Origin of the sequence: Mesorhizobium sp. M1066, assembly GCF_040318635.1 — a bacterium.
Classification (GTDB): domain Bacteria; phylum Pseudomonadota; class Alphaproteobacteria; order Rhizobiales; family Rhizobiaceae; genus Mesorhizobium.
In genome coordinates this window covers 1-55048 of sequence record NZ_JAMYMR010000029.1, presented here as the reverse complement: position 1 = coordinate 55048, position 55048 = coordinate 1, and the positions used below count along the sequence as shown (strand labels likewise).

Annotated in this window: 60 protein-coding genes and 1 pseudogene (1 of these 61 cut by a window edge); 24 read left to right on the top strand and 37 right to left on the bottom strand. The window is 61.3% G+C overall.

Annotation, left to right across the window (positions count from 1 at the left end):
• The 5 genes from NKH52_RS26685 to NKH52_RS26665 all read left to right on the top strand — a co-directional run.
• On the top strand, nt 1–758 hold the 3' portion of the coding sequence (locus tag NKH52_RS26685) for a branched-chain amino acid ABC transporter substrate-binding protein (protein ID WP_352735213.1). 361 nt of this gene lie to the left of the window's left edge; the window shows 758 of its 1119 coding nt (coding positions 362–1119); its start codon lies off the left edge, out of view; the stop codon is at nt 756–758.
• Between the two features lie 118 nt (nt 759–876).
• Nucleotides 877–1788 carry a branched-chain amino acid ABC transporter permease gene (locus NKH52_RS26680; protein ID WP_352735211.1) on the top strand — a complete coding sequence of 304 codons (912 nt, stop codon included), beginning with the start codon at nt 877–879 and terminating at the stop codon, nt 1786–1788.
• Complete coding sequence (locus NKH52_RS26675; RefSeq protein ID WP_352735209.1) at nt 1788–2747, top strand: branched-chain amino acid ABC transporter permease; 960 nt, start codon at nt 1788–1790, stop codon at nt 2745–2747. Before NKH52_RS26680 ends, NKH52_RS26675 begins: the two co-directional genes overlap by 1 nt.
• A 2-nt stretch (nt 2748–2749) precedes the next feature.
• The gene (locus NKH52_RS26670) at nt 2750–3514 is read left to right on the top strand and encodes an ABC transporter ATP-binding protein (RefSeq protein ID WP_352735207.1); all 765 of its coding nucleotides are present in this window, start codon (nt 2750–2752) and stop codon (nt 3512–3514) included.
• Entirely contained in the window at nt 3514–4242 is a 729-nt protein-coding gene (locus NKH52_RS26665) for an ABC transporter ATP-binding protein (protein ID WP_023809507.1), read from the top strand. Before NKH52_RS26670 ends, NKH52_RS26665 begins: the two co-directional genes overlap by 1 nt.
• Before the next feature lie 26 nt (nt 4243–4268).
• Here NKH52_RS26665 and NKH52_RS26660 read toward each other — a convergent pair whose 3' ends face one another.
• Nucleotides 4269–4796: a Rossmann-fold NAD(P)-binding domain-containing protein gene (locus tag NKH52_RS26660; RefSeq protein ID WP_352735205.1), complete on the bottom strand. Its 528-nt coding sequence runs from the start codon at nt 4794–4796 to the stop codon at nt 4269–4271.
• A 63-nt stretch (nt 4797–4859) separates the two neighbouring features.
• Here NKH52_RS26660 and NKH52_RS26655 point away from each other — a divergent pair, with 63 nt between their 5' ends.
• From NKH52_RS26655 to NKH52_RS26645, 3 genes are all read left to right on the top strand, one after another.
• Entirely contained in the window at nt 4860–5063 is a 204-nt protein-coding gene (locus tag NKH52_RS26655; protein ID WP_013533227.1) for a CsbD family protein, read from the top strand.
• Nucleotides 5064–5613: 550 nt separating this feature from the next.
• Nucleotides 5614–5937 (top strand): hypothetical protein, encoded by a 324-nt coding sequence (locus NKH52_RS26650; protein WP_127292148.1) that lies wholly within the window; start codon nt 5614–5616, stop codon nt 5935–5937.
• Between the two features lie 80 nt (nt 5938–6017).
• A complete protein-coding gene (locus NKH52_RS26645) occupies nt 6018–6443 on the top strand; it encodes a c-type cytochrome (protein WP_352735202.1) in 426 nt (141 codons plus the stop codon).
• Here the strand turns inward: NKH52_RS26645 and NKH52_RS26640 are convergent.
• The 9 genes and pseudogenes from NKH52_RS26640 to NKH52_RS26600 form a co-directional block, all read right to left on the bottom strand.
• Nucleotides 6415–7653 carry a c-type cytochrome gene (locus NKH52_RS26640; RefSeq protein ID WP_352735200.1) on the bottom strand — a complete coding sequence of 413 codons (1239 nt, stop codon included), beginning with the start codon at nt 7651–7653 and terminating at the stop codon, nt 6415–6417. The genes NKH52_RS26645 and NKH52_RS26640 overlap by 29 nt on opposite strands.
• A 236-nt stretch (nt 7654–7889) precedes the next feature.
• Nucleotides 7890–8231, bottom strand: coding sequence for a hypothetical protein (locus tag NKH52_RS26635; RefSeq protein ID WP_352735198.1), 342 nt, complete (start codon nt 8229–8231; stop codon nt 7890–7892).
• 1 nt (nt 8232) lies between these two features.
• The gene (locus tag NKH52_RS26630) at nt 8233–8835 is read right to left on the bottom strand and encodes a cytochrome c oxidase subunit 3 (RefSeq protein WP_352735262.1); all 603 of its coding nucleotides are present in this window, start codon (nt 8833–8835) and stop codon (nt 8233–8235) included.
• The gene (gene ctaD / locus NKH52_RS26625) at nt 8832–10772 is read right to left on the bottom strand and encodes a cytochrome c oxidase subunit I (protein ID WP_352735196.1); all 1941 of its coding nucleotides are present in this window, start codon (nt 10770–10772) and stop codon (nt 8832–8834) included. Before ctaD ends, NKH52_RS26630 begins: the two co-directional genes overlap by 4 nt.
• Nucleotides 10769–11749, bottom strand: coding sequence for a cytochrome c oxidase subunit II (gene coxB, locus NKH52_RS26620; protein WP_352735260.1), 981 nt, complete (start codon nt 11747–11749; stop codon nt 10769–10771). Before coxB ends, ctaD begins: the two co-directional genes overlap by 4 nt.
• Nucleotides 11750–11996: 247 nt before the next feature.
• Nucleotides 11997–12533 (bottom strand): cytochrome c oxidase assembly protein, encoded by a 537-nt coding sequence (locus NKH52_RS26615; protein ID WP_352735194.1) that lies wholly within the window; start codon nt 12531–12533, stop codon nt 11997–11999.
• Between the two features lie 38 nt (nt 12534–12571).
• Nucleotides 12572–12877 (bottom strand): annotated as a pseudogene (locus tag NKH52_RS26610) (cytochrome c oxidase assembly protein); the annotation flags it as partial.
• A 95-nt stretch (nt 12878–12972) separates the two neighbouring features.
• On the bottom strand, nt 12973–14727 hold the full coding sequence (locus NKH52_RS26605) for a thiamine pyrophosphate-dependent enzyme (protein ID WP_352735192.1): 1755 nt from the start codon (nt 14725–14727) through the stop codon (nt 12973–12975).
• Nucleotides 14728–14833: 106 nt separating this feature from the next.
• Nucleotides 14834–15844, bottom strand: coding sequence for an ATP-dependent DNA ligase (locus NKH52_RS26600; protein WP_352735190.1), 1011 nt, complete (start codon nt 15842–15844; stop codon nt 14834–14836).
• A gap of 224 nt (nt 15845–16068) precedes the next feature.
• On the opposite strand from NKH52_RS26600, the gene NKH52_RS26595 reads away from it, so the two are divergent.
• From NKH52_RS26595 to NKH52_RS26585, 3 genes are all read left to right on the top strand, one after another.
• Nucleotides 16069–16659 carry a LysE family translocator gene (locus NKH52_RS26595; protein WP_352735188.1) on the top strand — a complete coding sequence of 197 codons (591 nt, stop codon included), beginning with the start codon at nt 16069–16071 and terminating at the stop codon, nt 16657–16659.
• Between the two features lie 278 nt (nt 16660–16937).
• Nucleotides 16938–18230, top strand: a complete 1293-nt coding sequence (locus NKH52_RS26590) for an Nramp family divalent metal transporter (RefSeq protein WP_352735186.1) — start codon at nt 16938–16940, stop codon at nt 18228–18230.
• Nucleotides 18231–18317: 87 nt separating this feature from the next.
• Nucleotides 18318–18812: a hypothetical protein gene (locus NKH52_RS26585; RefSeq protein ID WP_352735184.1), complete on the top strand. Its 495-nt coding sequence runs from the start codon at nt 18318–18320 to the stop codon at nt 18810–18812.
• A 63-nt stretch (nt 18813–18875) separates the two neighbouring features.
• On the opposite strand, the gene katE is transcribed toward NKH52_RS26585, so the two are convergent.
• Nucleotides 18876–20987: a catalase gene (gene katE, locus NKH52_RS26580; protein WP_352735182.1), complete on the bottom strand. Its 2112-nt coding sequence runs from the start codon at nt 20985–20987 to the stop codon at nt 18876–18878.
• 291 nt (nt 20988–21278) lie between these two features.
• Here katE and NKH52_RS26575 point away from each other — a divergent pair, with 291 nt between their 5' ends.
• On the top strand, nt 21279–21842 hold the full coding sequence (locus tag NKH52_RS26575; protein ID WP_027036349.1) for a sigma-70 family RNA polymerase sigma factor: 564 nt from the start codon (nt 21279–21281) through the stop codon (nt 21840–21842).
• Here NKH52_RS26575 and NKH52_RS26570 read toward each other — a convergent pair whose 3' ends face one another.
• The 11 genes from NKH52_RS26570 to NKH52_RS26520 form a co-directional block, all read right to left on the bottom strand.
• The gene (locus tag NKH52_RS26570; protein WP_352735180.1) at nt 21843–22019 is read right to left on the bottom strand and encodes a hypothetical protein; all 177 of its coding nucleotides are present in this window, start codon (nt 22017–22019) and stop codon (nt 21843–21845) included.
• A gap of 162 nt (nt 22020–22181) precedes the next feature.
• Complete coding sequence (locus NKH52_RS26565) at nt 22182–22400, bottom strand: hypothetical protein (protein WP_027036348.1); 219 nt, start codon at nt 22398–22400, stop codon at nt 22182–22184.
• Between the two features lie 81 nt (nt 22401–22481).
• Complete coding sequence (locus NKH52_RS26560; protein WP_027036347.1) at nt 22482–23396, bottom strand: class I SAM-dependent methyltransferase; 915 nt, start codon at nt 23394–23396, stop codon at nt 22482–22484.
• Nucleotides 23397–23399: 3 nt separating this feature from the next.
• Nucleotides 23400–24386, bottom strand: a complete 987-nt coding sequence (locus tag NKH52_RS26555) for a GNAT family N-acetyltransferase (RefSeq protein WP_352735177.1) — start codon at nt 24384–24386, stop codon at nt 23400–23402.
• Nucleotides 24383–25531, bottom strand: a complete 1149-nt coding sequence (locus NKH52_RS26550; RefSeq protein WP_352721180.1) for a glycosyltransferase — start codon at nt 25529–25531, stop codon at nt 24383–24385. Before NKH52_RS26550 ends, NKH52_RS26555 begins: the two co-directional genes overlap by 4 nt.
• Nucleotides 25532–25537: 6 nt before the next feature.
• Nucleotides 25538–26470, bottom strand: a complete 933-nt coding sequence (locus tag NKH52_RS26545) for a glycoside hydrolase 5 family protein (protein ID WP_023809485.1) — start codon at nt 26468–26470, stop codon at nt 25538–25540.
• A complete protein-coding gene (locus tag NKH52_RS26540; protein WP_013533206.1) occupies nt 26463–27224 on the bottom strand; it encodes a TIGR04290 family methyltransferase in 762 nt (253 codons plus the stop codon). The genes NKH52_RS26545 and NKH52_RS26540 overlap by 8 nt, the downstream gene beginning before the upstream one ends.
• 2 nt (nt 27225–27226) lie before the next feature.
• Complete coding sequence (locus NKH52_RS26535; RefSeq protein ID WP_023809483.1) at nt 27227–28030, bottom strand: sugar phosphate nucleotidyltransferase; 804 nt, start codon at nt 28028–28030, stop codon at nt 27227–27229.
• The gene (locus NKH52_RS26530; RefSeq protein WP_352551585.1) at nt 28030–29130 is read right to left on the bottom strand and encodes a CgeB family protein; all 1101 of its coding nucleotides are present in this window, start codon (nt 29128–29130) and stop codon (nt 28030–28032) included. The genes NKH52_RS26535 and NKH52_RS26530 overlap by 1 nt, the downstream gene beginning before the upstream one ends.
• Before the next feature lie 14 nt (nt 29131–29144).
• A complete protein-coding gene (locus NKH52_RS26525) occupies nt 29145–29741 on the bottom strand; it encodes a histidine phosphatase family protein (protein WP_352735175.1) in 597 nt (198 codons plus the stop codon).
• Complete coding sequence (locus tag NKH52_RS26520) at nt 29738–30841, bottom strand: inositol-3-phosphate synthase (protein ID WP_352735173.1); 1104 nt, start codon at nt 30839–30841, stop codon at nt 29738–29740. The genes NKH52_RS26525 and NKH52_RS26520 overlap by 4 nt, the downstream gene beginning before the upstream one ends.
• A gap of 156 nt (nt 30842–30997) precedes the next feature.
• On the opposite strand from NKH52_RS26520, the gene NKH52_RS26515 reads away from it, so the two are divergent.
• Nucleotides 30998–32740: an HAD family hydrolase gene (locus tag NKH52_RS26515; protein WP_352735171.1), complete on the top strand. Its 1743-nt coding sequence runs from the start codon at nt 30998–31000 to the stop codon at nt 32738–32740.
• A 9-nt stretch (nt 32741–32749) separates the two neighbouring features.
• On the opposite strand, the gene NKH52_RS26510 is transcribed toward NKH52_RS26515, so the two are convergent.
• From NKH52_RS26510 to NKH52_RS26470, 9 genes are all read right to left on the bottom strand, one after another.
• Entirely contained in the window at nt 32750–32935 is a 186-nt protein-coding gene (locus NKH52_RS26510) for a hypothetical protein (RefSeq protein WP_352631300.1), read from the bottom strand.
• A gap of 94 nt (nt 32936–33029) precedes the next feature.
• Nucleotides 33030–34076: a UDP-glucuronic acid decarboxylase family protein gene (locus NKH52_RS26505; protein WP_127254995.1), complete on the bottom strand. Its 1047-nt coding sequence runs from the start codon at nt 34074–34076 to the stop codon at nt 33030–33032.
• A gap of 23 nt (nt 34077–34099) precedes the next feature.
• On the bottom strand, nt 34100–35203 hold the full coding sequence (locus tag NKH52_RS26500) for a CgeB family protein (RefSeq protein ID WP_352735169.1): 1104 nt from the start codon (nt 35201–35203) through the stop codon (nt 34100–34102).
• A complete protein-coding gene (locus NKH52_RS26495; protein ID WP_352735167.1) occupies nt 35200–36294 on the bottom strand; it encodes a CgeB family protein in 1095 nt (364 codons plus the stop codon). The genes NKH52_RS26500 and NKH52_RS26495 overlap by 4 nt, the downstream gene beginning before the upstream one ends.
• Entirely contained in the window at nt 36291–37421 is a 1131-nt protein-coding gene (locus NKH52_RS26490; RefSeq protein WP_352735165.1) for a CgeB family protein, read from the bottom strand. The genes NKH52_RS26495 and NKH52_RS26490 overlap by 4 nt, the downstream gene beginning before the upstream one ends.
• Before the next feature lie 2 nt (nt 37422–37423).
• A complete protein-coding gene (locus NKH52_RS26485; protein ID WP_352735163.1) occupies nt 37424–38524 on the bottom strand; it encodes a glycosyltransferase family 4 protein in 1101 nt (366 codons plus the stop codon).
• The gene (locus NKH52_RS26480; protein ID WP_352735161.1) at nt 38509–39801 is read right to left on the bottom strand and encodes a TIGR04295 family B12-binding domain-containing radical SAM protein; all 1293 of its coding nucleotides are present in this window, start codon (nt 39799–39801) and stop codon (nt 38509–38511) included. Before NKH52_RS26480 ends, NKH52_RS26485 begins: the two co-directional genes overlap by 16 nt.
• Complete coding sequence (locus NKH52_RS26475) at nt 39798–40871, bottom strand: NAD-dependent epimerase/dehydratase family protein (RefSeq protein ID WP_352735159.1); 1074 nt, start codon at nt 40869–40871, stop codon at nt 39798–39800. Before NKH52_RS26475 ends, NKH52_RS26480 begins: the two co-directional genes overlap by 4 nt.
• Entirely contained in the window at nt 40868–41974 is a 1107-nt protein-coding gene (locus tag NKH52_RS26470) for an NAD-dependent epimerase/dehydratase family protein (protein ID WP_127292234.1), read from the bottom strand. The genes NKH52_RS26475 and NKH52_RS26470 overlap by 4 nt, the downstream gene beginning before the upstream one ends.
• A gap of 212 nt (nt 41975–42186) precedes the next feature.
• Here NKH52_RS26470 and NKH52_RS26465 point away from each other — a divergent pair, with 212 nt between their 5' ends.
• Complete coding sequence (locus NKH52_RS26465) at nt 42187–42459, top strand: hypothetical protein (protein WP_127292237.1); 273 nt, start codon at nt 42187–42189, stop codon at nt 42457–42459.
• Between the two features lie 106 nt (nt 42460–42565).
• On the opposite strand, the gene NKH52_RS26460 is transcribed toward NKH52_RS26465, so the two are convergent.
• Entirely contained in the window at nt 42566–43159 is a 594-nt protein-coding gene (locus tag NKH52_RS26460; protein WP_023809469.1) for a response regulator, read from the bottom strand.
• Nucleotides 43160–43491: 332 nt separating this feature from the next.
• Between NKH52_RS26460 and NKH52_RS26455 the strand changes: the two genes are divergently transcribed.
• Together NKH52_RS26455 and NKH52_RS26450 are read left to right on the top strand one after the other, a co-directional pair.
• Nucleotides 43492–46602 carry a CheR family methyltransferase gene (locus NKH52_RS26455; protein ID WP_352735156.1) on the top strand — a complete coding sequence of 1037 codons (3111 nt, stop codon included), beginning with the start codon at nt 43492–43494 and terminating at the stop codon, nt 46600–46602.
• Entirely contained in the window at nt 46599–46979 is a 381-nt protein-coding gene (locus NKH52_RS26450; protein WP_023809467.1) for a response regulator, read from the top strand. The genes NKH52_RS26455 and NKH52_RS26450 overlap by 4 nt, the downstream gene beginning before the upstream one ends.
• Nucleotides 46980–47405: 426 nt before the next feature.
• Here NKH52_RS26450 and NKH52_RS26445 read toward each other — a convergent pair whose 3' ends face one another.
• Both NKH52_RS26445 and NKH52_RS26440 read right to left on the bottom strand, forming a co-directional pair.
• Nucleotides 47406–48584, bottom strand: coding sequence for a zinc-dependent alcohol dehydrogenase (locus NKH52_RS26445; protein ID WP_352735154.1), 1179 nt, complete (start codon nt 48582–48584; stop codon nt 47406–47408).
• A 75-nt stretch (nt 48585–48659) separates the two neighbouring features.
• On the bottom strand, nt 48660–49445 hold the full coding sequence (locus tag NKH52_RS26440) for an SDR family NAD(P)-dependent oxidoreductase (RefSeq protein WP_127292248.1): 786 nt from the start codon (nt 49443–49445) through the stop codon (nt 48660–48662).
• Between the two features lie 329 nt (nt 49446–49774).
• Here NKH52_RS26440 and NKH52_RS26435 point away from each other — a divergent pair, with 329 nt between their 5' ends.
• The 8 genes from NKH52_RS26435 (at nt 49775) to NKH52_RS26400 (ending at nt 53318) form a co-directional block, all read left to right on the top strand.
• Nucleotides 49775–50041 carry a hypothetical protein gene (locus tag NKH52_RS26435; protein WP_127292250.1) on the top strand — a complete coding sequence of 89 codons (267 nt, stop codon included), beginning with the start codon at nt 49775–49777 and terminating at the stop codon, nt 50039–50041.
• Entirely contained in the window at nt 50038–50256 is a 219-nt protein-coding gene (locus NKH52_RS26430; RefSeq protein WP_352735152.1) for a hypothetical protein, read from the top strand. Before NKH52_RS26435 ends, NKH52_RS26430 begins: the two co-directional genes overlap by 4 nt.
• Nucleotides 50257–50260: 4 nt before the next feature.
• Nucleotides 50261–50479 (top strand): hypothetical protein, encoded by a 219-nt coding sequence (locus NKH52_RS26425; RefSeq protein ID WP_127292255.1) that lies wholly within the window; start codon nt 50261–50263, stop codon nt 50477–50479.
• An 84-nt stretch (nt 50480–50563) separates the two neighbouring features.
• Nucleotides 50564–50794 carry a hypothetical protein gene (locus NKH52_RS26420; protein ID WP_127292258.1) on the top strand — a complete coding sequence of 77 codons (231 nt, stop codon included), beginning with the start codon at nt 50564–50566 and terminating at the stop codon, nt 50792–50794.
• 157 nt (nt 50795–50951) lie between these two features.
• Nucleotides 50952–51407 carry a hypothetical protein gene (locus tag NKH52_RS26415; RefSeq protein ID WP_352735149.1) on the top strand — a complete coding sequence of 152 codons (456 nt, stop codon included), beginning with the start codon at nt 50952–50954 and terminating at the stop codon, nt 51405–51407.
• A complete protein-coding gene (locus NKH52_RS26410) occupies nt 51404–52624 on the top strand; it encodes an NRAMP family divalent metal transporter (protein WP_352735147.1) in 1221 nt (406 codons plus the stop codon). The genes NKH52_RS26415 and NKH52_RS26410 overlap by 4 nt, the downstream gene beginning before the upstream one ends.
• The gene (locus NKH52_RS26405) at nt 52624–52983 is read left to right on the top strand and encodes a hypothetical protein (protein ID WP_128303897.1); all 360 of its coding nucleotides are present in this window, start codon (nt 52624–52626) and stop codon (nt 52981–52983) included. Before NKH52_RS26410 ends, NKH52_RS26405 begins: the two co-directional genes overlap by 1 nt.
• 2 nt (nt 52984–52985) lie before the next feature.
• On the top strand, nt 52986–53318 hold the full coding sequence (locus NKH52_RS26400; RefSeq protein WP_128303898.1) for a hypothetical protein: 333 nt from the start codon (nt 52986–52988) through the stop codon (nt 53316–53318).
• A gap of 31 nt (nt 53319–53349) precedes the next feature.
• On the opposite strand, the gene NKH52_RS26395 is transcribed toward NKH52_RS26400, so the two are convergent.
• From NKH52_RS26395 to NKH52_RS26385, 3 genes are all read right to left on the bottom strand, one after another.
• On the bottom strand, nt 53350–53676 hold the full coding sequence (locus tag NKH52_RS26395; protein ID WP_352735144.1) for a hypothetical protein: 327 nt from the start codon (nt 53674–53676) through the stop codon (nt 53350–53352).
• 353 nt (nt 53677–54029) lie between these two features.
• Nucleotides 54030–54461 carry a GNAT family N-acetyltransferase gene (locus tag NKH52_RS26390; RefSeq protein ID WP_352735142.1) on the bottom strand — a complete coding sequence of 144 codons (432 nt, stop codon included), beginning with the start codon at nt 54459–54461 and terminating at the stop codon, nt 54030–54032.
• Nucleotides 54462–54609: 148 nt separating this feature from the next.
• Nucleotides 54610–54912, bottom strand: coding sequence for a hypothetical protein (locus NKH52_RS26385; RefSeq protein WP_352735140.1), 303 nt, complete (start codon nt 54910–54912; stop codon nt 54610–54612).
• Nucleotides 54913–55048 lie beyond the last annotated feature (136 nt).

Genomic DNA, 55048 nt, shown 5'->3' with positions numbered 1-55048 from the left:
CCGGCATTCCGTTCGTCATCATCGGAGCGAACTCGACCAAGCTGGTCGCCGCCAATCAGGGCAATGCCTTCCTCGCCAATTCGACCGGCGACATGCAGGCGACGACAGCCGTCGAACTCTTCAAGAAGAACGGCTACAAGAAGATCGCGGTCGTGGACGAAGGCGATGCCTATTCGTCCGACCTGGCCAAGCTGACCGCCGAAGCTTTCAAGAGCGCTGGCGGCGAAATTGCCGCCAAGGAGACCACCACGGCCGGCGAGCAGGACTATTCGGCGGTCGTCACCAAGATCAAGTCGAGCGGCGCCGATGCTGTCTTCTGGACCGCCTACCATGCCGGTGGTGCCCTGCTCACCAAGCAACTTCGGCAGGCCGGATTCCAGGGCGGCATCGTGCTGGGCGACGGCAACAATTCGCCGGAATATCTGGAGATCGCCGGTTCGGCCGGTGAGGGCGTGTATCTGTTGTCTCCGCCCACCGTCGACCTCTTGTCCGGCGCCGCCGACTTCAAGGCCAAGTACAAGGAAACCTATGGCCGCGACGCCGGCGCCTATGCGGCGCTCTCCCATGATGTGGGCGGCCTGATCGCCGATGCGATCACGCGGGCCAAGTCGGCGGATCAGAAGGCAATCATCGAGGCGCTCAAGGCGAGCGACTTCAAGGGCCTTGCCGGTGAAATCAAGTTCACCGACAGGAACACGCTCCAGACCTCGAACTTCCGCCCGGTGATCGCCAAGGGCGGCAAGTGGGTAGCCGAATAAAGGCTAACAGGATTGACGCCGAGGCAGGCCTTGTGGCGGCCTCGGCGTCACCGCCGATTGTCTGGCGCGCCGACGCTGCGCCCAGCCAAGACTTTTTCAATTCTGCCCTGGAGCATCAATGACGCTCGACCTGCTTATTCAGCAACTGGTGAACGGTCTTATCGTCGGCTCGTTCTATGCCCTGATCGCGCTTGGCTACAGCATGGTCTTCGGCGTCGTCAAGCTCCTGAATTTCGCCCATGGCGACATCTACATGAACGGCGCCTTCGTCGGTCTCATCGTGTTTTCCTTCGTCGGCATATGGGTCGGCAATGGCTGGCTGGGCGTGGTCTGCGCCCTACTTGTGTCGATGCTGGCTATCGGCTTGCTCGGCGTTATCATCGAACGCTTCGCCTATCGGCCGATGCGCAATGCGCCGCGCCTGTCCATCCTCATCACGGCGCTCGGTGCGTCGATGGTGCTGAACGGCACGGCACTCGCGCTGACAGGCGGGCGGCATTACGCCTTCAACACGGACCTCGGTTTTGCCGGTGTCGACATTTCCACCGTTCACATCACCTACACGCAGATGGTGCTGGTGGCCGCCTCCATCGCTCTTATGGCAGGCATGCAGGCCTTTGTCTCACGCACCATGTACGGCAAGGCGATGCGCGCCGTGTCCATCGACATGGGGGCGAGCCGCCTGATGGGCATCGATGTCGACCGGGTGATCGCGTTGACCTTTTTCATGGGCTCGGCGCTCGCCGCCGGCGGCGGGGTCATGGCCGGCGCCTATTATGGCAGTGTCCATTTCTTCATGGGCTTCATCATGGGGCTCAAGGCCTTCACCGCCGCGGTCATAGGCGGGATCGGCAGCGTGCCGGGCGCCATGCTCGGCGGATTACTGCTCGGCCTGCTCGAAGCTTTCGGCTCGTCCTTGCCCTTCGTCGGATCGGAGTGGCGTGACGTCTTCGTGTTCGGAACCTTGATCCTGTTCCTTGTTTTCAAGCCAACCGGCCTTCTTGGCCGCTCGGTCGTGGAGCGGGTGTGATGGCCGACGAAGTGAGAACCATGCCGACCGCCGGGCAACCGCAATTGATGCGCTGGTCCGTCGTGCTGCCTGGGTTGGCGGCGCTCACCTGCGCGCTGGTGTTGCCGCAATTCGCCAACGCCTACGTCACGGAGGTGGCAACCACGGCGCTGCTCTATGTCGTTCTGTGCCTAGGCCTCAACATTGTCGTCGGCTATGCGGGCCTGCTTGATCTCGGCTATGCCGCCTTTTTCGCGGTAGGCGCCTACACATCAGGCATCCTGACCGCGGAATTCGGGTTCAATTTCTGGCTTACCATCCCGGTCGCCATGGTCGCCGCCTGCGTGGCCGGCATCATCATCGGGGCTCCGACATTGAGATTGCGCAGCGACTATCTGGCGATCGTGACGCTGGGCTTCGGCGAGATCGTGCGCATCATCGCCCGTAACCTCGACATCACCGGTGGCGCCAGCGGACTCATCGGCATCGAGCGGCCGGAGATCTTCGGCTTCAAGCTGATGCAGGTGCAGCATTTCTACTATGCGTTCCTGGTGCTCGCGCTGCTCACCGCCTTCGTCTGCCTGAGCGTCGAGCGATCGCGAATGGGACGAGCCTGGTTCTACGTTCGCTATGACGAGGACGCCGCCGCCGGTATCGGCATCAACCGTGTCACGGCCAAGCTGCAGGCCTATATGATGGGCGCTGTGATCGCTTCGGTGGCCGGATGCCTCTACGCCGCCAAGATGACGGCCATTTCGCCGGAGAGTTTCACCTTCAACCAATCGCTGCTCATCCTTCTCGGTGTCGTCCTGGGCGGCATGGGCCGCATTCCCGGCGTCGTCCTTGGTGCTGTTCTCGTGGCCCTGCTTCCGGAGGTGCTGCGCGGCGCGGGGACCTATCGTCCCTTGGTGACCGCGGTTGCGCTGCTGGCAATCATGCTCTTCAGGCCGAACGGGCTGTGGCCGGACAAGCGAGTTTGACCATGGCGCTGCTGGAAGTCCGCGATCTGCGCCTCAGTTTCGGAGGACTGAAAGTCCTTCACGACATTTCGTTTTCGGTTGAGAAAGGCGCCATCAACAGTCTTATCGGGCCGAACGGGGCCGGCAAGACATCACTCTTCAATTGCCTGACCGGCTTCTACAAGCCGAAGGGCGGCTCGATCAGCCTGGGCGGCCGGCCGATCACCGGCTTGCCGCCGCATCGCATCACCGCGCTCGGCCTCGCCCGCACGTTCCAGAACATCCGGCTGTTCAAGGAAATGACCGTTCTGGAAAACGCCATGTCCGGCCAGCATTGCCGCAGCCGCCACGGCATCATGTCGGCGATCCTGCACTTGCCTGCACAGCGGCGCGAAGAGGAGGCGATCCGCGCGACCGGCATGCGCTGGCTCGATTTCGTCGGCATCCAGCAGCATGCGCATCGCCGCGCCGGTGGTCTTTCCTATGGCGATCAACGGCGGCTCGAACTCGCAAGAGCCCTGGCGTCGGCGCCTACGCTCATCTTGCTGGACGAGCCCGCCGCCGGCCTGAACGAGCGCGAGAAGCTGGACCTTGTTGGCCTGATCCGCCGCATCCGTGACGAAACCGGTGTCACGGTCCTGCTGATCGAGCACGACATGGGCCTGGTCATGCAAGTGTCGGAGAAGATCGTGGTGTTCGACTACGGTCAGAAGATCGCCGACGGGCCGCCAGAGGCCGTGCGAGCAGACCCTCGGGTCATCGAAGCCTATCTCGGTACGGAGGAATGATGGACGCCGAAATCGTTCTTTCCGCGGACCGCATCGTCGCGCGCTATGACGGCATCGAAGCCCTTCATGGCGTCAGTCTTTCTGTCAAACGCGGCCAGATCGTCGCCCTGCTTGGCGCGAATGGTGCGGGCAAGAGCACCACGCTACGCACGCTGTCCGGCCTTGTTGCCGCATCCTCCGGATGTGTCCGCTTCCTGGGCGAGGACATAACCAAAGTCCCTGCCCATCGCCTGCCGCATCGCGGGCTCGTCCACGTCCCGGAGGGAAGGCGTATTTTCGGCGACATGACGATCAGGGAGAACCTTGACCTGGGCTCGTTTACGCTTGCCGACGACGTCGAGCGCCGGCGACGGCTGGATCACGTTTTCGAGCTCTTTCCCATCCTGGCGCGCCGGCAGAATGGCGATGCAAGGAACCTCTCGGGCGGTGAGCAGCAGATGCTGGCGATCGGCAGAGCCCTCATGGCCGCGCCCAAGGTGCTGTTGCTCGATGAGCCTTCCATGGGTCTGGCGCCGCAACTGATCAAGGAAGTCATGAACATCGTGCAGCGCCTCAATCGTGAAGGCGTGACCATCCTGCTCGTGGAGCAGAACAGCAAAGTCGCCTTGAAATTCGCCGACTACGGCTACGTTCTCAAGGCCGGACGCGTTGTTCTTGAGGGACCAGGCAGCGATCTCGCGAGCAATGAAGCGGTTATCAGCGCCTATTTAGGTGGCGTCGCTGCTTAGCTGGCAAAGCTGCCAACGCCCGGATTTTACAGAATGAGGCCGCCGCTCCAGTCCATGATTTGCCCGCCTTGCAGGAGTGGGATCAGCCACAACGAGTTGATTCTGTAGAAAACGTTGACCTTCCGGGGCCTACCATCCAGTCTGTGTCCGACCCCGGGGACATAGCTGACAAAACCTCGAGGGACGCACGGCAACCAGCGGATTGCCGCAACCGCGACGGCGATCCCATAATGGCTCAGGAGTGATTGTTCATCCGCTCGAACAAAGCTTCGCCCATCCGGCGCGTATCGGCCAAAATACCGACAAGCACCTCGTCCTTGTCCGCTTCGAATGCGCAGCGCCTCGGTGGCGAATTCGTACGGACTGACCATCATACGGTTGGCTGTTCCTCCGTTGCGGGTGCTGCCAACGAGACCGGTATCGACAATTGGCGGAGCCATCTCCACCACCCGAATTCCGCTCGACCTCAATTGATGACGCAGACTGAGCGTAAAGGAATGGATCGCGGCCTGTGAGAGCAAGACAAGCGCCTTGCTGTCGAGTTCCAGGAACATCCGTCGTTGATTTGCGTTTGCTCTCCGAGGTTAGACGTTTTCAAACCGAAGGAGAACGGTGTCATGGACTGGAACCGCGTGGAAGGAAACTGGAAACAGGTAAAAGGCAAGGTCAAGGAGCAGTGGGGTAAACTCACCGATGACGACCTTGACCGCATCGCAGGCAAGCGCGATCAACTCGAAGGCAAAATCCAGGAGCGTTACGGCATCGAAAAGGACCGTGTGCGGCGCGATGTCGATGATTGGTACGGGCGGCAGGGTTGGTAGGCATGTGAGCCCCGGCTGTGGCCAATTCCGGGACGCGGCCAACAGTCCGGCAGGACCATGCAGGCGCTGAGCCTTGTCGTTAGCTGAATTTTGCAGCAAGGATTTCGTATTGTGGCAGAAAATATCTCTCGCAAGCAAGAGCAACGGGGGACAAGAAGAATTGTCATGTGGGCGATCGCAGTTATCGCTGTGATTTTTCTTGTTCTACTGGCTACATTCGTGTTCGGCCCGTTGGTATGACTTTCATGGCGATGATTGGAGCTGTCTCCGATCCGATCCGGGGATGATCGGGTGTTGTTCGGGGACGCCGGCAGCGGCCAGTGAGCAACTATACAGGCTTCCGGCGAGGGCATGCGGCTAGCGCTGCTCCAGCGACCGGACGGCGCCAGTGACGCCCCTATGTCGACCGCCGGCGCGCGCCAACCACTTCTGCCGGTCTGCAGTATCGGTACGGAAACCCGTTTCACAAGAATTTTGCTGAACACGATTTCGCCGGGAACATATCAGGAAAAGATTGGTTTGGTGGCGGTACACAAACAGGAGATCCACCATGATTGTCAAACTTCTCTCCGCCGCTGCGCTCGCCCTTACATTGGCTACATCGGCAATGGCGCAGTCGAACGGTTCCGGCTCCAACACTGGCACCGGCTCGAACAACGGCACCGGCGCTACGTCTGGAAACACCGGGGGCAACAGCGGCACCGGCTCTGGAACGTCCGTGAATCCTTCCGATCCCAGCACTACGAATTCGACAAATTCGACAACGAAATCAGGTGGCATGACTGACCGCTGCAAAGATGCGGCAGGCAACGATATCGACAACAACACCGCGACCGGCACGACAACATCGAATGTGCAGAACTGCAATAAATGAGCTGGCTCCTCAATCCGCTGCCGGAACAGTGCTTCGGCAGAATCCGGCAGCGCATTGAGCGCTGAGAGTAGTAAGCGTAGATGAACCGGCAGGCCGCCAAGCAAGCGTCGCCCCAATTCTTGTGGTTGGCAGGAGCATCGGCGGCTGTCGTCATCGGTTTTACCGCCTTTGCCAGTGGATCGGTTCGCAGCAACAGTCTGCGACAAACCACCATTGCACAGGCCATCGGTGGCGACCCTGACCGGGCCGTCCCGGCAATGATCCGCAACGGCTGTGGTGGATGTCACGAAATCCCGGGGGTACCCGGCGCCCATGGCACCGTCGGTCCGTCCCTGCAAGGCGTCGTCGAAAGAGGATATACCGGGCCGTCGCGAGCCACCCCGGATGCGATGATGCGCTGGATCAGCAGGGCGCGGGACGTAGACCCGAAGACGGCCATGCCCAATACAAATCTGTCGCCTCAAGAGGCGCGCGACATTACCGCCTATCTCTATGCGCGAACATGAGGCGCGCTGAACTCATCCCACGGCGGAGGCGTCTTGCCAGCAAAAGCAGCAGGCCAAGCATCAACACGGCGGCGCCCGCCGCAAGTGATTGAGCCGCCAGAATCATGATTGTCCGACTTGTTGTCGAGCCTGCCCGCATCTGGCGTACATCGGCCGCGGTGACGCTGAGGTCGGGATTTCCGAACCGAGCGGTGACGTAATTTGCAAGGGCTGCCACCTGGCCATCGTCCAGCCAGCCGCCGAAGGCCGCCATCGATTGACGCCCCGCCACGTCGCCAGCTTTGACACCTTCAAGGATGGTCATGACGACATCCTCGGGCGTGGCCGCGCCGGCGGTGCTGTTGCGGGTCAAGGACGGATAGGATCCGTCGGGCGATCCGCCTCCGGTCGCCCCATGGCACGTCGAACAGAGCGATCGATAGAGATCATCGCCGGTTGCGGTCCCGCTGCCTTGCGTCATCCCTTTGGTTCCAGCATCGCCGTCGACCGTGGCCGCGTTACCCCATGAGAAACGCGGCTGCTTCTCGTCTCCCGGTTGGGCGGGCACGTCCCTGAGATAGGCGACGATAGCCTTGATGTCGTCGTCGGAAAGATGCTGCAGGCTGTTCATGACCGTTTCCGCCATCGGCCCGCCCGCGTAGGCCTTCCCGGGCACGGCGCCGGTTTTGAGAAATCGAGACAGCTCTTCGTTGCTCCAGCCGCCGACGCCTGCGATCTTGTCGCTGGTGATGTTGAAGGCGTGCCAGATGCCGGCGGTGCCGCCGGCAAGCTTGTGGTCTTCATCCATGCCGAACGTCGCATTCCTTGGCGTGTGGCAGGCACCGCAGTGGCCGAGCACCTCGACAAGGTAGGCTCCCCTGTTCCATGCGGCGGTCCGGCTCCGATCGGGCGTGAAACTGCCGGTTTGGAGATTCGCGAGCTTCCACAGCGCAACCGTCCAGCGCTGGTTGAATGGAAAAGGCAGAATGTTTCGCGGCCGCGGCTGGGAAATCGGCGGCTGCGCAAGGAGATAGGCCCGAATCGCAAGCACGTCCTCGCGGCTCATTGCGGCGAAGCTGTCATAGGGCATGGCGGGGTAGAGATCGGCTCCGTCGCGCCTGATACCTTTCTGGACAGCTCGCACGAACTCGTCCGCGGAATAGCGTCCGATGCCCGTTTCGAGATCTGGTGTGATGTTGGTCGAGTATACATCGCCGAAGGGTGTCGGCACGCGATAGCCTCCAGCGAAGGGGCGGCTCGGATTGGACGTGTGGCAGCCGATGCAGTCGGCCGCTCGCGTGAGATATTCACCCCTCTGGATTTCGCTCGCCCGCAGCTCGGTGCAAAGCGCCAACGATGACAAGACGAGTACGACCGCCCGAGAAATGACGGCTGGGAATGGAATGCCCGTGGCAGGCCAAAGCGCGTACCGGCGGTGGATGGCCAATCTCCGCGTCTTTGGCGTCGTCACAGTTCGCACCCGCTGAAGATCAGCCCTGCCACCACTTGCGCCAGCAAGATGAGCGTGAACAGCGCCCCGATGCCCACCGAAGTCCTGGCAAGGAACGCACGCGTGCGCGCCCTCCGGGGCGGGATCGCACCATGTCCGCGGTCATGAACGGCGTGCCACGACAGCAGCGTGCTTGCCAGGGCGACAGCGGCGCCTATCAATGAGAACAAGGCAGTGGGACGAAAGCCGGCATGGCACTGCCAGGATGCAATGGAGTAATCGAGCTGCAGGGCTATTGCCCACGCAACTGGCCCGCTGACCAGGCCTGCCCAGGAAACGCCGGGACGGATCGCCTGCATCTCACATCCTCGGAGCCCAATAAATAACAAGATAGAGCACGACCCATGAGACGACGACGAAGTCCCAGTAGAACGCATTGTCCGAGACGTCGCTGAAGCGGCGGCCCGCCTTGCCTTTTTGCGTGAACATGAGAACCGCCAGGACGATGGTATCGCCGACATCGGTAAGAAGATGCGTCGTATGCAGTCCAAGCAGGAACCAGACGATCGATCCGTAAGCGTTCTGATCCCAGGAAATCCGCAGAGCCGGAAATTCCCAGATGCGAACGATCAGCGGAAGAATCCCGACGATCGACATGACGACCATGCCAAGGCGAACTTTCGCGAGGTCCTGGCGACGCGCCCAAAACTCGATCAGGTGGTTGGGCACGACGCTCGCAACCAGAATAATCAACACTGCCGTGCCCGGCAGCAAATCTGGCGCCGGGGCCCCGATGGGCCAATGCCGGGCCAGCACGGCCAAATAGAAGTAGGTGCCTATCGCCAAGGCAAAACCTGTTGCCTCGAGAGCAATGAAGGCAAGGGTTCCCCACCACATCGGGCTCGCCGACCCGAAATCATATGTGGGCAGGTGGCTGACGTCGGCGACGGGACGGTGCCTCATTCCTCGTCCTCCGGCTCGCCTTTCGGCCAGAACCAACAGATGAAGCCGATCGAAACCGGGATCGCTCCCCAGACCACCGCCCATGGCGTGTATATCGAACCGAGAAATGCGCCGCCCACCGCAATGGCCGACAGCAGCGGCCAGATCGAGTTGCCAGCCGATGGCACCCTTAGTTGCGGCACCGCATCGGCGACCGTGCCGGCGAGCACCTCGCGTGCGTCGACACGCAGACCCTCGACCACGGGAAGCGTATCGGGCTCGGCCCAAAGTGGTTCGCGGTGAGTTACCACGGGCAGCCGCGAAAAATCGTAGGAGGGCGGCGGCGACGTCGTCGCCCATTCGAGCGTGCTCGCGCCCCAGGGATTGTCTCCGGCAATGCTGCCGTTGCGAAGGCTGAGCAGGAGGTTCAGGAAGAAAAGCGCAAAGCCGGCGAACACCACCAGTGAAGAGAGGCTGATGAAGAGGTTCATCTCGCCCCAGCCGCTCGCCGGCGGATACGTATAAACGCGGCGCGGCATGCCTTGCAGACCGAGAATATGCATGGGGAAGAAGGTGAGATTGAACCCGAGGAAGACGAGCCAGAAATTCCAGCGGCCGAGCCTCTCCGACAGCATGCGTCCGGTGATCTTGGGAAACCAGTAATAAACGGCGCCGAGCAGGGGGAAGACGGCGCCCCCGACCAGCACATAGTGGAAATGGGCAACCACGAAATAGGTGTCGTGCACCTGCAGGTCGAGCGGCACCGAGGCGACCATGACCCCGGTCAGGCCGCCGATCACAAAGGTGAAGATGAAGCCGAGCACGAAAAGCATGGGCGTGGCGAAGATCGGCCGGCCGCCCCAGATCGTCGCAATCCAGCAGAAGATCTGAATGCCGCTCGGAATGGCGATCATCATCGAGGAAGCGGTAAAGAAGCTTTCGCCGAGCTGCGGCAGGCCGGTAGCGAACATATGGTGCACCCACAGGCCGAAGGAAAGAAAACCGATCGAGATCAACGACAGGACGATGCCGAGATAGCCAAAGATCGGGCGGCGAACGAAGGTCGGCAGGATCGCGGAGACGAAGCCGGTCGCCGGAATGAAGATGATGTAGACCTCGGGATGGCCGAAGAACCAGAACAGATGCTGCCACAGCAGTGCATCGCCGCCTGCTGCGGGATCGAAAAATTTCGTGCCGACCAGGCGGTCCAGGATCAGCATTGTACTCGAGACCATCACGGCCGGCATGGCGAACAGGATGACGAAAGCCGTAACGAGGACGGACCAGACATAGAGCGGGATGCGGTCGAGCGACATGCCGGGAGCACGTTGTTTGAACACTGTCGCGATGATCTCGACCGCTACCGCGAGCGCGGACACTTCAGTGTAGGTCACCATCTGCGCCCAAAAATCGGGGCGCTTGCCGATGCCATATTCGGGTCCGGCGAGCGGTACGTAGGAAAACCAGCCGGCATCCGCACCGGTTTCGAAGGCGAAGGCGATCCAGATCATCAGCCCGCCGGAAAGATAGACCCAGTAGCTGAATGCATTGAGCCGCGGAAAGGCGACATTGCGAGTGCCGATCATCAGCGGCACCAGGTAAATGGCGAAAGCTTCCATCACCGGCACGGCGAACAGAAACATCATCGTCGTGCCATGCATGGTGAACAGCTGGTTGTAGAGATCGGGGCCGATGTGGCCGGCCTCAGGCTGGGCAAGCTGGAAACGCATGGCGAGCGCTGATAGACCCGCAAGGATGAGAAACAGGAAAGCCGTCACGATATAGCGCCGTCCGATCAGCTTGTGATCGACCGTGACCAGCCAGCCGTAGAAGCCTTTCGGCGTTCGCCAGGCATGCGCCAGAAAAGCGCGCAGTCTCACCTCTTCGAGGCCGGTGTCACGGATGCCTTTCAAGCCCTGCTCGGTATGCTCGGCCGGCTTTCCCGCAATGCCGCTCATTCGAGGCTTCCGAGATAGGTGACGACCGCGTTGAGATCGTCGGCGCTAAGGGCAATGCGCGGCATCTTGGCGCCAGGCTTTATCGACTGTGGATCGGCAATCCAGGCGGCGAGTGCACCAGGGGTCATGGCCAGCGTATCCGCGGCCAGTGCACGTCGGCTGGCGAGATGGGTAAGATCAGGTCCGACCGTTCCGCTGGCAGGCGTGCCTCTTATCGTATGGCAGAGCGCACAGCCGGTGGAAAGAAATGCCTGTTGGCCGCGGCGTTCTTCCTCGCCGCCAGGCGCCGAGGCGACGGCGTTTTGCCTGGATTGCCATGCTTCGAACGCTTCGCGGCTTTCCGCGATGACGGTGATGGCCATATGGGCGTGCTGATAGCCGCAGAATTCGGCACACTGGCCACGATAGATGCCGGGCTTATCGGCGATGAGGGTAAGCTGGCTTGGCCGGCGCGGAATGAGATCGCGCTTACCGGCAAGGTTCGGCACCCAGAAGCTATGAATGACATCGAGCGAATCGAGTTCGACCTTGACCGGTTCGCCAACCGGGACATGGATTTCATTTGCCGTGACGATCGACTGCGAGGGATCATTACCGGCATACCGGACCTCCCACCACCATTGGTGCCCCGTGATCCGCACGGCAAGCGTTTCCGTTCCGCTCAGCGAAGCAATGGATTTGCCGGCGAAAAAACTCGCTATCGTCATCATGACGAGCACCAGAACGGTCAACGCAATGGCGCTGCCGACAGCGCGGGTAAATCGGCGCTCCTGATGTGAATCGATCTCGAGCGGCGAGCGCGTTGTCTCGGACAGGCGGCGATGCAAAAGCGCTGCCGCCAAGACCAGCATGACAAGCAGCCACGTGGCCACCGCGACTGCGCTGAAAGACCAGATCAGATCAAGGATTCTCCGGGCGTTCGCACCATGTGCATGGAGGGCCGACTGCCGATCGCCGCATCCTGCTAATACCAACATCGGCGCTGCGCTGACCCACCCCAAACGCTGTTGCGCGGCCTTTCCCGGAACAATGCCAGTCAGGATTTGCGTTGGACATGTAAAGGCAAGCGACATTCGCGGTCGTGTCCGCCTGCGAGAGCTGGCCAACGGACTCATGCACCTCGCCATGAAGGATCCACCATCGTTGCCACGGCCATAACGCAGCTGGCTGAAAAAGGATGCTTGGCAACACCGCCCGGCGAAAACCGACGTGAAGCGATGCGGGTTAGACGATGCGCAACTCCTGGGGAGCCTGATGCCGCCGACTGCTCGTTTGAATCCAGAAAGCGACCAAGAGCAGTGCGGCTCCGCCATAGATCAGGCCAGCGGGAATCCACATGATCAAGCCTGCAAGTTGCTGGTCCTCGAGCGGGCTGAGCCCCCACAGATCCGAGCCGACGGCGTTAGCCGGATACCACAGCTTTGGCGAGACAACGAGCAAAGCCCCGAGCAGCCCGGTGTGGAGCGAGGTGAAGAAGAGATGCATCACCGCATTGCCGCAAGCGTGCTCGCGGCCAGGGCGAGGCAGCAGCACCCACCAGAACAAAAGCCCGGTGCCGAGGAAGCTCGCGTGCTGGGCATAGTGCAGGAAACCCTGCTGGAGGGCAGCCTCGAACAGCGCCGGGAGATGCCAAATCCATATCGCGGCTCCGTGCAGGACGGTCGCGACCACAGGGCGGCTGATGAACGCCCAGATCGCCCGAAGCGTATTTGCATGTCCGGCCGCTCCGAATATCTGGCGCAGCTGTACCGGCAGTCCCACATCATCGCCGCTGTCGGGCGGGAGGCAACCAGCAGAGGCGCTGCGACCACCATCAGCAATTCATGCTCGATCATGTGCGCCGCAAACACATGTTCGCCCAACGCATGGATCGGGCTTACAAGGGCGAACGCCAGGACGGCCCAGCCGGCAGCAAACTGGAAGGCCTGCCGTGATCGCAAGCGACGTCCGCGTCCGCTCCGTCGCCACAGTCGGCTGGCGCCGGCAACATACAGCAAAAGGATTGCCGCCAGTGGCAATGTGATGGGGAGCGCCAGAGTCCAACCAGCCTGCGGAGCGCCGTTGCCGTAGCAGATGGAGGTCGAAAAAAGCGCGTCGAAGCTCATGATCCGCATCCGTCACCCGGAAGAGCACCGGTTCATCTGGAAAGATCCAGAATGAAGCCAAGGAGGCGCGCTGTTCCCACCCCCTTGCGCTGCCTCTAGGCGTCCATCATCGATTTCGCCGGCTCCCGGGCGATATTTTCTTCTATGCGTTCGTGTCCCGGTGTTCGCGGCAGGGCCTGGCGGAAGTTCTTGGCATAGTCTGCCGGCATTTTGGGCGGCATCAGCGGCTCATAGGCATCTACCAGCGCTTCGACCACGACAGGGCCTTCCGTGGCGAAAGCCTGGTCGAGAACCGTCTCGATCTGATCGGCCCGCTCGATGCGAAAACCCTTTGCGCCCATTGCTTCCGCCGCCATGGCAAAATCGATCGGCTGCAATTCGCAACCGAATTGCGGATTCCCCAGAAACATCATCTGCTCCCAGGCGATCTGATTGAGCATGTTGTTCTTGATCACCAGAACCTTCAGCGGGATCTTGTAGCGCACCGCCGTCGAGAATTCGCCGAGCTGCATGGCAAAGCCGCCATCGCCGACGATGGCGGCAATCGGGCGACCGGGGAATGCTATGCCGGCAGCGATGGCGTAGGCGAGACCGCAAGCCATCGACGCCAGCGATCCGGACACCCCAAATGCCTGGCCGCTGCGAAGATCGACATGGCGGGCGGCCAGTTCCGTGTTCTGACCGGAATCCGTGGCCAGCACCGTGTCGTCGGCCAACCGTTGTCCGAACGCCCGGGCAATCGCCTGTGGCTTCAAGGGTTGCGCCTGCATGTCTTCCGACTGCCGCATCATCTCGCGCCATTTTCTCATGGTCTCTTGGGAACGGTGCAGGAACTCATCGGAGGGCTTCTGCGTCAGACGTTGGTTGAGCGCGCGCAATGTCTCGGCCGCGTCGCCGACAAGGCCGGCTTCGACTGGAAAGCGCAAGCCGATCCGCTGCGCATCGCAGTCGATCTGGACGCCACGGGCCTGCCCGGGCTGCGGGTAGTATTCGATATAGGGAAAGGTCGAACCGACAATCAGCACCGCGTCACAGCTCTCCATCGCCTCTTGCGAAGCCAGGGTTCCAAGAATGCCGATCCCGCCGGTGGTGTAGGGATGGTTGTCCGGCAGCACCGCCTTGCCCAGCAAGGCCTTCGCGACAGGCGCCTGCAGCAGGCGCGCCGTGTGTTCGAGTTCGGCGGCCGCGCCGATGGCGCCGCGTCCGGCCAGGATCGCAACCCGCGAAGCGTCATTGAGAATGGCGGCGGCTTTGTCGAGCTCAACGTCCAGCGGTACGCTATGACCGGCGAACATATCCTGCGGCGTGTGCGCCGGGCGATTGCGCTTGGAGCGCTTCGACGGATCGCGCTCCTGCTCCTGGATATCGCTGGCAATCGAAAGATGAGCGACGCCCTTGCGCGCCAGCGCGGTTCGGCAGGCAAGGCTGGCGACGTTTTCCATATGCGCGGCATCGGCAACATGGGCGTTATAAACGGAGACATCATTGAACACGCGCGTCAGATCGACATCCTGTTGCGTGAACGTCTCGATCAGATCGTGGAACTGCATGCCCGTAATCGCCAGCACCGGAGCCTGGTCGAGCTTGGCGTCATAGAGGCCGGTCAGAAGATGTGTTCCGCCGGGACCGGACGTCGCAAGGCACACGCCCAGCTTACCTGTCCACTTGGCATACGCACATGCCATGAAGGCAGCCGATTCTTCATGCCGGACCTGAACGAAGGCAATCTTGTCGCGCCGCGTCCGCAACGCTTCCATGACGCCGTTTATGCCGTCTCCCGGCAAGCCGAACACCACCTCCACGTCCCAGGCGACGAGCGTATCGATGAGAATTTCTGCTGCATTTGGCATGTCAGGGTAGCTCCGGCGGATGGTGTCCGAACCGGTGAATCCCGAGTTGGTTCCTTCGTCACAATAAATCGTGACAGGTTTCTGGAAGCGATCTCCCCGGAGCGGTCTATTCGATCTGCTCGAACGTGCATTGCCGTGGCGCCTTGTCGGGGCGCCAGCGCAGCAGTTTGGTGCCGTGGCGAAACCGATTGCCGGTAACGTGGTCGAAGCGGACCTCCACCACCAGTTCAGGTTCCAAGGGTTCCCATTGTCCGCTGCGCTCCGTGCTCCAGCGGCTCGGGCCGCCGGGCGCCTTGCCGGTGAATCCGGGCTCTGACCGCAGCCCTTCCAGCCGGCGCGTGAGCGCTCCTCTGTCGGTCCTGGCGATGGTCGACGTGAAGCCGACGTGATCGAGCTTGCCGTCGTCATTGTAGAGGCCGAGGAGCAGCGAGCCAACCTCACGACTGTCCGCGAGATAACGGAAACCGCCGACAACGCAATCGGCGGTGCGCCTCGGCTTTACCTTCACCATCGCACGTTCCCCGCACAGATAATGCTCATCGAGCACTTTGGCCACGATGCCGTCGGTCGATGCATGGCCGGAGCCGTGTAGCCATCGAGCCGCCGTGGCTGCATCATAAGTGCACTTCGACAGGCGAAGATCTGGACTGTTCGAGGAGGTCGCGAAGTCCTCGATCGCTCGCCGCCTTTCGACAAGTGGTTTGCCCGTGATGACCTCGCCGCCCGGCCTGGCAAGCATGTCGAAGAGGATCAGACTGGCAGGCGTCTGCGAACTCAGTTTGCGGATTCTGCTTTGTGCGGGGTGAAGGCGCATCTGCAGCGCTTCGAAGGAAAGCTCACCGTCAACCTCGATGACAATCTCGCCGTCGATGACGAAGTGCCCGCGCTTGAGGTCACGCAAAATCTCCGTGATTTCTGGAAAATAGCGGCCGAGCGGCTTGCCGGATTTGGCGCGCAGGTCAACGGCGTTGTCGCTCTTGAAAGCCAGGCAGCGAAATCCGTCCCATTTGGGCTCGTACTGCCAGCGGCTCCCGTCCCTGGGGATTTCATCGGCAAGCCTGGCCTCCATCGGAGGAGTGTCCAGCGGGAGCGGGAAGGCGTTTATCGGTTCATGCACGGGTCAGGCCTCCAAAACCGGTTCAGGAACGGCTCCGGCTTTTCAACTTCCAGGACTGGCACCGCGTTCCATCTGACGGTTCTGCCTGGTTCTTCGCGATGGGACATTTTCATTTGCCGCGGAACCCGGATGACGGCTGGTCGCTTTGATGTCATCGGCAACGCGAGCGGAGATGTCCCATCGATCCCTCATTGTGGATAGCTTTTGTCGGAACCGTCATTCTGATGCAGATGCCGCCAGGCCCCGACAGCATGCTGGTGATGGCACGCGGCATCGGGCAGGGGCGCGACGTGGCGCTGTTCACGGTGCTCGGCATGACGCTGGGCGCCGGACTGGTGCAGCTTCCGCTGATTGCATTTGGCCTGTCCTCGCTTGTCCGCGCCTCGCCGCTGGCGTTCAATCTGCTTCGATGGGCCGGGGCGGCCTATATTGTGTGGCTGGGGGTCCGGCTGCTCCTTTCAGCCTCGGCAACCATTCCCGCGGGTGACACCAAGGCCCTGCGGCCGCTCGCCGCCGCCCGGGAAGGAATGATCGCCAATCTGAGCAATCCCTGGCCTTTGATGTTCATGGTTGCGTTCCTGCCGCAATTTGTCGATCCGCATAGGGGCTCCGTCACGTTGCAGCTGGTGCTGCTTGGCGCAACACAGAAGATAACCGGTGTGCTGGTGCTGGGAGCCTATGCCTTGGCATCGGGCGCGGCCGGCGCATGGGTCATGCGGCACCCTCGCGCAAGGCTTTGGCAGCAGCGGCTCGCCGGTTGTCTCATCATCGGCCTCGGCGTACGGATGGTGATCGGCGGCGGTACAAGCCGCTGACTTTGAAGGAATAGCTTTTGTGCCACGTCGCCTGAAGGACAGGCTTCGACACAAGCATTCTCTTCTTCAGGGGACCGAGCATTCGCTTGGAGGTTCGGCTCCGCCGAAAGAACATCGGATGAAACGCCGTCGCGGGCCGGGACTGTGTCCAGGAACAAAAAGCCTGACCAGAGGTTCGAACCACGATCTCTATGCAGCTTGATGCGGCTGCTTCATCGGCATCCGATTGGAATGTTCGTCATGATTTCTTGCGTGGCCCCGGTAAAGACGCGCCTTCAATGAACAAGCCACCTGAGGCGGGCCAGAGGGCAAGCGAGCAAAAAAAAGGCGGCGTCGTTCGGGCTCTCGGGCTTGGTCTGATCACCGGTGCGGCCGATGACGACTGCTCGGCCATCGGTACCTACGCGAGCGCCGGAGCGCGATTCGGGCCGGACCTGCTGTGGACGGCACCTGTCACGCTGCCGATGATGTATGTCGTCGTCTATCTTTCATCCAAACTTGGCCAGGTTTCGGGGCGCGGGCTTTTCAAGGTCATATCGGACTTCTATCCGCGTTGGCTGCTATGGTCCGTGCTGGTGGGCGTGCTGATTGGCAACACGATCGAGGCAGCCGCCGATCTTGGCGCCATGTCGGCGGCCATCGTGCTGTTCGTTCCTCTGCCTGCTCCCTTGGTCGTCATTGCCGTTGCGGTCGTCATTTTTGCCCTGCAGGTGTTCGGATCGTATAAATTGATCCGAAATGTGTTCCGGTGGCTGGCTCTGGCTCTGCTCGCCTATGTGGTCTCCGCGGTGCTTGCCAAACCGGATGCAGCCTCCGTTCTGCGTGGCACGCTGTTGCCAAAAATCGAGTTCAGCCGAGAATACCTGTCCATCCTCGTCGCCATCGTCGGCACCACGCTCTCCGCATACCTTTACACATGGCAGTCCAATCAGGAGGTGGAGGAGGAGATTGCCAAGGGTCGAACGAGCCTGGAAGAGCGCAAAGGCGCCACCGAGGGCGAACTGCGCCGATCCCGCCGCGATATCCTGATCGGCATGACGTTTTCCAATCTGATCATGTATTTCATCATCCTTTCGACAGGGTCGACGCTCTACAAGGCCGGGCAGACGCAGATCGAGACAGCGGCACAGGCGGCCGAAGCGCTGCGGCCGCTTGCTGGCGACGCTGCCGGCATTCTCTTTGCGGCCGGTGTAATTGGCGTCGGCTTTCTGGCCGTGCCGATCATGACCGCTGGCGCTGCTTTCGATTTCGCCCAGGCGATGGGTTGGAAGAATAGCTTGCATGCCAAACCCCGGCAGGCTCCCAAATTCTACATCGTGATCGGGGTCATAACGCTGGTGGCGGTGGGCCTCAATTTCTTCGGCTTCAACCCGATGAAAGCTCTCGTCTGGTCCGGCATCGTGCAAGGATTTTCAACGCCACCTCTGCTGCTTCTCATCCTCATCATGACCAACAATCGCAAGATCATGGGCGACAAGGTCAACAGCACAAGCACCAACATTCTGGGCGGCGTGACGACCCTGGCGATCTTTGCGGCGTCGGCGGGACTGGTGGCAAGCTGGTTCCTGTAGCTCGCCGGGCGGGAAGGATGTTCAGGCGCGGTGGAACATCGGCGGTCAATTGTCGTTGAGACGCTTGTGGGGGAAAGGAGGTTGTCCATGTCAAAGTTGCAGGCCGCCACTCCGGATCGTTTAAGGCAACTCAGGCTTGAAGCTTCAGCACATTTCGCTCCGTTGATGCTGAACGAAGCCCTGTTGCGCCTTTCCCATGCCTGCAGAGGCGACAGCCTCGACCGCTTCGAGAAAGCCATGGTCGATCAAATCGAGGCGGCAAAGGACGATCGGGCCGATTTCGAAACGATCAAGGAATTTGCGATCGAGCAGCTTTACGCCCTGGTCCGCAACGCCAACGATTCGCCAAAAAAGAAACAGCCGCTTGAGAAGATAGACACGCGCAGAACGCCCGGCCGTTCCGAAGAGGCACGCACGCTCGAGGACCAACTGCAGGCGGGGTTGGAGGATTCCTTTCCGGCGAGCGATCCGCCCTCGGTGGTGTCCACGACCATTTCAGGCGGAGCAAAAAAGCTGGTCGGGACCGACGAGGTCCTGGAAAAGCAGCGGCAACAAGCGTCCAGCAAGGAAAGTCGCTCGTAGATCGCGGCGCCGGCTGAGGCCCGGCGGCACCCAAGCCTGCGGACACGCCAACGGAACAGCGCATCAAAGCTTGACAGCCGCCTCCCGCGCCCAGAGCCGCAGTTTGCGGCATGACTGCACAAACGCAGTTACCGAAGCTGCTGAATCCAGCCGCGTCAGCCCCTCGTCGGCATCGGGAGCGACGCCTGCTTTGATCAGGAGCGGCTCGGCCCCCGGGGTGAAGCCGATGAACTTGCAATGCGCAAACGCATCAGACACGAAATCCTTCGCGGCGGCCTCCTTGACCAGCAGCTCGGCGCCCGCCTCGGAGAGGAGCAGCACCACCGCGTCGAACAACACGGACGGACCGCCGTCGATCATGTGCCTTGCCTCGATGTGAGTGCCGTCGGCGGCTTCGACGCCGCCCACCTTGGGCGCAACCACCTCCATCACCGCGCCTTCCGCTTCGATGGCGGAACGAAGTTCCTCAAACAGCGCGACATCGGCGCCATCGCTGAGCATGACACCGACTTTGCGACCTTCGAAACTGTCGGGCCCGTTTTGGATGATGCTGAGCGCCGGCGACGGCGGCAAGTCATCGCGCGGCGGAACGGCGGCTTCGGCAGGTTCGGGCATGTCACGGATGCCGAGCTTGTCGGCGACCGTGGTCGCCAGCGTTTCATCGATGTTCAACAAATGCGAAACCATCCGTTCGCGGATCGCCGGTGCCTGGACCTTGCTCAGTTCGAACGTCAGCGCCATCGCGATATGACGCTGCTCCGGTGGTGTCTGGCTGTTGAAGAACTGACGGGCCTGGCTGTAGTGATCGGCGAAGCTCTCCGCGCGCAGACGTACTTTCTGCCCTTCTTCGCCATCGGCGAAAGAACGAAAGCCACGCTGCGGATCCTCGCGCGGTCCCAGTCCCCATGAGTTCGGCTCATAATTGGCGCGCCCGGCCGGATTGCGCATGGCCATGTGCCCATCCTGTTGAAAATGGGCGAACGGGCACTTCGGCGCATTGATCGGCAGATGGGTAAAGTTCGGGCTGCCCAGCCGTTTCAATTGGGTATCGAGATAGGAGAAGTTGCGGCCTTGCAGAAGCGGATCGTTGGAAAAATCGATTCCGGGCGGCACATTCTGCGTCATGAATGCAACCTGCTCGGTCTCGGCGAAGAAATTGTCCGGCATCCGGTCGAGCACCAGCCGACCGACCGGAATTGGTTCGAGGATCTCCTCCGGAATGATCTTCGTTGCGTCCAGGATATCGAAGTCGAAACTGTCGGCGAACGCCTGATCGAACAGTTGCACCGTCAACTCCCATTCCGGGAAATTGCCGGCCTGTATAGCCTCCCACAGATCGCGGCGATGGAAGTCGGGATCGGCGCCATTGATCTTGACCGCCTCGTTCCAGACCACCGATTGCATGCCGAGCTTGGGTTTCCAGATGAACTTGACGAAGGTGGATTCGTCCTTTGCGTTGACGAGGCGGAACGTGTGCACACCAAAGCCTTGCATGAAGCGGAAGGAACGCGGGATTGCGCGATCCGACATGATCCACATCACCATGTGCATCGATTCCGGCATCAGGCTGATGAAGTCCCAGAAATTGTCGTGCGCCGTCTGTGCCTGCGGAAAGGCGCGGTCGGGCTCCTGTTTGGCGGCGTGGATCAGATCGGGAAACTTGATGGCGTCCTGGATGAAGAAGACCGGGATGTTGTTGCCGACCAGGTCCCAATTGCCTTCCTTGGTATAGAGCTTGACCGCGAAGCCGCGCACGTCGCGGGCGAGATCGAACGAACCCTTGTTGCCGGCAACCGTCGAGAAACGAACGAATGCCGGCGTCTTTTCCCCGGCTCGCTGGAAAATGTCGGCACGTGTGTATTTGGCCAGTGACTCGTAGGTCTCGAAATAACCATGCGCGCCATAGCCGCGGGCATGAACGACCCTTTCCGGGATGCGTTCGTGGTCGAAGTGGAAAATCTTCTCGCGAAAGTGAAAGTCCTCGATCAGCGAGGGTCCGCGCTCACCGATCCGCAATGTGTTTTGGTCGTCGGAGACAGGCGTTCCGAGCGCCGTAGTGAGCGCAGGCGTTTCGTCCGCGGCGACCTGGTGCAACTCGCCGCCATTTCCGCGCACGCTATTCTGATCCAGTCCACTTGCCGATTGGCGAGCGGAGGGGCGAGCGGATTTGGCCATGACAGGTCCTCGATCGATACCGGAAGGTTTAAGTGGTCAAGCCATCAAACTGCCGGTGAGCGGCTTTGTTCCCGTAAAAAATGGACGCTGAAGACACCGCTGTCGGAGGAGCGGTGACGGTTGCGGCGATGGTGAGCGCCGATCGGATGACAGATATCTCCGCCTGCGCACAATTTATGAAGAGTTGTCTCCAGCACGAGGAACGAACCAAACTTCCATGCATTTAGCTGGGGCTGCGTTCACACACTCTTTCTTCTGGGAGCTGGACCATTGTCATCCGGAGGCTGCCTTTTGGCCGACCAGGAAACCAATGAAGTTTCCATCGTTGACCTGATACCTGCCCTGCGGGCATTCGCGCGGACCTTCTGCCGCGTCCCCGACGACGCTGACGATCTCGTGCAGGAGACACTGACCAAGGGTCTCGCCAACATCGACAAGTTCGAACCCGGTACGCGCATGAAGTCGTGGCTCTTCACCATCATGCGCAACACTTATTACACCCGGGTCAAGATCGCTGCCCGGGAGGCGCCCGGCCTGCTCGACTGCGCCTCTTCGAGGCCAATTTCGGAAGCCACCCAGGAATGGACTGTTCAGAGCAAGGAAGTTCACGGCGCCATTCAAAGGCTGCCTGAACACCAACGCGAGGTGCTGATGCTGATCGGCGTTTTGGGAGTGAGCTACGAGGAAACCGCCGACATATGCGGTTGCGCGGTCGGGACGGTCAAAAGCCGCCTGAACCGTGCGCGCGCCAATATCCTTGAATTCCTTGGAGAGAGTTCGCTGGAGACGTTAATGGAGAGAAGAAACCAGCTGTCGGATGGCCAGCTCGATGTCGAGGTCGACAGCCGCAGATAGTCAGTTCTTCACGTCGCGCCGACGTTTCTCGACGAGTGCGTCCTGCAGTTCCATCGCCAGCTTGGTCAGGCGGTCTGGAATCTTTTCCTGCTCTATGGCGGCCAGCAGGGAAGCAATCTCCTGATCCACTGTCATCTCGACATGCGGATCCGTGGTATCGTCGCTCGAACGAGACATCACATTCTCTTGATAGCGGTCCCTTGATGCTAGTGTGGTGATAAGCGCCTGGCTTTACAAGGCGGTGTCCACCGCCGAGAAGCTCACCAGCGGACCCTTGCACAGGTTTATTTCCTTGCTCCTCCTTTGTCGCCGCGGGCTATGGACGCGGCGCGGTGGCGTTCAGTCCTTCGGCAATCGATTAGTGGCGTGATCCTGATATTGATCGGATTTGATCCGCTTGCCGTCCAGCCCGCGCTCCTGGCCATGCTGCTTCTTGTCGCGATTCGACAAAACCGCGTTTTCTTCGATCTTGTCCTTCTCCAGGGAGGTCATTGCGCCGACGCCGGCACCCTTGCCATGACTGCCGCGGCCGAAATGTTTTTTACCGCCAGATGCCATGATAGCCTCCTTCGAAGCGAGGACACCCGTCGGTGCCCCTTGTTCGCAGTCCGAACTGGCATCGCGCTGTAATGTTCCGTCTCACCGAGCGAGCAAAAAGGCGCTGCCATCCCATGACCGAAACGGCTTCTCACCGTCAATGAGAACCCGCAATTGATGAGCTTGCGCCAGACGGCCGATATCATCTCGGTCTGAGAAAAGTGATCCGCGATAGGAATAGTTCAGCAAGGCGAGCCAGCCCGGCCGTTTCAGAACGCGTGCAATTTCTTCGAAATGCCGCTCTGCCATGCCGGCCAGAACCAGATAGGGAAAGCTGTCGACCGCCAGCACGCAATCGAAACTGGCATCGTCGAATTCGACCAGGTCGAGACCGGAGGTTTGTCGCAACTCGACATTGCCGAGCGGGGCGCATTGCTTGGAGGCGATGGAGATCATCCGCGACGATATGTCGATGCCGACCATCCGTTTGAAGGATTTGCACAGCGCACGCTCGAAGCGGCCGATGCCGCAACCGATGTCGAGAATGCTCCGTTCCCTTCCGGTGAATTCTCGCGCTTCCAGCCATGCAACGATTTCGTTGGTCGTGGCTGTGAGCCTTTCCTCATCGCCGAGGGATGCCAGTTGGACACTCGCGGCTCCCGAAATCGCTGCCGCGGCATCGAAGCTGGAGGCCAGCCGCATGACGACAGCGACATTGGTCTCGTCCTCATCGCGCTCATGCCGAACGGCGCCGCCCGTCGCTCGCAACACGGCAAAGACGTCTGGTCTGCAGCGCAGCAGTCCGGCGACCTTTCGCAGCCTTGCTGCGTCGCCGGCATCCGCCGGCTGGACCTTCAGCACGACCTCCGCCAATTCCGCCGCTCCAATTGTGGGCGGCAGGTGGAGCGCCAGCCTGACGAGAACACTTTCGGCGCAAATGCCATCGGCCATGCAGTCTTCAACCGCCAGCCTGACCGATGTCGTGCGCCGGGCGGCTTTCGGTGCGGTTACACTCATGCATCAACTCCGCGTCCAGACCCTGCGCATCGTCCACCTGTCGACGGCGCCCCAGCCATATTTGTAGGCCTCCTGGCCGCGCAGGAAATCGAACTCGCGCGCATCTTCGCGGATCGCTTCCGCGATTGCGTGGCCAATCAGGATCGCGCCTGGGCTCTCCTCGGCATAGGCAGGGTCGAAGCCGCCGAGATAGGCATAGGCACGGCCGCGGTGGTGAAATCCGTAATAGGCGCCGACGGTTCCGCCATCGATCGCGAACAGCCAGCATCGCACCAGACCGTGAGCGTCGAGCAAGGGAAGTGAGAGCCGATGGAATTGCTCGACGGCGGCGTTGGCCAACACACCGCCTCCTTGTTCGGCCCAGCGCATATTGTGCAGGCGGATCAATTGATCGAGGAAAGTTTGCGAACTGCCGCTTGCCGACAACAGCGCGATCCGGCCGCATCTTGATGCGGCTTGACGCGCCCGACGCAACTGGCGTCTGCGTCTTGCGGGGACGCAGCCTGCAAGCGTTTCGTCGCCGGCGATGGCGAGCACGGGGCAGGCGGCATGGGCGGCCGGCCGATCCATCTCGGGACGTGTCATCGCTAGGGCGACGCTGTCCTGCGGCAAGTCCGACAAGATCCATTGCGCCCACCCGATTGAGAGGATCGACTCGACGACGATGGCGACAACCTCGGCTTCGATCCCAGGGACAGCCAGAATGTCCAGATAGTCGCTGAGCGAAATGCCGACCGGAAGCAGCTTCGAACCGGCCGTCCCATGCTCGAGGTAAAGCGGCGCCAGACCGACCAGATCGCCGCCGCGCCAGACCGCGACCGTCGCCAGTTCACCGGGTGCGAATGCGTGCCACCACGGCACCAGCCAGGCGGGAGATTGAAACGGCGTCGCCGAGGGACTCTGCTGCCACAGTTTCCACCAGTGCGGCGTCAAGGCGTCGAATTGTGCGAGGTCACCGATGATTTCGCTGCGCAGCACAGCTTTACTCACGGCACCGCGGCGAAGCGCCGGCGACCACTGCCAAGCTGTGCCAGCGCCTGATAGGCGTCCATGTAAGACGAGATCATCCGTTCCAGCGAAAACCGCCGTCGCGCTTCGGCCCTGCATGTCTCGGCATCCAAGCTGGACGCCGCAAGAATGGCTTGGGCCATCTCATCGACCGTGTCGACGAGAAAGCCCGTCCTGCCGTGCTCTATGACATCGGGAAGCGCACCATTTGGAAAGGCGACCACCGGGGTACCGCAGGCGAGGGCCTCCATGGCCACAAGCGAGCTGGTCTCGGCTGCGAGGCTCGGAATGACCAGACAGCGCGCTGCGTTGAGAATGCGTCGCTTGGCGGTGAAGCCGAGCGGGCCAAGGAAGCGGCGGCGGCCATCGAGGCGAGATTGGACCTCATCGCGAAAGTACCGCGTATGCGTTTCATAGGGATAGACCTTGCCGCCGATGACCAGCGGCACATCTGCCTGTTTGGCTGCGTCGAGCGCCAGGTGGACGCCCTTTTCCGGGCAAACCCGGCTTAGAACAAGGGCAAAGTCGCGCTTCGGCTGCAGCAGGGTCAGTGCTTCGATGTCAACGCCGTTTGGAATCGGCGCCGACAGCCTGGCGCCTGATGGCGCGGTTTTCTGCTGGTTGGGCGAGACCGCATGGAGCCAGAGGTCACCGCGCGTCGGGCGCAATGCCGCGGCCGGATACCAATCCAATGGCAGGTGGAGGGTCACCAAGGTCGGACCATCGTCGGGCAGATAAGCGTCGAAATCAATGCCGTGCAGATGAACCACGTCGATGGGCCATCGGGCGCGGGCAGCCGCGATCGCGTCGCGATGGGCCTGTTGCGCGCGGCTCTTCGCCGCCTCGTCGAGTACGCCGTTTTCGGCCGGTATTTCCACAAGCGTGCCGCTCGTTCTGGAGCCTCGGCAGCCAATGACGATAGATCGATGACCGGCCTGAACCAGTGCCCGATCGAGCATCGACAGAACCTGTTCGGCACCGCCGACAGCGTCGGGGCCGACGGGTGCGAGAGGGTAGGCGACATTGAGGACGGTGAGCGTCGCGGCCGGTCGCGTCTCGTTGCCCTGCGCCGCATCTCCACCTGTCAACGGCGTCGCGGAGCCCGGCATCTGATGCATGGGCACCATGACATTTCACGCGGCCGAGGCCCGCTGCGTGGGGAGCGAGGCGGATGTCATGCCAGGCGCATAGCGGCGGATCATGGTTGAACAGAATTCCGCGAACTCCTCCGGCACCAGGGGGGGGCTGGTGTGGTGGGGCATCATTCCGCGGTGCTGAGGTGTGAAGCAGAAGGTGACCGTCACATCGAAATCGGCGAGTGCTTCCATCTGCCGGTCGAACCAGTCCAGCGCATTCGGCCGAAAGCTGTCCGCCCAGGAAAGCCCGGTACGCATATTGGTGACACCCAGCCGCTTCATCCAGGCGACGGCATCGTCCAGCCGCGGGTCTTCGAAATGAAACCACTGCACCAGGCCCATTGCAGGTGCATGGCGCAGGAATTCCTCCAGCGCGGGCTTTGGCGTGCCGTCCTGGCGCAGCAGCCCCATATGGAAATGCCGGTAATAAGACGAGCCCTCGGCTTCGCGGTGCCGCGTCGTTGCTTCCCATTCACGCGGAAGATCATAGAGGCTGTACCACTGGATGCGTGGCGCATTGCCGAGCAGCAATTCAGCTGTGCGCTTGAGCCCCCAGACTTGGATTTCCTCGGCGCCGAAGGTCGATACGCCGACTTCGCTGACCCAGATGGGAAGGTCGGTGACGGTCGCGATCTCGCCGATCTTCTGCGGCCATTCCTGGATCTGCCACAGATTCCAGTCGAGGGGAAAGCCGTGCACAGCGACGGCATCTACATGATCCAGCACGCCGAATTCCTTCATGCGGGTGATGAACCCCGGATCTATCGGCGAGATGCCGCCGAGCACTTTGGTCAAAGCCGGGTTTTCAGATGCGATTGCGTCCGCCGACAGGATCGCCATCCTGGCAAAGCGGCTCCAATCAGGGTCGAGTTCCGGGTCCCAATGCGATTTGTTGTTGGGCTCGTTCCAGATCATCGCGGCTTCAATCATGGCGCTGTCCTTTCGAGGGGTAGACGGGACCGCCACTGGCCGGGTCGCCGGCGGCGCGGCAGAAATAGACCTCCTGCTCCGGATGCAGGACGATTTCAAATCCGGCGCTGCGCAGCATCGCTTCGGTGCAGGCGCGGTTGGGAATCCACCAGTTGGTCGGGTCATCGGCATAGCGGTGCTCGATGAAATGGAGCTTGGGAAATTCCGGCCGGTCGAACAGGTCATGCGTCCAGAAATGATAGTTCTCTTCCATCTCGGGCAGATCTGTGCTGCCGCGCTGCATGGACTGGAAGATCATCAGGTCACCGGCGACATGCTCACGGATAAGGTCGAGCGCGAGCAAGGGGTGGCGCAAGTGATAAAGCACCCCCATGAACAGCACGATATCGAATGTTTCGCGCAGGGCGCCGACGTCGTAGACCGAAAGTTTCTGGAATTCGATTTCGCAATTGGCGATCTCGGCGGCAAAGCGGGCCTGCGCCAGATAGGCCTCATCGAAATCGATGCCGAGGACACGGGCAGCACCTCGCCGTTTCATCTCGATGGAATAGAAACCGGCATTGCAGCCGATATCCAACACCGTCTTGCCTGTCAGATCCGCGGGAATGGCCTCGGCGAATTTGCGCCATTTGATCAGCGGATAATTGCCGAGAAAATGGTTGGGAGCGGTTTCGACACCCGCCAGTTCCATGTTGTGGAACCATGGGCCGAGAGCATCGATACGGCGGCGGATTTCGGCATGGGAATGCAGCATGATCAGGCTCCTTCGCCGGGAACGACAGGCACATGCGAACGGGCACCTGGCATAATCGTGGCGGTTTGGTGATGGACGGGTGCGGCGCCGTCCTCGAGCAGCCGCAGAGCCGTGCGATAGCCATTGAACGTGCCGACATCGACATAGGCGGACCCAGCCTTGACGCCGGAGGCTTGACCTCCGGCCGCAAGGTAGGCGTTGACCAACGTGCCGATATATTCGTCACGGCATTCCCGCTCGCGCCAGAGTGCCGCAAGCTGATGCAGAATCTGGCCCGGCATCTTGAACGCACCCCAAACCCAGTTCGTGCCGGCATCCTGTTGCTTGACCTGGATTTCGATCACGCGCTCGTGGTCATCGACAATGACGGCGTCGAAGAATTCCGGACGATCCACCGGGAAGAGCAGAAATGAAAGCTGATCGTCAGGCAAATGACAGAAGCCATCCTCGGGAAACCAGATCGTGTCGGGAAGGCCGACCAGGACGACCTCATTGGGCGCGACGAGAGGAGCTGCCCGAAAAATCGCATCGCAAAGCCCAACCGGATTGGGCTGCACCACGAAGAGAGCCGCGGCGTCACCATAGCCGGCGGCGTAATATTCGAGGATGTCGGATTTGCCCGATCCAATGATGAAGCAGATCTTGTCGACGCCGGCGCGCACCATCCGCCGCACCAGATACTCGCTCACGGCGCAGGGACGCTCGGTCTGCCCATCGATCCGACTGCCGACCGGCAGCAGCTCTTTGGAGAAGCCGAGCGGCTGAATGCGGCTGCCGCGCCCGGCAGCGGGCACGATGCCCAACATCAGACTGCTTCCATCATCGGTTCGCCGGGAGATCTTTGAAAGGCGTCGTTTAGAATGTGGTCCAGCTCCGCCGCGCGCCGGGCAGAGGTGTGTTCGTCGAGAACCCGTTCGCGCGCTCGGGTTTTGATGGCATCGAGTTCTCCTGCGGGTAAGGCGAGCGCCGCGACGACGTCATCGGTGTCGTGGGCCAGCAGGATCTCGCTGCCGGGTTCGAAGAAGCTGCTTAGGCCCGGCCAGGTGTCGGTTATGATCGGCACTCCACATGCCGCAGCTTCAAACAACCGACCTGAAGGGCACCAGCCCTTTTGCGCCATCGCCTCGCGGGTGACATTCAGCGTCAGACGAGAGGATGAGAAAAACGCCGGATGATCGGCCGGCGGAAGGTGCCTGACGAAGAAGATGTTGTCGCTCCACGGGAATTCCTGCGGGTATTGTGCGCCGCCGATGACGAAGCGCTGGTCCGGCAAGCGCGCAGCTGGGCGAACCAGCAGATTTTCGACTGCTGCCTGGCGATCTGGCGCATAGGTTCCGAGATAGGACAAATCGGCCCTGAAATCGGCTCGCGGCGCTGCCGGCCGGTGTTGGTCGGGATCGACATGCCCATAGAGCGGCACCACGTGGTGCGCACCCAGCACCGACTTCAGCGCGTCGATCGCCGGGCCGCCTGTGTAACTCAGGACGAGATCGAAATCTGCAAGACCCTCGGGGCCGAAATAGGGTGGACGCTCACCTTGTTCGATGCGGGCAAGCGTGACCGGAGTGTCCAGATCGTAGAAGACACGCACTCCGCGGCCTGCCTGCTGCGCCAGCCGCGAGGCGTCCACCGCGTCGGGACAATAAGAGGTGACGATCACGACATCCGATCGTTTGATCGTTTGCTCCGCGACCCGGCGGATGTCCTCCCAGTCCGGGTAGAGCACGACGTTGCCGCCGTCCAGATGATCGAGATCGCGCGTTCCGGCATAGTAGGGTGTGTCGCGTTCGAAGAAGGTAATGGACCAGCCGCGCCGGGCGAGGGCTCTGATCAGTCCCCTCCATAAAGTGGCATGGCCGTTACCCCATGAAGACGTGACGGTAAGACCGAAAATGACCATCTGCATCCGGCAAATCCTCGTCAGGCAACTTCGTTCAATCGGATCAGCTTCGCCCCCCAGTCCCCCGACACGATCGTCGTGATCGAGGCGGGATCGATGTCGAAGCGAAAGCAGTCACCGGCCGGCAAGCCAAGGACGGTGCAGACGGCGACCTTGATCACATCGGCATGGCTGACCAGGGCCACGCATTGGTTCTGATGCCGCTCGCGGACCGCGGCCATCAGCGACACAATGCGTTGCTGGACATCCTGCATGGTCTCGCCACTCGGTGTCCTTGCCTCCTGCCGCTGGTCATTCCACGCTCGCCAACTGGCGTCGCCATTCAGCTCATCGAAAGTCTTTCCCGACCAGTCGCCGAAGTCGATCTCGTCGAGTTCGGCGCAGATCGCGATTTCCCCGACACCGCAGGCTAGCGCGATTGGCAGCGCCGTCTCTCGCGTACGCTCACGCGGGCTGCACAGGATCGCGACGATAGGCTCCCGGGCCATGCGGCCGCCAAGCTGCGCTGCCTGTGCCTTGCCGGCATCGCCGAGGCAAACGCCGTCCATCCGGCCTGCAAGATAAGAGCCGACATTGTCGTGTGCCGCATGGCGGATCAGAAAGAAGGTCGTCGTCATTCTGCGGCATCGAGCAAAGGCTCGTCCTTGCCGGCGATGAACGCAAGCGTGCGCTGCCGCGCTTCGGCGTCGGTGAACTGTTCGGGAGGCGACTTCATGAAATAACTGCAGGGACCGGTCAGGGCACCGGCTATGCCGCGATCGAGCGCCAGCTTGGCGCAGCGTACCGCATCGATCACCACGCCGGCTGAATTTGGAGAATCCCAGACTTCCAGCTTGAGCTCGGCATTGAGCGGCACGCCGCCGAAAGTCGTGCCTTCCACCCTTATATAGGCCCATTTGCGATCGGTCAGCCACGGTACGTGGTCGCTGGGCCCGACATGGATGTTGCCCGGCTCCAGGGGAACATCGAACTGGCTGGCCACGGACTGTGTCTTTGAGATTTTCTTCGATTCCAGCCGCTCGCGTTCCAGCATGTTGAGAAAATCGGTGTTGCCGCCGAAATTCAGCTGATAGGTGCGGTCGATGCGCACGCCGCGTTCGCGGAAGAGATTGGCCAGCAACCGGTGCACGATGGTCGCGCCGACCTGGCTCTTGATATCGTCGCCGACCAGCGGCAGTCCTCGCTGCTCAAAGCGCCGGCGCCATTCCGGACGTGAGGCGATGAAAACGGGTATGCAATTGACGAAGGCGCAGCCGGCCTCGAGTGCGCACTCGGCATAGAAGCAGGTCGCCTCCTCGGAACCCACCGGCAGGTAGGAAACCAGCACGTCAGCGTTGCTGTTGCGCAGGATCTCGCTGACATTGGCAACCGGCTCCGGAGCTTCTTCAATCTCGTCACGCAAATATTTGCCGATCCCGTCCAGCGTCGGTCCGCGCTCGACGCGAACGCCGGTTGTCAACGCGTCGGCAAAGCGGAACGTGTTGTTGGGGGCGGCGTAGATCGCTTCCGCAACGTCGAGGCCAACTTTGCTCCTGGCGACATCGAATGCGCAGACAATCTCGATGTCGTCGACATGGTAGCCGCCGAGGTCGGCATGCATCAGCCCAGGGATTGGTTCGTTGCTTTTCGCGTGACGGTAAAAGGAGAGGCCCTGCACGAGGGAGGATGCGCAGTTGCCGACACCAACGATACCAACACGAACCTTTTTCGATCCCACGAAACCGCCACCCTATGTTGTTCAAAGGTAAGTTCCTGGCGCCGAACCATCAGCGTGCCGGAATGTTCCTCCGCCCATCGAAAAATTGCGCGAGACAGCATGGATCGAAGCTGCATTCGATGCGTTGCCGCACGGCAAGCATTGGAAAACCGATCGATGATCGTCTACGGCGACCACAGGCAGACGCAGAACGCACAGCAGCTTCGCGAAGCAGCAAACGAAATGGCCGAAAGCCTGGATCCGATGTCTCATGGGGTCCAACGCCATGCTGCATTGGTCGGGCTATTCATCAGCGTGTCGGAGCTGGTTCAGGCGCTTGCCGATGTCGATTTCGAAACCAGCGGCATCGACATCTTTTCGCCGCGACAACAGCAAGGTGCCAGGTTGCTGGTCGGACTTGCGGCAGAGGTGGCGAAGTCGTGGCAAAGCGGTTTCGGCGTCGGCGGTGGCATCGACCCCGGACTTTTCAAACTGCTCGCCGGGCTCGACTGCCAGGCCGAGGTTGTGACCGGCTCTGCCGAGGGTTATGCGCATTATGCGCTTTATCCCGAAAGCTATTTGGACGCGGCGCGGAAGTCGGGTCTCGATGCGAACACATGCGTAATCGGCGTCCGCAGCATTGGCCTTGGGCTGGCAGCTATGGTGGCGGCCTCGATTGGCGCGCCGGCGCCATTCAGCGTTCGCCCGATCGGCCATCCCTTCCGTCGGCATGTCAACGCCGATCCGCGGTGGATCGCTCCCTGGAAGAACAATGCGCCGGCTCGCTTCGCGGTTGTCGACGAGGGTCCCGGCCTGTCCGGCAGTTCGATGCATGCCGTTGTCGTGTGGCTGCGTGAACTGGGCATCGATACGAACCGCATTCACCTGTTTCCCAGCCATTCAGGCGGCCCGGGCACCGAAGCGTCGCGGGAGGCTCGGGAGACGTGGTCGCGCTGTCCGAAACATGTGGCGACGGCGTTTGAATGCACCTTCTCGGAAAGCTCGAAAATTCCCACGCTGCGCGACTGGGTGGCCGAGGCGGTCGGCAGGCCGGAATTAAGCCTGACCGAACTGTCTGGTGGCGAGTGGCGGGCCGCCCACTACCCCGACGAAGGGCGCTGGCCGCCGAGCCCACGCGGTACCGAGCGGCGCAAATTCCTGGCGTCCGCCGGGCGTGATCGCTGGCTCGTCAAATTCGCCGGCATCGGCGAAGCCGGACTGCGCAAGAAACGAGCCGCGGCGATGTTGCATGAAGCCGGGTTCGGATCGCAAGTTGTCGCGTTTTGCCATGGCTTTCTGGTTGAACGGTGGATTGACGGCACCACGATGGATCAGGCGCCGCTGCCCAGGGAAAGACTGATCGCGGAGTTCACAAATTACCTGGCCTGGCGTGCGCTCAATCTTCGAACTTGCGAACCGGGTGCATCATTGCTTGCACTCGCGGAGATGGCTGTTTCCAATGCGTCGGAAGCCGTGGGCGAAAAACGCGCGGCGACGTTGCGCGGTTGGCTCACGAAAAAAACTCCCGCGCATGTGCTTCAGCGGGTTGAAATCGACGGAAAGCTCCAACCGTGGGAGTTTCTCGTTCGTGCCGACGGCAGGGTGCTCAAGACAGATGCTGTCGACCATTGCCGGGCACACGATTTGATTGGCTGCCAGCCGATTGAGTGGGACATTGCCGGCGCCCGTGTCGAGTACGGGCTATCCGACAGCGATGTGAGGACCCTGGTCCAAGGAATGAAGCTTGCCATCGACAACGGCCACATCGGCTTTTTCGAACCGTGCTATTTGGCATTCCAGCTCGGGCTCTGGAGCACGGCTGCGCAATCCGAAAATGGCAGGGAAAAAGCAAGGCTGGCCGCGACGGCAGACCGATATAGGATGCGACTGATACGGTTCCTGGACGAATGCCGGCCATGATCGTTCCGATCAGTCCAGCCTTCGCAACATGTCCGCTTCCTGCTCGAGAATAGTGGCCACTTCCTCCCGTTGGAGATGCGTCATCATCAGGCTGACGCAGCACTCGAGATAGGTGATCGAGGCGCGCCGCAGGTAGGCAGCCGTCTCACGTTCGGCCATCTGGTCGATCTCTCTCGCGGGTCGCTTGGGTCGCATGAGGATGATCCTCCGTATCGGGTCCTCCCGCCAAACCACAAGCTTGGGCGGATGTTCCGCACGATCTCGGGAAAGATTCGACCGCCGGCTCGCATCATGCCGGAAGGTTCTGCAGCCCGCCGGATGCGGGCCTCGCTCTTTTGGCAAAGCCTGTCATCTGATCGCCGATGCGACTGCCTTCGAGCGCCGCGAAATAATCGATCGTCAGCTTGAGCCCTTCGTTGAGGGGCACCTTCGGTGTCCAGCCGAGCAGCGCTTTTGCACGCGAAATATCGGGCTGCCTGCGCCGAGGATCGTCTTGCGGCAGCGGCAGAAATCTCAGATCCGATTTGGTGCCGGTCATCGCCTTTACCAACGCCGCCAGTCGCACGATGGTGAATTCTCCGGGATTGCCCAGATTGACCGGTTTGCCCGGATTGGGATCGATATCCATCAGGCGCCTCAATCCATCGATCTGATCGGAGACGTAGCAGAAGGAACGCGTCTGCAAGCCGTCGCCGAAGATCGTCAGAGGACGTTTCTCGAGCGCCTGCATGATCAGGTTCGAGACGATGCGGCCGTCCGCCGGATCCATTCTCGGACCGTAGGTGTTGAAGATGCGCGCGACGCGCACGTCGGCTTTGCCGGCTCTCAGATAATCGAAGCAAAGCGTTTCGGCGGTGCGCTTGCCCTCGTCGTAGCAGGCGCGTGGGCCGGTGCAGTTCACATGGCCAACATAGTCCTCCCTCTGGGGATGTTGCTCCGGATCGCCATACACTTCGCTCGTCGAGGCCTGTAGCAGCCGCGCGTCATTGCGGACAGCGAGTTCTAGCAGGTTAAGCGTTCCGATCACGCAAGTTCGCGTGGTGTGTATCGGGTCGGCCTGGTAACGCGGCGGCGAGGCAGCGCATGCCAGGTTGTAGATACGATCCACGGGCTCGCCGAGATCCAACGGCCGGCAGATATCCTGCTCGATCAAACGGAAACCCGGCTGGTCCATGATCGAGATGATGTTCTCCATGCGTCCAGTCAGGAAATTGTCGGCGCAGATCACGCGCCAGCCGTCGCGGAGCAATGCTTCGCAAAGATGCGAACCGAGGAATCCCGCACCGCCGGCAACAAGCACTGCCTTTGCCCTTTGCGCGTTTCTTTTTTGTCGCATCGTAGTTTTCTCCTGTCTGCCGGTCATGCTGCGCTTCCGATGTCGAAATCGAGGGCCGCCGCCCTTGGCTGTGTCAACGCCGCCACGAATTCGCGGGCCCTGGCCGCACCGGTGTGGGATGCGAGGACGCGTTCGCGGGCCCGGCGGGCCATGGCGAGGCGTGTGCGCTCGGACTCGCCGAAGAGGATCTCGACGACATCGTCCGTCTCCCCGGCGGTGTGGATAGCCGATGCGGGAAAGAAGCTGTCGAGCCCCGGCCAGCGATCGCTGATGATGGGCGTGCCGCAAGCAGCCGCTTCGAACAGGCGCACACTGGGCGACCACCCGGCGGCGATCATGGAACTGCGTGTGACGTTCAGCGTGTAGCGCTGACGGCTGTAGAACGCGGCATGATCGGCGGGCGGCAAATGTTCGATGCGTTCGACATTGTCCGGCCAGATGATATCGGATGGGTATTGCGAGCCGGCTACGACGAAACGGCGGTCCGGCATATGTCGTGCGGGTTCGAGCAGCAGCGCGTTCAGCGTTGCCTGCCGATCCGCGCTGTAGGTGCCGAGATAGCCGAGATCCCAGCGGATCGGATCGCCGGTCCGGTGATGCCGTTCCGGGTCGGCCGAGCAGTAGAGCGGTTCGGCTCGGCGCGCGCCGAACTCCTCCACCAGATGGCCAAGCATCGGCCCGCCGGTGAACGAGAAGTAGACATCGAAATACGGAATCTGCCGCCAGCTCAGATAATCGCAATCATCGGCCGAAAGCTGCGCCACGGTCACCGGTGTGTCGATGTCGTAGAAGCAGAAGCGCCCCTTGCAAAATGAAGCGACGATGTCGATGACCACGCGCCCTTCAGGCACGAAGGAGCCGATGACGACGATGTCGGCCTGCTCCAGGCACCGGGCGTAGTCGCGTTGCAACTCCGCAGTGGTTTCGTAGTAACGCAAGGCGCAGAAATCCGGATCTCGCAGATCGCGGTGGTTGGCGTACCACGGCACGTCGCGCTCCAGAAAGGTCACGCGGTGGCCGAGTTCGTGCAGACCTTTCAGCAGGCCTCGAAACGTCGTGGCGTGGCCGTTTCCCCAGGACGAGGACAGCGACAGGCCGAGAAAGACGATGTTCAATTGCTTGGTCATTCCGCTGCCTCCACGGTCCCCTGCTCGAAATGACGTTTGAAGACGGCATCGGCCACGTCCGCCCGCAGCGCGTAGGTATGGTCGGCCAGCACGCGGCAAAGTGCGGCCTGGCCGATTGCTTTTGCCCGACTGGAGGTCAGCGAGCGCATGATCTCGGCGACATCGTCGCCGTCGCGCGCAACCAGGATCTCCTCGCCTGGTTTCAGGAACAGTTCCACGCCCAGCCACGCATCGGTGATGAGGCAGGCACCGGCGCCGGCTGCCTCGAAGACACGCGTGGCCGGTGAAAAACCGTTTACGGCCATGCTGTCGCGACTGATGTTCAGCACCGCCATGGGTGTGACGTTGAAGGCATTATGATCGCGGGTGCCAACGTGACCAAGCCAGCCGACATTGGCGGGAAGCGGCTTGTCCCCCCAGCCAGATCCGCCGAGCAGAAAACGCTGTTTCGGAAGCTGGCTTGCGGGATCGAGGAAGAACGCTTCGACGCGTGCCTCACGATCCGGCAGCCGGTTGCCCAGGAACGCCAGATCGCAAGCGAAACGCGCATTGCCGATGACCGGGTGATGGGTTTGGGGATCGAGCGCATTGTAGATCGGCACGCATTCGTTCGCGCCCATGGCATGGTAGGCCCAGACGACGGGGTCGCCGCCGCCATAGGTCAGCACAAGGTCGATTTCTTGAAGGGCGCCATGGAGCGGATGGTCCGGTTCGTCGCGCAACTGGGCAAGGGTTGCTGGAGCGTCCACGTCCCAGAATACCACCAGCGCGTCGCTGCGGGCGTGGTCGAGGACGGCGCGCAGCAGCGCCTCGTCCTCGAAACCGACGCCACTCGCCTTGACGACGATGTCGGCGCTGGCGGCGCGTGCCGCGACCTGCATCAGCGCGTGCTGGGTCGCTTCATAAACGACCACAGTGCACCAGTCAGGCGCCTCGATGTCGCGGTTCTTCTGCCGGTCGTAGACGTCGGGCTCATAGAAGGTGATTTCGTAGCCCAATTGGGAAAGCGCCTTCAGCAACCCGCGATAGTAAGTCGCGGCACCGTTCCAGTAGGACGACAAGAGGCTCGATCCGTAGAATGCCATCTTCATGCGGCGGCTTCCTTTGCGGTGGTCTTGTTGATGGTGTGTTCGGCTGTGCATTCCGTGAGCACGCCGAACAACTCGTCGACGCGATGCCGGCAGGTGTGCCGCGAGCGGATGGTCTCGAGACCCGAAGTCACCAGGGAAGCCGCGAAATCCGCATCGGCCAATACCGCCCGCAGGTGTTGCCGCATTTGCGAGCCATTGTGGGCAAACAGAAAGTCGACGCCGGGCCTGAACAGCTGCTCGACATCGGACCATGGTGCTGAAATCAGCGGAATGCCGCAGGCGAGCGCCTCGAACATGCGGATCGTCGGAATTCCGGGCAAACCCTCACGATAGGGGCGCCGTGGGATGTGGACGGTGACACGATGCGCGGCGAACGCCTTCGGCACGTCGGCATTGGCGATCCATCCGTCATAGCGCAGTCCGGCGGCGGCTAGGTCCGTGAGCGCCGGCTTGGGATAGCGGACGCCGTGCACCGTGGCCTCGAGGCCGAGATCGCGCACCGGCTTGATCAGAAACTCCCTGAGTTCGACGGTTCGTTCATCGTCGCCCCAGTTTCCAATCCAGACCAGATCGGACGTGATGTGGATCTCCGGGTGCGGCTTGAACAGGCGATCGTCCGCGGCTTCATGCCAGGTGAAGACGCGCTTGCCCCAGCCGGCGCGCAGATAGCTCTCGCGCAAGGCCTCGCCAAAGGCGAGAACGCCGTCATAGTGCTCCAACCGCAGCGCCGAGATTGCCTCGGTCGCCGATACGGCCCGGTGGTGGGTGTCATGAAACAGAAGGATGAAGTTGCCGCCAGCGGCCCGGGCACGGCCGATGCGTGCGACAAGCTCCGGATCCGTCCACTCATGAACGATCACGACCTCGGCCTCATCGATCCAGGCTTCGTGATCGAACCCGGCATCATAGGTCACCGGCATCAGTTCTGGGAAATCCTTGCGGAAGCGTTCGATGGCGAAGGGTCCCTTCTCGGCCAGCAGGTTCGAACGGCTCCAACCGTCCGCCGGCTCCAGCGCCACCGCCTGGTGCCGGCGCGCGATCAGTTCCCGCATGATACCGCGCAGGAAATGGGCATTGCCGTGGTTCCAGTCGGAAACGACCGAGTGGGTGTAGAACAGAAAGCGCATGGTCAGCGCCCCGCCATGGCCAGGGCCGCCTTGTCGTAGACGCCTCGCATGGCCGCCGCTTGCCTGACCAGTGTAAACCGGCGGCTCCGTCGCATGGCTGCCTGGCCGAGCTCCCGCCTGAATTCGGCGTCGCTGGAGAGACGATTGAGGCAGGCAGCGAGGTCGTGCGGATTGCGCGCATCAAAGAACATCGCGGCCCCGTCCCATAGTTCGCGATAGGTTGCGATGTCGGAAAGCACCAGTGGCGTTGCCGACATGGCAGCTTCCAGCGCGGCCAGACCGAATGGCTCATAGATCGATGGCGACACGAAAATACCGGCGCGCGCCATCAAGGAGCGCACCTCGTGAGAGGGCAGTGCTCCCAGAGGAACAGCATAGCTGAAGCTGGTATGCCCGCCGTTCGGACCGTGCATCGAACCGGCGGCAAAGACGGGCCATTGCGTCAGCGACGCGGCCTGGTCGACCACCGCCGCATTCTTGCCCTCGTCCCACCAGCGGGCCGCGGCGAAGACGAGTGGTTGACGTTTTTCGGCATTCGGGACGGGACGGGCGCCATTTGCAACAACATGCAGGCGCGCGATCGGGCCGTAGCAGGCCTCAAGCATGTCGGCGTGGCTGCGGCTCGGCGCGATGACTGCGTCGGCCCGATCCAAGCCGCGCCTGTTGCGCTCCTTCTGCCAGGCCCATGCGCCGTCCACTGTCTGTTTCCTGACGGCGTGGAACCATGTCGTCACGCAGGAATGGGAGACCACCACGGCTGGGCATGGCGCATCGAATCCCGATGCCTGCGTCGGCGCGTTGAAATGGACAAGGTCGATGGCGTGGTCGCGCATGGGCGCAAGCAATTCCCGCGGCAGCGCGTCGAGATCGCCGCCGTCGCGGGTCATCCAATCCGGCGGCGTGTTCAACCAGACCAGCGTCGTGAAAGCCTCCGCCTCCTCGGCCTGCTGCCTCGACGGTTGCGGACCGAGGCCGGCAAGCACCACGCTGTCGCCGCCGTTCACAAGTTCCCGTGCCAGATCAAGCGCATAGCGCCATACGCCGCCCACGGCATCGACGGTCATCAGGATGCGCCGCGAGCGCGGCGTCAGTGTCCGCAACATGTCGCCTCCAGTTCCGCCAGCGGCCGCGGCCGCCTCTCCTGGATGTCACTGAATTTCTGGAAAGATGCGAGGTAGTGGTCATGGGCGCGTTCCCAGGCAAGGTCGTCGGGTTCGCCCCAAAGCTCGCGGTAGCTGGGCGAACTCGGATACGGGTAAAGCGGCACAGGTTCGTTGGCCCATACGCCGTGGTCGATCAGGTGGGTTCGCCAGTGCTCGACCAGGGCGGGATCATCCTCGACCACGCCGATCAGATTGGCCTGGACGAATGGAACGTGACGTCTGGCATCGACGAGCAGCGCGGCGAGTTCCTCGGTCCCCAGCCGGCAGCGCTTGGCCAGCATTGCCCGGCCTTCGACGGTCAGGCTTTCGAGACCGGCTTCAATGGAGACGCAGCCCGCGGCGCCCAGCAATTCCAGCAGCTCGGGCTTCCACAGATCGATGCGGGTCTGTACGCCGAATTTCACGTCGCGATCGACCAAGGCTTCCAGCAACGCTTTTTGCGGCAGGAAGATCTCGTCGATGAAGTAGATGTAGCCGACACCTTGGGCAATCAGCCGATCGATCTCCGCTACCACCGCTTCGTGGTTTCGACGGCGATAGGCATCACGGAAATCGATCTTGGCGCAGAAGCTGCAATTGTAGGGACAGCCGCGCGATGCCTCGACTTCCGCGCCGAACCCGACCTGACTGTCGTCAAACCTGTGATGGTGATGCGCATGGGCTGCGATCCAGTCCGCTGGCCATTCGAGCGGCGGATGGTCGGCAAACGAGCTGGCGTGGACGCCGCCGTTCGAAACCACCTTGGCGTCCCGTAGATAAGCGGTTGAGGGCACCGCGCTCCAATCGTCGCGCTGGGCAAGTTGCTCGACGACTTCTTCGCATTCGCCGCGCACGACGATGTCGACACCAAGCTTGCGCAAGGTTGGCACCGGCGTCGCCGAGCCGTGCGGCCCGACCGCGACCGTGCGTCCACCGCGCCCGGCCAGACGGTTGAGGAAATCGGCCGGCACACGCAATTCCGGCGGTGCGCAGCGCCAGAACAGATAGGTCGGAGCGGTACTGACGACGGTCATAGCCGGGGCGAAATCAGCCACCCGCTCGCAGAGACCGGAATTATCGAGCTTCTGCAACTGGCCATCCAGCATCAGCACCTGATGTCCGGCGGCTTCGAGCAGGGCCTTCGAATAGCCGAGTTCCAGCGGCAGATGCGGTTGGCGGCAGCCGAAATAAATGCTGTCGTCATACGTCCAGGACGGGTTCACCAAGGCGATATTCATGCAACGTACCTCACGGCTTCAGGGCGAGGCTCGAGCCGATGGCGCTGCAGCCAGTCGGCGAGGTCGCGGATGCCTTCGCGCCATGAAACATGGGCCATCCAGCCAAGCGCGGTTTTGATCTTGCGGGTGTCGGCGACGAAGAAGGGCTGGTCGCCGGTGCGTTCCCCATCATGGCGGATTGAAAGATCATGGCCGGTCAGGCTACGGATTTCGCTCAACAACCTGCGCAGGCTGACCGCATTTTCCGGGCCGCCGCCAAGATTGAATGCCTGGCCTTCGGTGGTCTCGATGCGATCGAGCACGGCCCTGTAGGCGGCGACGGCATCGGAGACATGCAGGATATCGCGCACTTGCCTGCCGTCGCCGTAAATGGTGATCGGGCGCCCCGTCAGCGCGCTGAGCAGGAAGTGCGCGACCCAGCCCTGGTCCTCGGTTCCGAACTGGCGCGGTCCATAGATGCAGCTCATCCGCAGCACCGCCGTCGGCATGCCGTAGGATTTGGCATAGTCGAGCACATACTGATCCGCCGCGCCTTTGGAGCAACCGTAGGGCGTGCAGAAGTCCAGGCCCCGAGCCTCATCGATGCCGTTCGCCTGGATGACGCTGTCGCAAGGCACATAGCAATCGCCGTCCTCGCGGACCGCGACGTCGGGCAGGCTGCCATAGACCTTGTTGGTGCTGGCAAAGATCACAGGGATGCGCTCACCGCTCAGTCGCGCCGCCTCCAGAACGTTGAACGTCCCGCGAAGGTTGATGTCGAAATCCTCGCCCGGCTGGACCAAGCTTGTGGTGACGGCGGTTTGCGCGGCCAGATGGAAAATTGCCCTGGAAACCATCAAGACAGGCGCCAGTGCGTTGGCGTCTCGCACGTCGATCGTCTCCACCGTGAGGCGACCACCGTGTTTTTGCGCCAGCCATTCAAGGTTCTGCTGGACGCCCGGACGGCTGAGATTGTCGATCACCAGTACCGGCTCGCCATCCGACAACAGGCTGTCGGCGAGGTTCGATCCTATGAAGCCGCTGCCGCCGATGATGGCGACCGGCGCGTCGCGTCGATTGCGTGTGTTCATGAGACCAACCCACGTTCTTCGAGCTCGCGCTTCATGTCGGCGCCGCGGTCGACGGCGGACGTGTTACGCACCCAGGAAACGAACTCGCCGAGCGAATTCTCCAGTTGCCGTACCGGCTCGAAACCGAGCAGCTCACGGGCCTTGGAGATATCGGCGAAGCAGTTCCGGATATCGCCGGAGCGGGCTTTGCCGAGCAGTTCCGGCGAGCGGTTCGGTGTCCCCATGGCTTCGGCCAGCAATCGCGCGACTTCGCTGATCGCATAGGCGCGGCCGCTGCCGATGTTGATGACATGACCCCTTGCCTGGCGTTGCTGCAGAGCAAGGCGAAAGGCGCGGGCGACGTCACGCACATGGACGAAATCGCGCTTCTGTTCGCCATCCTCGAAAATCATTGGCCGTTGGCCGTTGGCGAGACGCGAAGCGAAGTTGGCAAGCACGCCGGTATAGGGATTGGATAACGCCTGGCCGGCGCCGAAGACATTGAACAGGCGCAGCGCGACCGCATCGACGCCATAGGCCTCGCCGAAGATCAGCACGGCGCGCTCCTGGGCGTATTTTGTCAGCGCATAGATGGAGGCGAGATCTACCGGCTTTTCTTCGTCGGTTGGCAGCGGCGAGAGGGCGTCTCCCTCCGGCGACAGCGGGTCCCATTGCCCACTCCTGATGTCGCTCGCCTTGCGCCGAGCATTGTCGACACGCCGGCCGTCGGACGTGGCATAGAGTCCCTCGCCGTAGACACTCATCGACGAGGCAACGACGATGCGCTCGACCGGGTGTTTGATCAGCGCCTCAAGCAGCGTTGCGGTGCCGAGATCGTTGCTGCCGACATAGCGCGCGATCTCGTACATCGATTGTCCGACGCCGACTTCCGCCGCCAGATGAATGACCGCGTCAATGCCTTCCAGCGCCCTGGCGACCGCCTCCCGGTCGCGGACGTCGCCCTTGATCAGTTCGGTCCCGGCGGGAAGCGCGACGGCTTCGCCCGCATGCACCTGCTCCAGCAGCGCATCGAGGATGCGAACCGAATAATCCTGCTCGACGAGTTCCTGTGCGACATGCCGGCCGATGAAGCCGCAGCCTCCTGTAACCAATATGCGTTTCACGACGACTCCTCAGACAAGTAACCTCGGCGCCCCGAACTTTTCGGCAAAAGGTTTGTTCCCTTGCTTCAACAAAGTTCCTTTGGCCGGTCCCATTGGGAGCCGGCGCAGCGCGATCACGGCGCGGTTCTGGAACATTGACGTGCTTGTGCTGTTAGGACGCCCGACAGCCCGCGTGTCCTATGTGGCAACGCCGATGATCAAAGGAGATTTCAATGTCTCAGTCGCAAATGACCACCAACCATGACGAAATTCGCAAATGGGCCGAGGAGCGGGACGGCCGGCCGGCGGTGGTGCGCACCAAAGGCGAGGGCGGTATCCTGCGGATTGACTTCGGCGAGCCCGAGGAAGCATTCGAGCCCATCGAATGGGACGAGTTCTTCCGGATATTCGACGAGAATGATCTGGCCTTTCTGTATCAGGCCAAGACCGGTGAGGGGAAAGCCAGCCGTTTCAACAAGTTCGTCGAGCGCAATCAGAAGGGCTGATGACGCCGGTCAAGCGGCCTATCTGTACGGCCAGTTTTTCGAGATGTGGTGAACAATGACGGCCCCGCGGCTTAGCACTTCAGCCTAAGAGGTCTTGGAAAACAAACTAATGCATCAGTTTTGCGCCGCGGGTTTTCGCCATCTCTTGCATGATGTCGTTGAGCCAGTTTTCAGTGGATTGACCAAGCTGTCTGCGGTCGACATCCCGGATCGCTTGCTCGAGCGTCCTCTCGACGAGCCGATCCGATGCCTCGACGTCTGCCAGCAAAAGGCGCGCCGCAAGTCGCAGTTTGGGCAAAAGCGCGAAGACGTCGTCGGAGGGGTCCGGCACGGGGGCCGCTCGCCCAGATGCCTGCGGGGGAAAGAGCGCGTTGAACACCGCCTGGCTGCCCGAGGATTTCCGCAAATTGCTGGCGTAGCGGAGATGATCGGGAATGGCGATGTCGTCATCGCCACTGAAGAACACGAAGGGGACACCCCGGCGCATCAACTCATCGGCGATTGGAAACACGCGTCGGCCATTGAGATTGACGTCGAGGATTGCAGCTTCAGCCGTCCCGGTGTGTTTGGATGCCTGTTCGACGGTTGCAGCGGGACCGAGGATGATGGCACCCATATTGCTGAAAAACCGCGCAAGATCTCCCGCCATCGCCCATTCGTCTTCGACTATCAGAATATGCAGCCCCCGCAGGTCGCGCACGTCGTCATCCTTTCTTGGAACGGAGGTTAGAATGCAGCGGATTTGCCTTCCGAATTCTGTCGTCCAAGGCCGCCTGCAACCGTCTCGTAAGCGCCAGCATGCGATCAGGGACGGCCCCAGCATGGGAACTTCCAAGCGATCCAGGCTCCCCTGATACCACCGGCGTCGGGAGTTTTATGTCAGCAGATCGTTTTGTCATTGAACCACCATTGATATCGGGTTCAACGTCATCCCTGACGTCTTGTTCCATCCGTCTTGCGCGCTATATGGTTGTGTCCTGTCCGCCGGCCTTGAGGGGATTTCAGGTCGGGTCGGCGAAAGGGGGACATGACGTGACAGCCCAACCGAAAAGGTTTCCCATCGTGGGCATAGGCGCGTCCGCGGGCGGCATTCCCGCGATGGAAGGTCTGTTCAAAGGCGTGGCCGGTCAGCCTGGTATGGCTTTCGTCATCATCACGCATCTCAGCCCCAAGCGCGAAAGCCTGTTGCACGAGGTCATCAGCCGCTACACCGACATGCCTGTCATTGTGATCGAGGACGGCATGGTGGTTGAACCTGACCACGTCTATGTGATGCCGCAAAACGTGACATTGGCCATTGAATCGGGGGTGCTGCACCTCCGCCGGCCCAATGGGCTTACCCAGGAGCGCAAGCCCATCGATATCTTCTTCGCCGCATTGGGTGAAGACCAGGGCGAATATGCCGTTGGCGTCATCCTGTCGGGCGGCGACTCCGATGGAACCCTGGGCGCCAAGGCCATCAAGGAGCGGGGCGGGTTTACCGTCGCGCAAGCGCCGGACGGCTACGGGCCGCGCAATCCCGACATGCCGCAGAGCGCTATTGCCAGCGGACTCGTCGATGTCGCTGTGCCCGCCGAGGAGATCGGGGCGAAGCTGGAGGCTTTCGCCCGCGGCTTCGACCCGCTGGAAGGGCTTGCGGAAGAAGATGGCGACCACACGGCCGACATCGATAAGGTGCGAGAACAGATATACGCCATTCTGCGCAGCCACTCCGGCCACGACTTCTCGGGCTACAAGACCAAGACATTCCTGCGCCGCGTGAAGCGGCGCATGCAGATCGCCCAGGTCCATTCCATCAGCGCTTATATAGACTGGCTGAAGAAGGATGCTCGCGAGGTGATGAACCTTTTTCGCGATCTGCTGATCAATGTCACCAACTTCTTTCGCGACCCCGATGCCTTCGAGTTGCTCGAGCGAAAGATCATACCGCAGCTGTTCGAAGGCAAGACCGCCAGCGACACCGTCAGGGTCTGGGTTCCCGGATGCGCCACGGGCGAGGAGGTGTTCTCCATCGGCATCCTGCTGCGCGAACACATGGAGAAGCTTACGGTCGTTCCGCGCGTCCAGATATTCGCGACCGACATCGACGAGCCGGCGCTGGCGGTGGCGCGGGCGGCACGCTATCCGGAAGCCTTGCTGCAAGGTCTTTCTCCCGAACGCAAACAGCGGTTTTTCAACGGCGATGGCGAAAGCTATGTCATCAGCAATGCGATACGCGAACTGTGCATCTTCTCGCCGCACAGCGTCATTCGCGATCCACCCTTCTCGCGCATGGACTTGGTCTCCTGCCGCAATCTGCTGATCTATTTCGGCCCGATCATCCAAAACCGCGTCATCCCTGTCTTCCATTATGCGCTGAAGCCCGGCGGTTACCTTTTCCTTGGCACCTCCGAAAGCGTCGGGCAGCACGACGATCTGTTCGCCACCGTCGACAAGAAACATCGCATCTTTCATGCGCGGGAGCATGCCTCACCGCACATCAGACTGCCGGCCCTGATCGGGGAAAGTCATTCCAGCGTCTTCCCATCCGAAAGCGCCGGCTCGAAGAAGGGACTTGTCGGCTATCCCCTGCGGCAGGCAGTGGAGGCGCAGGTGCTGGAACGGTTCGCGCCGCCGCATGTCCTGGTCAACGCCGAGGGCGATGTCGTCTATTATTCGGCCAGGACCGGCAGATATCTCGAAGCGCCACAAGGCATTCCCAGCCGGCAGTTGCTGACGATGGCAAGGCGTGGGCTGCGGCTGGACCTCCGCGCCGCACTGCGCGAAGCGACGACCACACGCCGCACAGTGGTGCGGGAAAACCTGACCGTGGAGGAAGATGACGAACGGGTGCAGCCGATCAGGCTGACGATCGAGCCGCTCGCCGAACGCGGCAATGGCGAGCCGCTTTATCTCGTCCTGTTCGAACCGTCGGGGCCGACCCAGGCCCGCTCAGAGGAAGACGGCGGCAGCCGTGACAGTGACAGCACCGCCGATCTCGAGCGGGAACTGCGCGATACCAGAGAGCGCCTGCAATCGATGATCGAGGAATACGAGACCGCGCTGGAGGAGGTGAAATCGTCCAACGAGGAACTCGTCTCCGTCAATGAGGAGGCGCAATCCACCAACGAGGAACTCGAAGCCTCGAAGGAGGAGATGCAGTCGCTCAACGAGGAACTTAACACGATCAACGCCGAGTTGACGGCCAAGATAGAAGAGCTCAACCACGCTAACGGCGATCTGCGCAACCTGTTCGAAAGCACCGACATAGCGACCATTTTCCTCGACCGCAGCCTTGTGGTCCGCACCTTCACGCCGGCGGCGTCATCCTTCTTCAGCCTGCGCCCCTCCGATGTTGGCCGGCCGCTGACGGATTTGTCGAGCCAACTCGACTACCCAGAGTTGAAGCAGCACATCGACAAGGTGTTCGAGACAGGCGAGATCCTGAATCACCATCTGCCGCGCGATGCTAGGGGCTTGTTCCACATGGTCCGCATCAATCCCTATCGGGACAAGGGCAACAGGATCCAGGGCGTGGTGGTGACACTTGTCGATGTCACCACGCTGGCACAGGCAGAAGAGCATCAGCAGGTGCTCATCTCGGAACTTAACCACCGGGTCAAGAACATGCTTGCGGTGATCGCCAGCATTGCAAGCCGCACGCGGGAAAGTTCTGATACGAAGGAGGAGTTCGCGGATGCGCTGATCGGCCGCCTGCATGCCATGTCGCGGGCCTACGGCCTGCTGACCCGGGAGAGATGGAAGGAAGCCTCGGTCAGGGAATTGCTCCAGCAGGAGCTCGAACCATTCGGCATCGAGCGGGTTGAACTCGATGGCGCAGACCTGAAATTAGGCCCGCAACAGGGGCTTTCCCTCAGCATGGCCATTCATGAACTGGCCACCAATGCGGCCAAGTATGGCGCTTTGTCAAAAGTCGACGGCAAGGTCAGTGTGCAATGGTCGATCGACCATGACAGTTTTACATTTGGCTGGCGCGAAAAGAACGGTCCTCCTGTAGAGGCGCCGTTGGACAACGGCTTTGGCCTGACCCTGTTGCAGGGAGAAATCGGTTACAGGCTCGGCGGCCATGTCGAGACCGCGTTCCACAAGGACGGCCTCAGCGTCCAGATCGCGTTTCCGGCAAATCACAAGGAGGCACCGTGAGCGACGACAGGCCGCGCGTTCTGGTGGTCGAGGACGAATGGCTGATCGCCGAAGACGTCGCGTCTCGCCTGCGTGCTGCGGGTTATCCGGTGATCGGCCCGGTCTCGTCGGTCGCCGCGGCTCGTCAGCTTATCGATGCAGGCAAGGCCGACGTGGCGCTGCTGGACATTCAATTGAACGGTGAAACAAGTCTGCCCGTGGCCGAAACATTGCTGGCTCGCGGCATCCCCTTCGCATTCATGACCGGATTTGGGCCGCGCGACGTTCCCACACCCTTCCGAAACTGCAAATTCGTGCCGAAGCCGGCAGGCGACGCTGCACTTCTCAACACCCTGGCCGACCTGGCATCGCTTCGGCCCGACAAACACTCGCTGTGATTTCAAGAGGCCGGTTTCGATTAGTCCAGGGGCTTGTCGGTCGGCCTAGGCGTGGTGCTCGCCTGACGCGGCCGGCCGGCGTTTCGATTGGCAACCGGATTGTCCAGCGGCGGGGCCGATGGCCGGGATGTGCCGGCGGTTTTCGGCGTCAGCGGCTTGGCACCGGCATCCGCATCACTGGCGTCCCGTTTCGGGTGCGGGAGAGCATCGGCGTTTGGCGACCGGACGCTGGGTTTCGATGTGGGATTCTCATTGCTCATGGCGATAACTCCTTCGCAGCGGGCGGGCACGACAGTCTCGCCGCCCTGAGTTTTTTCTGCGGGTCAACCGTCGCCACGGTCGAAAGTTCCAGGTTCCTCGGCAGCGTCGGAGCCATCCCTGGCGGAAAATTCGCGCAAGGTGGACCCCGCGCAAGATGCCGACGTCTCAGCCATGCGGTCGCATCACCACCTTGATGCAGCCATCCTGCTTGTCGCGGAACTTTTTGTAGAGATCCGGTCCCGCTTCGAGGTCTGCCTTGTGCGTGATCACGAAGGAGGGATCGATGTCGCCCTTTTGCACCATGGCCAGGAGCGGTTCGAGATAGCGTTGCGTGTGCGTCTGACCCATTCGGAAGGTCAGGCCCTTGTTCATGGCGGCGCCGAACGGAATATGATCGACGAGGCCGATATAGACGCCGGGCACCGAGATGGTGCCGCCTTTGCGGCAGGAGTAAATTGCTTCGCGCAATACATGCGGCCTGTCGGTGCCGAGATAGACGGCAGCCTTGACCTTGTCGAGCATGGAGTCGGCACTGGCGCCGGGATCCGACTCGGTACCGACACAGTCTATGCAGCGATCCGGACCGCGGCCATCGGTCATCGCCATCAAGGCGTCGTAGATATCGGAGTTGCTGAAGTCGAGCGTCTCGGCCTTGCCGTGCTCGCGAGCCATCGCCAGCCGCTCCGGCACCTTGTCTATGGCAATGACGCGGCCAGCGCCGAGCATCCATGCGCTCTGAATGGCGAACTGACCAACCGGACCGCAGCCCCAGATAGCGACGGTATCGCCTGGCTCGATGCCGGCGTTTTCAGCCGCCATATAGCCGGTTGGAAAGATGTCGGAGAGGAACAGCACCTGTTCGTCGTCCATTCCCTCGGGCACCTTTATCGGACCGACATCAGCGAAAGGAACGCGCAGATATTCGGCTTGCCCGCCCCAATAGCCGCCGACCAGATGCGAGTAGCCGAACAGGCCAGCCGGGGATTGCCCCATCACTTCGGCAGCCTCTTTGGCGTTGGGATTGGACCTGTCGCAAAGCGAGAATAGCCCCTTCTGGCAAAACCAGCATTCGCCGCATGAGATGTTGAAAGGCACCACGATGCGGTCGCCCTTTCTGAATTTCGAATGGCCGCTGCCGACCTCCACGACCTCGCCCATCGTCTCGTGTCCGAGCACATCGCCCGACTCCATCGTCGGCATATATCCGTTCATCAGATGCAAGTCCGAGCCGCATATGGCGCAACAGGTGACTTTGATGATGACGTCACGATCATCCTCGATGGCGGGATCAGCCACCTGGTCGCATCGAATGTCGCCTTTGCCGTGCCATGTGAGGGCTTTCATGATGGTGCTCCTGCCTTGGAAGAAGGTCGGCAGAAGAGTCTGCCCGACATTTTGGTTTGGCGTGAAGGCCGAAGGTCAGCCTTTGGAGGCAGAACCCGGCTCGGCCATCTTGCGGTGCTGTTCGGCCAACGTGCCTGCCGGCGTCACATGTGCCGCGGCGACCTGCAGCTTATTCTTCCAGCCGCTGATGACTTGTTCCTCACCGTCCATCATCGCCTCGTAGCCGGCCTCGGCCACATCGGCGGGATTGTCCTTCTCGTCGGTGCCGACCTTGGTATCCATCATTTCGGCGCGTTCGAAGAACCGCGTCTGCGTTGCCCCGGGCATCAGCACGGTGACTGTGACTCCTGTGGCCTGCAACTCATGACGCAGTGCGATCGAGAAGGAATCGATGAAAGCCTTGGTGCCGTTGTAGACCGCCTGGAAAGTGCCGGGCATAAAACCAGCGATCGATCCTGTGAAGAGAATGCGGCCTCGGCCGCGGCGTGCCATCCTGGCTCCGAGTTGATGCGCGAGATAGACTGTCCCGGTGATGTTGGTGTCGATGATGCGGCGCACTTTTTTCCAATCCTGATCTACGAAACCACGGCCGAGCCCACGTCCGGCATTCAGGAACAACAGGTCGACATCGCGATCGCCGATCCCGGCGATCAAACGATCGACACCCTCCTCGGTCGCCAGATCGGCCTCGATGGCTTCGACCGTCACACCATGCGAACCGAGCGCCTCAGCTGCCTGCTGGATCGCGGGCTCGTCGGCGGCTAGGATCAGGTGGTAGCCGTCCTTGGCGCACAGTTTGGCGAGTTCCTTCCCAATGCCGCTCGAGGCGCCCGTCACCACGGCCAATTTTTCATTCGTCATCTCGTCCTCCGAGCTTCGCTTCGGCCGAACCACTGTCGGGGCGGATTGTTCCGTACGGAGAGGTGAATGCGTGGCCGTATGCAGGCCGTGACAAGGATTTGTTCTTGAGTTCAATGAACACGCGGCGTGGAGAGGTGGAACAACTCAGGTCCGGGCGAGTTCGATATCATGCAGCATCGTTGCTCCCCTTGTTTGATGCTGCACGATCGGGTCCCCTCAGCCTGGTCCGCTCGCGCTTTCTATCGGAAAGCGCGAGCATCTAATCACCTCGACAATCATGTTTTGGAACAACAAACCCGTTCGGCAGTTCGGGGCGCAGGAGGAATAAAATGCAATACGCCGAGGAAATCGCGCTCAGGCGCGTGAAAATGCTGGTCGAACAATATGTTGTCGCCAGGAGCAGGAGATATGATTTCGTCTCGACGGAACTTGCCTGCAAGGCCATTCGCCAAGTCGTACGGGGTCCGATCGAAGACGCCGAACTGGATCATTTGCTGGCTAGAAGCGCGGTCAAACAGGGGCTTTCGGTGCGGTTCGACCGAATAGGTCATTGGCAGGCGGCTTCGCCCGAACTCAGCCAGGAGAAATCGGCATGAGAGCAGTGCTATTGATGTCAGCGGCATTACTCGCCTTGGCGGGGTGCAACGACAATGCCGATCCGGCCAAGTCCAAGACGGACACTACGAACAGCCAGCCGGTCGACAAGAGTCCCACGACGGACACCAACCCGACGCCGCAGACCAGCACCGGCGGCGACCAGCAAGGTACGCAGCCAACGCAGCCCGCATCTCCAAAGCCAAGTGGCGGCTAGGCCTATGGAGCGACGCAACGCAATAATCTCGCTGGTGATAGCGGCGGTCCTCATTGTCGGTTTCATCGTCGGCTTTTTCTACGTTGACATGGGCTGGCAGACCTCCCCGCTGAAACGTGCGCCGGAGCAGAACCAGGGCGGCAATGCCCCGGCGGATACCGCCCCGGCTGCGGGCGTCCAGAAAAATCCCAGGGAAAACACGGAAATGCCGGGGCAACAGTGATCGACGGCCGGCAGCAACAGGAGAGGGCGACCTCGCGGTGACCCTGCCGAACTGAGTTCAATACAGCACCGATCTGGAGTGTGGATGATGGGCATCCTTTCCGACCTCGACAAGAAGCTGACGGACAATATGTACGAGCATGGCAGCGAACTCACCGATGCGGTTTCGGACCTGCCGGAAGCAGTCGTGGAAGCGGTCGAACGGCTGATGTTTTTCATCCAGCCCGACGCGCGCGACACAGTCAGAAGTCAGGTTCTCGGCCTCGTTAACGAATACAGAATCCGAGACGCTTCGAGCGGGGATCGCCCCGACTGACCTTCAGCTTGCGCTGATGCGCCAATTGAAACCGATCTGGACCTCGCTCGCCGCCTCGTGCTCCGGATCGGGAGCCGCGGTCGTTGACGGACCCGACGAGCGCTCTAGATCAGATTTACGCAGGCCGCAGTTTTGTTGGGCCGGGGAGACTTATTCCGTGGCGCACCAAACGCCGGATTTGATTGCTAGACGCCGCCATCTCAGGCTCGACTGCCTATGCCTGCTTCTGCTGATTTTGTCGGCATGCTCATCTTCCGATCAGGTCGAGCAGCAATCACGAACTGCGGCCTCTGCATCGCAGGCCGTGATGATGACGCTGGACGCTTGGGCGGCGGGGGCGGCGCCGACCACATACACGGTGGATACGCTGCAATCGATCGGCAAGACGCTTGCCGATGCCGGGGCGCAAATCCGGTCCGCGCAAACCAGTGAACCCGCCGAGCAAGCTTCCATTACAAAAGCAGTCAACGATTTGTCGGTCGCGGTGGCGCGTGCAGAGGCCGGATTGCAGGCGCGCGATCGGCCGGAAGTCCAAGACGCGCAACAAGATCTACGGCTGGCATCGCGTGCGCTCGCTACCGCCTACGCCAAGTATTTCGCGCCGAAGCCATGAAGAAGCTCATGGAAATATCCCTCGGCGTCGTCACCAGCGTCGGCGGCTTCCTCGAAGTCGGGTCCATGGCGACGGCGGCGCAGGCAGGCGCGATGTTTGGCTTCCAGTTGATCTGGGCGGTGGTGCTCGGCACGATCTGCATCATCTTCCTTGTCGAAATGTCCGGCCGGTTCGCGGCTGTGAGCCATCACACGATCTCCGACGGCATCCGCGAGAGATTCGGCTTCAACGTATTCCTATGGCCGTTGCTTGCCGCCCTGCTGGTCAATTTCCTAGTGCTGTCCGCCGAGCTCGGCGGCGTTGCCATCGCGCTCGAACTTGCCACCGGCATAGGCTTTCAGTGGTGGGCACTGCCGGTGGCTTTGCTGGCATGGCTGCTGCTCTGGAAAGGCACGTTCGGCTTCATCGAGAAGGGCGTATCGATTCTCGGTCTAGTGACGCTGTGTTTCGTCGTCGGAGCGGTGATGCTGAGACCCGATTGGACGGCAGTCGCAAGGGGCGCCGTGCCTTCGCTGCCAGTCCACGATGCCGCCAATTACTGGTTCATGGCGGTCAGCATTCTCGGCGCCTCGATATCGCCGTACCTGTTCATGTTCTATTCCTCGGGGGCCATCGAGGACCGGTGGGACAAAAGCTATCTCGGAGCCAATCGGGCCATAGCGGGGTTGGGCATGACCTTCGGGGGCACCATCTCGATCGGCGTGTTGATCGTGGCCGCTCTAGTGCTCGCCACGCGTGGCGTTACCCAAGTGGACGACTATCACCAATTGCCGTTGATGCTGATCCCCATATTCGGCTTCTGGGGCTTCGTGCTGTTTGTTGCCTCTCTCGCCATTGCCTGCTTCGGCGCCGCATTAGAGGTCGGGTTGCAACAGGCCTATCTCGTGGCCCAGGGTCTCGGCTGGAATTGGGGGGAGGATCGCAAGCCGCGCGACGATCCGGGTTTCAGCGCTACTTACACGATATCATTGCTTTTGGCGGCTATTCCCATCGCGCTTGGTCTCGATCCGCTGAGGCTCACCATCTTTTCCATGGCGCTGACGGCAGCCAGCCTGCCGCTGACGGTCGTTCCTTTCCTGTTTCTGCTGAACGACAAAACTTATGTCGGCGAGTATCGCAACGGCATTATCTCGAATGCCGCAGTCATCTTCATCATCGCGCTTGGCTTCGTGCTGGCCGTGGTGACCATCCCGCTGCAGATATTCGGAGGCACATGATGAAGTTGCTGCGTGATCTCCTGGACAAGCAGGTGGTCGATCGCGAGCAGGTCAAGATCGGCAAGGTCGACGGGCTGGTGGCGGAGTTGCGGCCTGGCAAGCCGCCTCGGATCATTGCCATCGAGCTCGGCTCCATCACCCTGGCACGTCGCCTCGGCGCACGGCCTGGGCGCTGGATGGCGCGGCTCGCGGTCAAGTTGGGTGGCAAGCAGCATGGCGAACCCCATCGGATCGCCTGGCACAAGGTGAAAGATATCGGCATCGATATCGAGTTCGACATCGATGTGCGAGAAACGTCGATCTTCGCCTGGCAGGACTGGTTGCGCGACCATGTCATCGGGCGCATTCCGGGAGCTTGATGATGGCCACGGTCAATCTCGAGCATCTGGCTGGGCGACGCGTACTCTCGCAGCGCGGCAAGAATGTCGGCTATATCGAGGAGATCCACGCCGAACGGGATGGTGACGATTTCGTCGTCACCGAATTCCATGTCGGGGTCTACGCCGCTTTCGAGCGCCTCTCGGCCTCGGCCATAGGCGTGGCAATGCTGGATCTTTTCCGATTGCGCCGCCGCGACGGTCTATATCGCATCCCTTGGAACAAGCTCGACATTTCCGATCCCGCGCGACCGCGGCTGCTGTGCCCAATGACCGAACTCTCAGGCATGAAGGGCGCACCAGACCTCCAGGAATAGGCCGTGGGGTGCTGCATCGTCGGGATCGTTCTCAGCGCAGCATGCTTGCCGCCAGGAAAACCACGGCTGCTATCAAAACGACAGCTGCAATCACCAACACCGGCCAGTTGCCGCCGGGCCGCAGTTCCGGCTCGCCTTCGACGGGGCGCATGGCATTGGCAAAGCTGGCATCGTTTTCGAATTCTGGGCGATTGCGCGGCGGACTTGTCTCAGCGACCGGATTTTGTGTGTCCGCGGCCTCTGCGTCTGTCTCAAGCGGGGCAATGGCGGGATCGAACCCCGGCGTCTTGTCCTGCGTCGCTCCTGCCTGAACTTCGCCTCTGGCCGCGGCAGGGGTCGGACTTGAAACCTTGGCCATGATTTCTCCCTTTCAACCACGCCCTGGCAGACTTGCACTTGTGAGCGCGGCGAGAGCAAAGCTTGCGTGCGCCGGAGCGGCCTACCATGGTCGATTTGCTCGCCATGCGGTCCCTCGTAGCGCACGCCAAACTTCTGCCGCCGCCGATTTGTTCCAAGCAGCAACACTCACGGCCTGAGTCGTTCACACGAGGCTGTGGCGCTCAAGAATTTGGCTGTGGAGCATGGCGTCGCCACATTGGCGTTGGACCAGCCTTGGCAGATCATATGAACAGTCACTGCTCGCTGGGGGAAAATGAACCGACCCGTCGCTGCCTCGCGATTGAGGCCATGACGGCAGGTTCGCGATCAATTTCACAGCAGATCTTTCCGAAGGAAGATGCGGGCATGTCCAGGGATCCCGAATTCGACTTTGCCAAATTCCTCGAAACCATGGCGCATGTAGAATACCGGTGCCTGGAAACTGCTCGTCTCCACGACGGCCTTCTTACAGCCACGCCGGATGGCTTCTTCCTCGACAGTCCTGAGAAGTTGTGAGCCAAAGGATTGGCCACGCAACTGCTCAGGCAGGAAGAACATGTCAAGAAACAGGAGCCCGAGCTCCGTTCTGCCCCAAAGCCCGCCCCAGACTCTTCCTGAGTGGTCGCAAAGCTCCGCTCCGATAACAGCTCGGTCGTCGATCCCGGTCTGTGCGATGTTGTATTGATAGAGCGCTGCGGCGGCCCGCGCTCTTTCATCCTCGCTATAGGTCAAAGTGGTTGTAAATCTCTCGGATCGGAATGACATGCATTTTCCTCCTGGGTGGCACAGGCATGAGATCCGCCGGCAACGTCGGTCACGGCCAAGATGAACTCGTTGCCAACGCCAAGAAATAAATCCGACATCCATCTCAGGCGCCTTCAAACGCCGCGGGCTTTGTGGTCTTCACAAAATGTTACGTGAAGGAACGTTCGCGCCTGACTCTTCTTATGCAATCGAGGCGGTTGTCGCCTCGTGGATTTGAAGGAGAAGAAGAATGCCCAATCAAGGTGGTAGTCACGAACAGCATGTGAAGGCAGGCCAGCAGAGCCACAAGAACGCCGACAATAAAAACCGTCAGCAACAGCAAGCCGCTGGTGGTGGTCAACGGCAGCAGGGCGATGGATCCGGCATGCGTGGTGGAACCCACGAACAGCACGTGAAAGCTGGCGAACAAAGCCACAAAAACGCTGATCGCGGGTGATTTCAGCAGACCCACCCCGAACTATCGGGGTGGGTCTGATTGCATCTGAAGGGGTACCGACGAAGAGGCCGGGTCGCGAAGTGGGCCCCCCCGGGGTGGGGGCCCGGGGGGCGGCCGGGGAGGGCCCCCCCCACGGGGCGGTGGTGGCGGG

Coding starts and splice junctions, on each gene's coding strand:
- NKH52_RS26680 (WP_352735211.1), top strand. CDS start 877: ATGACGCTCGACCTGCTTATTCAGCAACTGGTGAACGGTCTTATCGTC.
- NKH52_RS26675 (WP_352735209.1), top strand. CDS start 1,788: ATGGCCGACGAAGTGAGAACCATGCCGACCGCCGGGCAACCGCAATTG.
- NKH52_RS26670 (WP_352735207.1), top strand. CDS start 2,750: ATGGCGCTGCTGGAAGTCCGCGATCTGCGCCTCAGTTTCGGAGGACTG.
- NKH52_RS26665 (WP_023809507.1), top strand. CDS start 3,514: ATGGACGCCGAAATCGTTCTTTCCGCGGACCGCATCGTCGCGCGCTAT.
- NKH52_RS26660 (WP_352735205.1), bottom strand. CDS start 4,796: ATGTTCCTGGAACTCGACAGCAAGGCGCTTGTCTTGCTCTCACAGGCC.
- NKH52_RS26655 (WP_013533227.1), top strand. CDS start 4,860: ATGGACTGGAACCGCGTGGAAGGAAACTGGAAACAGGTAAAAGGCAAG.
- NKH52_RS26650 (WP_127292148.1), top strand. CDS start 5,614: ATGATTGTCAAACTTCTCTCCGCCGCTGCGCTCGCCCTTACATTGGCT.
- NKH52_RS26645 (WP_352735202.1), top strand. CDS start 6,018: ATGAACCGGCAGGCCGCCAAGCAAGCGTCGCCCCAATTCTTGTGGTTG.
- NKH52_RS26635 (WP_352735198.1), bottom strand. CDS start 8,231: ATGCAGGCGATCCGTCCCGGCGTTTCCTGGGCAGGCCTGGTCAGCGGG.
- NKH52_RS26630 (WP_352735262.1), bottom strand. CDS start 8,835: ATGAGGCACCGTCCCGTCGCCGACGTCAGCCACCTGCCCACATATGAT.
- ctaD (WP_352735196.1), bottom strand. CDS start 10,772: ATGAGCGGCATTGCGGGAAAGCCGGCCGAGCATACCGAGCAGGGCTTG.
- coxB (WP_352735260.1), bottom strand. CDS start 11,749: ATGTTGGTATTAGCAGGATGCGGCGATCGGCAGTCGGCCCTCCATGCA.
- NKH52_RS26605 (WP_352735192.1), bottom strand. CDS start 14,727: ATGCCAAATGCAGCAGAAATTCTCATCGATACGCTCGTCGCCTGGGAC.
- NKH52_RS26595 (WP_352735188.1), top strand. CDS start 16,069: ATGCAGATGCCGCCAGGCCCCGACAGCATGCTGGTGATGGCACGCGGC.
- NKH52_RS26590 (WP_352735186.1), top strand. CDS start 16,938: ATGAACAAGCCACCTGAGGCGGGCCAGAGGGCAAGCGAGCAAAAAAAA.
- NKH52_RS26585 (WP_352735184.1), top strand. CDS start 18,318: ATGTCAAAGTTGCAGGCCGCCACTCCGGATCGTTTAAGGCAACTCAGG.
- katE (WP_352735182.1), bottom strand. CDS start 20,987: ATGGCCAAATCCGCTCGCCCCTCCGCTCGCCAATCGGCAAGTGGACTG.
- NKH52_RS26570 (WP_352735180.1), bottom strand. CDS start 22,019: ATGTCTCGTTCGAGCGACGATACCACGGATCCGCATGTCGAGATGACA.
- NKH52_RS26565 (WP_027036348.1), bottom strand. CDS start 22,400: ATGGCATCTGGCGGTAAAAAACATTTCGGCCGCGGCAGTCATGGCAAG.
- NKH52_RS26560 (WP_027036347.1), bottom strand. CDS start 23,396: ATGAGTGTAACCGCACCGAAAGCCGCCCGGCGCACGACATCGGTCAGG.
- NKH52_RS26550 (WP_352721180.1), bottom strand. CDS start 25,531: ATGGTGCCCATGCATCAGATGCCGGGCTCCGCGACGCCGTTGACAGGT.
- NKH52_RS26545 (WP_023809485.1), bottom strand. CDS start 26,470: ATGATTGAAGCCGCGATGATCTGGAACGAGCCCAACAACAAATCGCAT.
- NKH52_RS26540 (WP_013533206.1), bottom strand. CDS start 27,224: ATGCTGCATTCCCATGCCGAAATCCGCCGCCGTATCGATGCTCTCGGC.
- NKH52_RS26535 (WP_023809483.1), bottom strand. CDS start 28,030: ATGTTGGGCATCGTGCCCGCTGCCGGGCGCGGCAGCCGCATTCAGCCG.
- NKH52_RS26530 (WP_352551585.1), bottom strand. CDS start 29,130: ATGCAGATGGTCATTTTCGGTCTTACCGTCACGTCTTCATGGGGTAAC.
- NKH52_RS26525 (WP_352735175.1), bottom strand. CDS start 29,741: ATGACGACGACCTTCTTTCTGATCCGCCATGCGGCACACGACAATGTC.
- NKH52_RS26515 (WP_352735171.1), top strand. CDS start 30,998: ATGATCGTCTACGGCGACCACAGGCAGACGCAGAACGCACAGCAGCTT.
- NKH52_RS26510 (WP_352631300.1), bottom strand. CDS start 32,935: ATGCGACCCAAGCGACCCGCGAGAGAGATCGACCAGATGGCCGAACGT.
- NKH52_RS26505 (WP_127254995.1), bottom strand. CDS start 34,076: ATGCGACAAAAAAGAAACGCGCAAAGGGCAAAGGCAGTGCTTGTTGCC.
- NKH52_RS26500 (WP_352735169.1), bottom strand. CDS start 35,203: ATGACCAAGCAATTGAACATCGTCTTTCTCGGCCTGTCGCTGTCCTCG.
- NKH52_RS26495 (WP_352735167.1), bottom strand. CDS start 36,294: ATGAAGATGGCATTCTACGGATCGAGCCTCTTGTCGTCCTACTGGAAC.
- NKH52_RS26490 (WP_352735165.1), bottom strand. CDS start 37,421: ATGCGCTTTCTGTTCTACACCCACTCGGTCGTTTCCGACTGGAACCAC.
- NKH52_RS26485 (WP_352735163.1), bottom strand. CDS start 38,524: ATGTTGCGGACACTGACGCCGCGCTCGCGGCGCATCCTGATGACCGTC.
- NKH52_RS26480 (WP_352735161.1), bottom strand. CDS start 39,801: ATGAATATCGCCTTGGTGAACCCGTCCTGGACGTATGACGACAGCATT.
- NKH52_RS26475 (WP_352735159.1), bottom strand. CDS start 40,871: ATGAACACACGCAATCGACGCGACGCGCCGGTCGCCATCATCGGCGGC.
- NKH52_RS26465 (WP_127292237.1), top strand. CDS start 42,187: ATGTCTCAGTCGCAAATGACCACCAACCATGACGAAATTCGCAAATGG.
- NKH52_RS26445 (WP_352735154.1), bottom strand. CDS start 48,584: ATGAAAGCCCTCACATGGCACGGCAAAGGCGACATTCGATGCGACCAG.
- NKH52_RS26440 (WP_127292248.1), bottom strand. CDS start 49,445: ATGACGAATGAAAAATTGGCCGTGGTGACGGGCGCCTCGAGCGGCATT.
- NKH52_RS26435 (WP_127292250.1), top strand. CDS start 49,775: ATGCAATACGCCGAGGAAATCGCGCTCAGGCGCGTGAAAATGCTGGTC.
- NKH52_RS26430 (WP_352735152.1), top strand. CDS start 50,038: ATGAGAGCAGTGCTATTGATGTCAGCGGCATTACTCGCCTTGGCGGGG.
- NKH52_RS26425 (WP_127292255.1), top strand. CDS start 50,261: ATGGAGCGACGCAACGCAATAATCTCGCTGGTGATAGCGGCGGTCCTC.
- NKH52_RS26420 (WP_127292258.1), top strand. CDS start 50,564: ATGATGGGCATCCTTTCCGACCTCGACAAGAAGCTGACGGACAATATG.
- NKH52_RS26410 (WP_352735147.1), top strand. CDS start 51,404: ATGAAGAAGCTCATGGAAATATCCCTCGGCGTCGTCACCAGCGTCGGC.
- NKH52_RS26405 (WP_128303897.1), top strand. CDS start 52,624: ATGAAGTTGCTGCGTGATCTCCTGGACAAGCAGGTGGTCGATCGCGAG.
- NKH52_RS26400 (WP_128303898.1), top strand. CDS start 52,986: ATGGCCACGGTCAATCTCGAGCATCTGGCTGGGCGACGCGTACTCTCG.
- NKH52_RS26395 (WP_352735144.1), bottom strand. CDS start 53,676: ATGGCCAAGGTTTCAAGTCCGACCCCTGCCGCGGCCAGAGGCGAAGTT.
- NKH52_RS26390 (WP_352735142.1), bottom strand. CDS start 54,461: ATGTCATTCCGATCCGAGAGATTTACAACCACTTTGACCTATAGCGAG.